This window comes from Streptomyces sp. PKU-EA00015 (assembly GCF_013387495.1).
Classification (GTDB): Bacteria; Actinomycetota; Actinomycetes; order Streptomycetales; family Streptomycetaceae; genus Streptomyces.
In genome coordinates this window covers 1-56,046 of the sequence record NZ_JABZEE010000025.1, presented here as the reverse complement: position 1 = coordinate 56,046, position 56,046 = coordinate 1, and the positions used below count along the sequence as shown (strand labels likewise).

General features: G+C 72.9%; 48 protein-coding genes and 2 pseudogenes (1 of these 50 only partly in view). 21 read left to right on the top strand and 29 right to left on the bottom strand.

What is annotated here, in order from left to right:
- Nucleotides 1-213, bottom strand: the 5' portion of a protein-coding gene (locus HW130_RS17045) for a hypothetical protein (protein WP_177150450.1). Its footprint begins 153 nt before the window's first position; the window shows 213 of its 366 coding nt (coding positions 1-213); it begins with the start codon at nucleotides 211-213; the stop codon falls past the left edge of the window.
- A 164-nt stretch (nucleotides 214-377) separates the two neighbouring features.
- Here HW130_RS17045 and HW130_RS17040 point away from each other — a divergent pair, with 164 nt between their 5' ends.
- Nucleotides 378-998, top strand: coding sequence for a dihydrofolate reductase family protein (locus HW130_RS17040; protein WP_177150449.1), 621 nt, complete (start codon nucleotides 378-380; stop codon nucleotides 996-998).
- 9 nt (nucleotides 999-1,007) lie between these two features.
- Here HW130_RS17040 and HW130_RS17035 read toward each other — a convergent pair whose 3' ends face one another.
- The 7 genes from HW130_RS17035 to HW130_RS17005 all read right to left on the bottom strand — a co-directional run bounded on the left by HW130_RS17035 (nucleotide 1,008) and on the right by HW130_RS17005 (nucleotide 9,678).
- Nucleotides 1,008-2,573, bottom strand: a complete 1,566-nt coding sequence (locus tag HW130_RS17035) for an APC family permease (RefSeq protein ID WP_177150448.1) — start codon at nucleotides 2,571-2,573, stop codon at nucleotides 1,008-1,010.
- Between the two features lie 253 nt (nucleotides 2,574-2,826).
- Nucleotides 2,827-4,281, bottom strand: a complete 1,455-nt coding sequence (locus HW130_RS17030; RefSeq protein ID WP_177150447.1) for an aldehyde dehydrogenase family protein — start codon at nucleotides 4,279-4,281, stop codon at nucleotides 2,827-2,829.
- Nucleotides 4,278-6,017: an amidohydrolase family protein gene (locus HW130_RS17025; protein WP_177150446.1), complete on the bottom strand. Its 1,740-nt coding sequence runs from the start codon at nucleotides 6,015-6,017 to the stop codon at nucleotides 4,278-4,280. The genes HW130_RS17030 and HW130_RS17025 overlap by 4 nt, the downstream gene beginning before the upstream one ends.
- A 206-nt stretch (nucleotides 6,018-6,223) precedes the next feature.
- Nucleotides 6,224-7,345 (bottom strand): LLM class flavin-dependent oxidoreductase, encoded by a 1,122-nt coding sequence (locus HW130_RS17020; protein ID WP_177150445.1) that lies wholly within the window; start codon nucleotides 7,343-7,345, stop codon nucleotides 6,224-6,226.
- 117 nt (nucleotides 7,346-7,462) lie between these two features.
- Entirely contained in the window at nucleotides 7,463-8,215 is a 753-nt protein-coding gene (locus HW130_RS17015; RefSeq protein WP_177150444.1) for an SDR family NAD(P)-dependent oxidoreductase, read from the bottom strand.
- A gap of 37 nt (nucleotides 8,216-8,252) precedes the next feature.
- On the bottom strand, nucleotides 8,253-9,173 hold the full coding sequence (locus HW130_RS17010; RefSeq protein ID WP_177150443.1) for a TIGR03619 family F420-dependent LLM class oxidoreductase: 921 nt from the start codon (nucleotides 9,171-9,173) through the stop codon (nucleotides 8,253-8,255).
- A gap of 91 nt (nucleotides 9,174-9,264) precedes the next feature.
- Nucleotides 9,265-9,678, bottom strand: a complete 414-nt coding sequence (locus tag HW130_RS17005; RefSeq protein WP_177150442.1) for a PaaI family thioesterase — start codon at nucleotides 9,676-9,678, stop codon at nucleotides 9,265-9,267.
- A gap of 143 nt (nucleotides 9,679-9,821) precedes the next feature.
- Here HW130_RS17005 and HW130_RS17000 point away from each other — a divergent pair, with 143 nt between their 5' ends.
- Nucleotides 9,822-10,421, top strand: coding sequence for a Uma2 family endonuclease (locus HW130_RS17000; RefSeq protein ID WP_177150441.1), 600 nt, complete (start codon nucleotides 9,822-9,824; stop codon nucleotides 10,419-10,421).
- 37 nt (nucleotides 10,422-10,458) lie between these two features.
- Here HW130_RS17000 and HW130_RS16995 read toward each other — a convergent pair whose 3' ends face one another.
- Complete coding sequence (locus tag HW130_RS16995; protein WP_177150440.1) at nucleotides 10,459-11,679, bottom strand: amidohydrolase family protein; 1,221 nt, start codon at nucleotides 11,677-11,679, stop codon at nucleotides 10,459-10,461.
- A gap of 166 nt (nucleotides 11,680-11,845) precedes the next feature.
- Here HW130_RS16995 and HW130_RS16990 point away from each other — a divergent pair, with 166 nt between their 5' ends.
- The 3 genes from HW130_RS16990 to HW130_RS16980 all read left to right on the top strand — a co-directional run bounded on the left by HW130_RS16990 (nucleotide 11,846) and on the right by HW130_RS16980 (nucleotide 16,173).
- Nucleotides 11,846-12,661: a polysaccharide deacetylase family protein gene (locus tag HW130_RS16990; protein WP_177150439.1), complete on the top strand. Its 816-nt coding sequence runs from the start codon at nucleotides 11,846-11,848 to the stop codon at nucleotides 12,659-12,661.
- A gap of 124 nt (nucleotides 12,662-12,785) precedes the next feature.
- The gene (locus tag HW130_RS16985) at nucleotides 12,786-15,743 is read left to right on the top strand and encodes a BTAD domain-containing putative transcriptional regulator (protein ID WP_177150438.1); all 2,958 of its coding nucleotides are present in this window, start codon (nucleotides 12,786-12,788) and stop codon (nucleotides 15,741-15,743) included.
- A gap of 196 nt (nucleotides 15,744-15,939) precedes the next feature.
- Nucleotides 15,940-16,173 (top strand): hypothetical protein, encoded by a 234-nt coding sequence (locus tag HW130_RS16980; RefSeq protein WP_177150437.1) that lies wholly within the window; start codon nucleotides 15,940-15,942, stop codon nucleotides 16,171-16,173.
- 73 nt (nucleotides 16,174-16,246) lie between these two features.
- On the opposite strand, the gene HW130_RS16975 is transcribed toward HW130_RS16980, so the two are convergent.
- Nucleotides 16,247-17,818 carry a FadD3 family acyl-CoA ligase gene (locus HW130_RS16975; RefSeq protein ID WP_177150436.1) on the bottom strand — a complete coding sequence of 524 codons (1,572 nt, stop codon included), beginning with the start codon at nucleotides 17,816-17,818 and terminating at the stop codon, nucleotides 16,247-16,249.
- A gap of 55 nt (nucleotides 17,819-17,873) precedes the next feature.
- Here HW130_RS16975 and HW130_RS16970 point away from each other — a divergent pair, with 55 nt between their 5' ends.
- The 3 genes from HW130_RS16970 to HW130_RS16960 are packed head-to-tail and all read left to right on the top strand — an operon-like array spanning nucleotide 17,874 to nucleotide 20,244.
- Nucleotides 17,874-19,022, top strand: coding sequence for a lipid-transfer protein (locus HW130_RS16970; protein WP_177150435.1), 1,149 nt, complete (start codon nucleotides 17,874-17,876; stop codon nucleotides 19,020-19,022).
- Between the two features lie 11 nt (nucleotides 19,023-19,033).
- Nucleotides 19,034-19,456: a Zn-ribbon domain-containing OB-fold protein gene (locus tag HW130_RS16965; protein ID WP_177150434.1), complete on the top strand. Its 423-nt coding sequence runs from the start codon at nucleotides 19,034-19,036 to the stop codon at nucleotides 19,454-19,456.
- Nucleotides 19,453-20,244, top strand: coding sequence for an enoyl-CoA hydratase/isomerase family protein (locus tag HW130_RS16960; protein WP_177150433.1), 792 nt, complete (start codon nucleotides 19,453-19,455; stop codon nucleotides 20,242-20,244). The genes HW130_RS16965 and HW130_RS16960 overlap by 4 nt, the downstream gene beginning before the upstream one ends.
- A gap of 20 nt (nucleotides 20,245-20,264) precedes the next feature.
- Here the strand turns inward: HW130_RS16960 and HW130_RS16955 are convergent, their stop codons facing one another.
- The 4 genes and pseudogenes from HW130_RS16955 to HW130_RS16940 form a co-directional block, all read right to left on the bottom strand.
- On the bottom strand, nucleotides 20,265-20,750 hold the full coding sequence (locus HW130_RS16955) for a hypothetical protein (protein WP_177150432.1): 486 nt from the start codon (nucleotides 20,748-20,750) through the stop codon (nucleotides 20,265-20,267).
- Between the two features lie 111 nt (nucleotides 20,751-20,861).
- On the bottom strand, nucleotides 20,862-21,458 hold the full coding sequence (locus tag HW130_RS16950; RefSeq protein ID WP_177150431.1) for a hypothetical protein: 597 nt from the start codon (nucleotides 21,456-21,458) through the stop codon (nucleotides 20,862-20,864).
- 164 nt (nucleotides 21,459-21,622) lie between these two features.
- Complete coding sequence (locus HW130_RS16945; protein WP_177150430.1) at nucleotides 21,623-24,004, bottom strand: PQQ-binding-like beta-propeller repeat protein; 2,382 nt, start codon at nucleotides 24,002-24,004, stop codon at nucleotides 21,623-21,625.
- 948 nt (nucleotides 24,005-24,952) lie between these two features.
- Nucleotides 24,953-25,762 (bottom strand): annotated as a pseudogene (locus tag HW130_RS16940) (VOC family protein); the annotation flags it as partial.
- 255 nt (nucleotides 25,763-26,017) lie between these two features.
- Between HW130_RS16940 and HW130_RS16935 the strand changes: the two are divergent.
- Nucleotides 26,018-26,665 carry a TetR family transcriptional regulator gene (locus HW130_RS16935; protein ID WP_177150428.1) on the top strand — a complete coding sequence of 216 codons (648 nt, stop codon included), beginning with the start codon at nucleotides 26,018-26,020 and terminating at the stop codon, nucleotides 26,663-26,665.
- 90 nt (nucleotides 26,666-26,755) lie between these two features.
- Here HW130_RS16935 and HW130_RS16930 read toward each other — a convergent pair whose 3' ends face one another.
- Nucleotides 26,756-27,967: an acyl-CoA dehydrogenase family protein gene (locus HW130_RS16930; protein WP_177150427.1), complete on the bottom strand. Its 1,212-nt coding sequence runs from the start codon at nucleotides 27,965-27,967 to the stop codon at nucleotides 26,756-26,758.
- Between the two features lie 95 nt (nucleotides 27,968-28,062).
- Between HW130_RS16930 and HW130_RS16925 the strand changes: the two genes are divergently transcribed.
- Both HW130_RS16925 and HW130_RS16920 read left to right on the top strand, forming a co-directional pair.
- Nucleotides 28,063-29,232: an acetyl-CoA acetyltransferase gene (locus HW130_RS16925; RefSeq protein WP_177150426.1), complete on the top strand. Its 1,170-nt coding sequence runs from the start codon at nucleotides 28,063-28,065 to the stop codon at nucleotides 29,230-29,232.
- Nucleotides 29,233-29,301: 69 nt separating this feature from the next.
- Nucleotides 29,302-29,982, top strand: coding sequence for a pyridoxal 5'-phosphate synthase (locus HW130_RS16920; RefSeq protein WP_177150425.1), 681 nt, complete (start codon nucleotides 29,302-29,304; stop codon nucleotides 29,980-29,982).
- 3 nt (nucleotides 29,983-29,985) lie between these two features.
- Here HW130_RS16920 and HW130_RS16915 read toward each other — a convergent pair whose 3' ends face one another.
- Together HW130_RS16915 and HW130_RS16910 are read right to left on the bottom strand one after the other, a co-directional pair.
- Nucleotides 29,986-30,384: a Zn-ribbon domain-containing OB-fold protein gene (locus tag HW130_RS16915; protein ID WP_177150424.1), complete on the bottom strand. Its 399-nt coding sequence runs from the start codon at nucleotides 30,382-30,384 to the stop codon at nucleotides 29,986-29,988.
- Entirely contained in the window at nucleotides 30,381-30,833 is a 453-nt protein-coding gene (locus HW130_RS16910) for a DoxX family membrane protein (RefSeq protein WP_177150423.1), read from the bottom strand. The genes HW130_RS16915 and HW130_RS16910 overlap by 4 nt, the downstream gene beginning before the upstream one ends.
- A 154-nt stretch (nucleotides 30,834-30,987) precedes the next feature.
- Here HW130_RS16910 and HW130_RS16905 point away from each other — a divergent pair, with 154 nt between their 5' ends.
- From HW130_RS16905 to HW130_RS16890, 4 genes are all read left to right on the top strand, one after another.
- A complete protein-coding gene (locus tag HW130_RS16905; RefSeq protein ID WP_177150422.1) occupies nucleotides 30,988-32,169 on the top strand; it encodes an NAD(P)/FAD-dependent oxidoreductase in 1,182 nt (393 codons plus the stop codon).
- Nucleotides 32,170-32,439: 270 nt separating this feature from the next.
- Nucleotides 32,440-34,671 (top strand): acetate--CoA ligase family protein, encoded by a 2,232-nt coding sequence (locus HW130_RS16900; protein WP_177150421.1) that lies wholly within the window; start codon nucleotides 32,440-32,442, stop codon nucleotides 34,669-34,671.
- Nucleotides 34,668-35,462 (top strand): enoyl-CoA hydratase-related protein, encoded by a 795-nt coding sequence (locus HW130_RS16895; protein ID WP_309140461.1) that lies wholly within the window; start codon nucleotides 34,668-34,670, stop codon nucleotides 35,460-35,462. Before HW130_RS16900 ends, HW130_RS16895 begins: the two co-directional genes overlap by 4 nt.
- A 62-nt stretch (nucleotides 35,463-35,524) precedes the next feature.
- Complete coding sequence (locus tag HW130_RS16890) at nucleotides 35,525-36,136, top strand: flavin reductase family protein (RefSeq protein WP_256356138.1); 612 nt, start codon at nucleotides 35,525-35,527, stop codon at nucleotides 36,134-36,136.
- Between the two features lie 83 nt (nucleotides 36,137-36,219).
- On the opposite strand, the gene HW130_RS16885 is transcribed toward HW130_RS16890, so the two are convergent.
- Both HW130_RS16885 and HW130_RS16880 read right to left on the bottom strand, forming a co-directional pair.
- The gene (locus HW130_RS16885; RefSeq protein ID WP_177150419.1) at nucleotides 36,220-36,690 is read right to left on the bottom strand and encodes a hypothetical protein; all 471 of its coding nucleotides are present in this window, start codon (nucleotides 36,688-36,690) and stop codon (nucleotides 36,220-36,222) included.
- A gap of 46 nt (nucleotides 36,691-36,736) precedes the next feature.
- Entirely contained in the window at nucleotides 36,737-38,044 is a 1,308-nt protein-coding gene (locus HW130_RS16880; protein WP_309140460.1) for an MFS transporter, read from the bottom strand.
- 71 nt (nucleotides 38,045-38,115) lie between these two features.
- Between HW130_RS16880 and HW130_RS16875 the strand changes: the two genes are divergently transcribed.
- Nucleotides 38,116-39,102 (top strand): GlxA family transcriptional regulator, encoded by a 987-nt coding sequence (locus HW130_RS16875; RefSeq protein ID WP_177150418.1) that lies wholly within the window; start codon nucleotides 38,116-38,118, stop codon nucleotides 39,100-39,102.
- A 91-nt stretch (nucleotides 39,103-39,193) separates the two neighbouring features.
- Here HW130_RS16875 and HW130_RS16870 read toward each other — a convergent pair whose 3' ends face one another.
- From HW130_RS16870 to HW130_RS16860, 3 genes and pseudogenes are all read right to left on the bottom strand, one after another.
- Nucleotides 39,194-40,243, bottom strand: coding sequence for a Zn-dependent alcohol dehydrogenase (locus tag HW130_RS16870; protein WP_177150417.1), 1,050 nt, complete (start codon nucleotides 40,241-40,243; stop codon nucleotides 39,194-39,196).
- A pseudogene (locus HW130_RS16865) lies at nucleotides 40,240-40,650 on the bottom strand (acyl-CoA dehydrogenase family protein); the annotation flags it as partial. The gene HW130_RS16870 and the pseudogene HW130_RS16865, both read right to left, overlap by 4 nt.
- Before the next feature lie 185 nt (nucleotides 40,651-40,835).
- Nucleotides 40,836-41,750, bottom strand: a complete 915-nt coding sequence (locus HW130_RS16860; protein ID WP_177150415.1) for an SDR family oxidoreductase — start codon at nucleotides 41,748-41,750, stop codon at nucleotides 40,836-40,838.
- A gap of 81 nt (nucleotides 41,751-41,831) precedes the next feature.
- On the opposite strand from HW130_RS16860, the gene HW130_RS16855 reads away from it, so the two are divergent.
- Nucleotides 41,832-42,758, top strand: coding sequence for a cyclase family protein (locus HW130_RS16855; RefSeq protein ID WP_177150414.1), 927 nt, complete (start codon nucleotides 41,832-41,834; stop codon nucleotides 42,756-42,758).
- A gap of 17 nt (nucleotides 42,759-42,775) precedes the next feature.
- Here HW130_RS16855 and HW130_RS16850 read toward each other — a convergent pair whose 3' ends face one another.
- The 4 genes from HW130_RS16850 to HW130_RS16835 all read right to left on the bottom strand — a co-directional run bounded on the left by HW130_RS16850 (nucleotide 42,776) and on the right by HW130_RS16835 (nucleotide 46,858).
- Complete coding sequence (locus HW130_RS16850; RefSeq protein WP_177150413.1) at nucleotides 42,776-43,279, bottom strand: ATP-binding protein; 504 nt, start codon at nucleotides 43,277-43,279, stop codon at nucleotides 42,776-42,778.
- Between the two features lie 377 nt (nucleotides 43,280-43,656).
- Nucleotides 43,657-44,532, bottom strand: a complete 876-nt coding sequence (locus HW130_RS16845) for an acyl-CoA dehydrogenase family protein (RefSeq protein ID WP_177150412.1) — start codon at nucleotides 44,530-44,532, stop codon at nucleotides 43,657-43,659.
- Nucleotides 44,532-45,665 (bottom strand): acyl-CoA dehydrogenase family protein, encoded by a 1,134-nt coding sequence (locus HW130_RS16840; RefSeq protein ID WP_177150411.1) that lies wholly within the window; start codon nucleotides 45,663-45,665, stop codon nucleotides 44,532-44,534. The genes HW130_RS16845 and HW130_RS16840 overlap by 1 nt, the downstream gene beginning before the upstream one ends.
- Nucleotides 45,665-46,858, bottom strand: a complete 1,194-nt coding sequence (locus HW130_RS16835) for an amidohydrolase family protein (protein WP_177150410.1) — start codon at nucleotides 46,856-46,858, stop codon at nucleotides 45,665-45,667. Before HW130_RS16835 ends, HW130_RS16840 begins: the two co-directional genes overlap by 1 nt.
- Before the next feature lie 142 nt (nucleotides 46,859-47,000).
- Between HW130_RS16835 and HW130_RS16830 the strand changes: the two genes are divergently transcribed.
- Nucleotides 47,001-48,491 (top strand): class I adenylate-forming enzyme family protein, encoded by a 1,491-nt coding sequence (locus HW130_RS16830; RefSeq protein WP_177150409.1) that lies wholly within the window; start codon nucleotides 47,001-47,003, stop codon nucleotides 48,489-48,491.
- Between the two features lie 52 nt (nucleotides 48,492-48,543).
- On the opposite strand, the gene HW130_RS16825 is transcribed toward HW130_RS16830, so the two are convergent.
- Both HW130_RS16825 and HW130_RS16820 read right to left on the bottom strand, forming a co-directional pair.
- Nucleotides 48,544-49,062 carry an EF-hand domain-containing protein gene (locus HW130_RS16825; protein ID WP_177150408.1) on the bottom strand — a complete coding sequence of 173 codons (519 nt, stop codon included), beginning with the start codon at nucleotides 49,060-49,062 and terminating at the stop codon, nucleotides 48,544-48,546.
- Between the two features lie 110 nt (nucleotides 49,063-49,172).
- Complete coding sequence (locus HW130_RS16820) at nucleotides 49,173-49,547, bottom strand: STAS domain-containing protein (RefSeq protein ID WP_177150407.1); 375 nt, start codon at nucleotides 49,545-49,547, stop codon at nucleotides 49,173-49,175.
- 275 nt (nucleotides 49,548-49,822) lie between these two features.
- Here HW130_RS16820 and HW130_RS16815 point away from each other — a divergent pair, with 275 nt between their 5' ends.
- Nucleotides 49,823-50,404, top strand: coding sequence for a sigma-70 family RNA polymerase sigma factor (locus HW130_RS16815; RefSeq protein ID WP_177150406.1), 582 nt, complete (start codon nucleotides 49,823-49,825; stop codon nucleotides 50,402-50,404).
- 56 nt (nucleotides 50,405-50,460) lie between these two features.
- Nucleotides 50,461-51,861 (top strand): zf-HC2 domain-containing protein, encoded by a 1,401-nt coding sequence (locus HW130_RS16810; protein WP_177150549.1) that lies wholly within the window; start codon nucleotides 50,461-50,463, stop codon nucleotides 51,859-51,861.
- A gap of 26 nt (nucleotides 51,862-51,887) precedes the next feature.
- Here the strand turns inward: HW130_RS16810 and HW130_RS16805 are convergent, their stop codons facing one another.
- Complete coding sequence (locus HW130_RS16805; RefSeq protein WP_177150405.1) at nucleotides 51,888-52,202, bottom strand: trypco2 family protein; 315 nt, start codon at nucleotides 52,200-52,202, stop codon at nucleotides 51,888-51,890.
- Nucleotides 52,203-52,238: 36 nt separating this feature from the next.
- Here HW130_RS16805 and HW130_RS16800 point away from each other — a divergent pair, with 36 nt between their 5' ends.
- Nucleotides 52,239-55,916, top strand: a complete 3,678-nt coding sequence (locus HW130_RS16800; protein ID WP_177150404.1) for a tetratricopeptide repeat protein — start codon at nucleotides 52,239-52,241, stop codon at nucleotides 55,914-55,916.
- Nucleotides 55,917-56,046: the final 130 nt, after the last annotated feature.

Here is a 56,046-nt window from a genome sequence, read left to right as displayed (position 1 = left end):
GCGTCCCTCGCGGTACTCGACCTGGTAGCTGAGGTCGTCGTTGAGACCCACCTGCATGTAGTGCTGGTCCACCGGCTCCCTGTCACGCCGTTCGACGATCACGTAGGGGTGGGAGAGGTTCATGTCGGCGAGCAGGTCGTGCACTTCGACGTAGGTGGGGTCGTCGATCGACTTCCCGCCCGCCTCGCTCGCCCGGATCAACGGCTTCGTCATGCGGGCGACTGTACGGGCCGGGTCCGACAGCGCAAGGGCCGCGCCCCACAGCGGGTCACAGGCGCACGGCTTGCACCGCTGGAGGCGGCCGACGGCGAGGCGTCGAGACTCCCGCGTCCGGCGGCGGCAGAGTCGGTGCCGGACACCGACCGAAGGAGCACGTCATGGGCAAGGTCGTCGCGGACATCTCCGTGTCACTGGACGGATTCATCGCCGGACCGAACGACGGCCCCGGAAACCCGCTCGGCGACCGTGGGGAGCGCCTGCACGAGTGGGTGTATCCGCTCGCGAGCTGGCGGGAGATGCACGGTCTCGACGGGGGAACCACGGGGCCCGACGCCGACCTGGTGAAGGAGACGGTGCAGCGTGCCGGGGCCTACGTCATGGGCCGGCGGATGTTCGACTGCGGCGAGGAGCCTTGGGGGGACGAGCCGCCGTTCCGCGCCCAGGTGTTCGTCGTCACGCACGAGGAGCGTGAGCCGCTGGTGAAGCAGGGCGGGACGACGTTCGCCTTCGTCACGGGCGGGGTCGGGGAGGCCGTCGAACGGGCCCGCCGCGCCGCCGGTGACAAGGACGTGGCCCTCGCCGGCGGCGGGCAGCTGATCCGTGGCGTGCTGGCGGCCGGGCTGCTCGACGAGCTCCAGCTGCATCTGGTGCCGGTGCTGCTCGGCGGCGGGGTGCGGCTGTTCACCGAGGAGGGTGACCGGACGATCGAGTTCGAGACGACCCGGGTGATCGACTCACCCTCCGTGACCCACCTGCGGCTGCGCCCCGCCGCCGTGTGACGGTTGCCGTCAGTCGGCCATCACCAGGGCCGGCGTCTCCTTCGTCAGCACCTCGCCGCGGAAGAACGCCGGGCTGCGGCGCTGCATCACGAGCATCAGCACGACGCCGAGGAGCAGCAGGCCGACGCCGATCACGAACACCGACCCCATGCCGAGGACGGAGGAGCCCGAGCCGTAGGCCGGGTCCCACATGTCGTACAGGGTCTTGGCGAAGACGGCGGTGAGCATCAGGCCGCCGACGCCGGGGAGCACTCCCTTGATCATCAGGTTGGCCGCCGAGCGCGAGAGCTCCTTGCGGAAGAACCACACGCAGGCGAAGGCCGTGATCGAGTAGTAGAAGCAGATCATCAGGCCGAGCGCGTAGATGGTGTCGACCAGGACGTTCTCGCTGACGAGGCTCATCACCGTGTAGAAGAGGCCGGTGGCGACGCCCGCGGCGACGGTGGCGAGACCGGGGGTCTTGAAGCGGGGGTGGACCTTCGCGAACGCCTTGGGCATGGCCTCGTACGAGCTCATCGCGAGGGCGGTCCGGGCGACGGGGATGAAGGTCGTCTGGAGGCTCGCCGCGGCGGAGGCCAGGACGGCGACGAAGAGCAGGATGCCGAGGCCCGAGCCCATGATCGGGTCGGCCAGGACCGCGAACACGTTGTCGGAGGTGTCCGGGTTGCCGAGGCCGGTGCCCTTCTCGCCGATGCCGGCGTACATCTGCACGGCGATGGCGACCATCAGGTACGAGACGACGATGATCACCATGGCGAGCATGGCGGAGCGGCCGGGGGTGCGGGTGCTGCCGACGCTCTCCTCGTTGATGGACAGGCAGGCGTCCCAGCCCCAGTAGATGAAGATCGACAGGGAGAGTCCGGCGGTGAAGGCGGAGAAGGACTCGACACCGAACGGGTTCATCCAGGACAGGGAGAAGTCCAGGGAGCCGGCGACCTGGTCCGCCTTGGCGATGGCCATGACGGCGAAGATCGCGAGGACGGCGAGCTGGAGACCGACCAGGGCGTACTGGACCCACTTGGTCGCGGTGATGCCGCGGTAGCTGATCGCCGTGGCGACGCCGATGAAGGCGAGCGTGGTGAGGATGTGGACGGCCTTGTTGCCGTCGAGCGCGGCAACGCTCTCGCTGCCGCTGATCTCTCCGGCGGTGAGCCAGAAGAAGGACGTGGCCACTCCGGCGAGGTTGGAGAGGACGACGACGGTGGCCACCAGCAGGCCCCAGCCGCACATCCAGCCGATCCGCGGGCCGAAGGCCTTCACCGTCCAGGTGAAGGAGGTGCCGCAGTCCGGGACCGCCTTGTTGAGCTCACGGTAGGCGAAGGCGACGAGGAGCATCGGGAGGAAGCCGGCCAGGAAGATCGCCGGCATCTGGAGGCCGACCTCCCCGACGGTGGGTCCGAGTGTCGAGGTCAGGCAGTAGACGGGGGCGACCGTCGAGACGCCGATGACGGCTCCGCCCATCAGGCCGACGGAGTTTCCGCCGAGGCCTTTCTCGCGGACGCCTCCGGCGTCTTCGGGGGCGGCCGCGCCCCGTACTGCATCTCCGGCCTGCGGCCGCGCATCGATCTGGGTCATGAACAGGACGTTAAGTCCTGCGGTTTCCACATCCGGAGGATCGAAGTCCGGATCTAGCCCTTTGGATTCGAAGGTCATATCGGCGAGTCTGTTCATCTTTGAAAGACCATCACGGACCAGGAGGCGCACTTTGCCAGGCAACGGCCGACCCGCTCTCGATTGCGAGAACCGCAGCCATGTCCGATTTGTCGGGCTTCAAAATTTCCCACGGCGATTTTCGGACACCTTTTTCCCGCAGGTTCGGCGGCCGTCCTCACCCCGGCCACACCACTGCCTGCAGCTCGCTGTACGCATGCAGCGCATACGACCCCACGTCCCGTCCCACCCCGCTCCGCTTGAACCCGCCGAACGGTGCCTCCATGTTCCGGCCGACCGTGTTCACCCCGACCCCGCCCGCCCGCAGCTCCCCCGCCACCCGGAACGCGCGGGCCACATCGCCCGACCAGACGTAGTCGATCAGGCCGTAGTCGCTGTCGTTCGCGAGCGCCACACCCTCCTCCTCGTCGTCGAACGGGACCACGACCACCACCGGCCCGAAGATCTCCTCCCGCACCACGCGCATGTCGTTGGTGCAGTCCGCGAACAGCGTCGGCGCGACGTGGAAGCCCCGCTCGAACGCCGGGCGCTCACCGCCCGCCACCAGCCGCGCCCCCTCCTTGCGGCCCAGCTCCACGTACGACTCGACCCGGTCGCGCTGCGCGGCCGAGATCAGCGGGCCGACCACCGTCGCCGGGTCGGCCGGATCGCCGACCCGCAGCCGCCCGGCGTACGCGGCAAGGCCCGCCACCACCCGCTCGTAGACGCCGCGCTGCGCGAGCACGCGCGTCGGCGCCGTACAGATCTGGCCGCTGTAGAACGAGAACGTCGTCCCGATCCCGCGCACTGCGGATTCCACGTCCGCGTCGTCGTAGACGAGCGCCGCCCCCTTGCCGCCGAGCTCCATCAGCTGGCGTTTCATCGTCCGGCCGCACACCTCGGCGATGCGCTGTCCGACCGCCGTCGAGCCGGTGAAGCTCACCATGTCGACGTCCGGCGAGTCGACGGCTGCCTCCCCTGCCGCGGACGCGGAACCCGTCACGATGTTCACCGTGCCGGGCGGGGCACCGGCCTCGTGAAGCGCCTGGGCCATCCGGTAGACCGACAGCGGGTCCTGGGGGGCGGGCTTGACGACGACCGTGTTGCCCGCCGCCAGTGCGGGCGCGACCTTGCCGGCCGCGTTGGCCCACGGGTTGTTGTACGAGGTGATGCAGGTGACGACACCGACCGGGCGGCGCACGGCGACCGCACCGAACACGCCGGCCCTCCCCATGGGGCCCGCCGCGTTGATCTGCGGCGGCACCGCCTGCTCCACGGGTTCCAGCGCACCCCGGGCGTAACGGCGGAAGCGGGCCGCGCCGACGGCGACCTGCATGCCGCGGGCGGTGGCGGTGGTCGCTCCCGTCTCGGCGCGGGCGAGCACCGTGTGGGCCTCCGCGTCCCGCTGGACGAGGTCCGCGGCCCGGTCCAGGATCGCCGCCCGCTCCTCCGGTTTCGTACGCGACCAGGCCGCGAACGCCTCCCGGGCCGCCGCGGCCGCCTGGTGCACCTGGGCGCGGCTCGCCTCGGGCGCGAGCCCGACGACCTCCTCCGTGGCCGGGTCGACCACCTCGTAGTGGCCGAGGTCCGGCTCGACCCACGCGCCGCCGATGAACAACTTCTGCGGCCTCATCGGGTCGACACCGTCCCGGTGTCCCGTCCCGAGCGCAGCACGACGCCCGGCACGGCCCCGGTGACCCGGTCGTCCCTGATCGTCTCGACGCCGTTGACACGGACGGAGACGATGCCGATCGCCGGCGCGTCCAGGCGGGGGCTGTCACCGGGCAGGTCGTGCACCAGCCGCGCGGGGCCGGCGTCGATCCGCTCCGGGTCGAACAGCACCAGGTCCGCGTGCCAGCCCTCCTGGACCCGTCCGCGCTCGCGCAGGCCGAACAGCCGAGCCGGCTCGTCCGTGAGCATCCTGACCGCCTGTTCCAGGCCGACCAGGCCGCGGCCGCGCAGGCAGTCCCCGAGGAACCGCGTCGTGTACGGCGCCCCGCACATGCGGTCCAGGTGCGCGCCCGCGTCGGAGCCGCCGAGCATGACGTCCTCGTGCTGCCACGTCTCGGCCCGCAGCGCCCAGGAGGCCGAGTCGTTGTCGGTGGGCATGGGCCACAGAACCGTCCGCAGCTCGTCCTCCGCGCAGATCTCGACAAGGCACCCGAAGGGGTCCTGGCCGCGCTCGGCGGCGATGTCGCGCACGACCCGTCCGGTCAGGCCCTCGTTCTCCTTCGCGTACGTGTCGCCTATGACGTACCGGCCGAAGTCGGCGAGGCGGCGGAAGACGCCGGCCTCCTTCGCCTCCGCGCGGCGCAGCATCTCCGCCCGGACCGCCGGGTCACGGAGCTTCGCGATCCGCTCGGGGACCGGGAGGGCGAGGATCTCGCCCCAGCCGGGGATCAGGTTGAGCGCGCAGAACGTGCCGAGCGACATGTTCATGGGGGTCAGGATCGGCATGGTGAGGGCGACGATCCGGCCGCCGGCCCTCCGGGCGCGCTCGCTCGGTAGGAGCTGGCGCGGCACGCGCTCGGGAACGGCGGCGTCGATGGTGAGCACATTCCAGTTGAGGGGCCGCCCGGCGGCGGCGCTCATCGCGACGAGCAGGTCGATCTCCTCGTCCGCGAACCGGTCGAGGCAGCCCGCGACGATGGCTTCGAGCTGGGTGCCCTCGTGCTCGCCCACGGCCCTCGACAGGGCGATCAGCTCGTCGGGCCGGGCGTGCCGCGAGGCGACGGGCCGCCCGTCGCCGTCGGAGTGCGTCGACGACTGGGTCGTGGACAGGCCCCAGGCGCCCGCGTCCATGGCGTCGTGGAGGAGGCCGGTCATCTGCCGGAGCTGCGCGGGCGTGGGCTGCCCGCCGACGGCGTCCGGCCCCATGACATGGCGGCGCAGGGCACAGTGCCCGACCATGAAGCCGGCGTTGACGGCCGTCCGGCCGTCGAGCGCGTCCAGGTACTCGCCGAAGGTGTGCCAGGTCCAGGGAGCACCCTGTTCCAGGGCGACCAGCGACATGCCCTCGACCTTGGACATCATGCGCCGCGTGTAGTCGGCGTCCTCGGGCCGGCCGGGGTTCAGCGGGGCGAGGGTGAAGCCGCAGTTGCCGCCCGCGACGGTGGTGACACCGTGGTTGAGGGAGGGCGTGGCGTACGGGTCCCAGAACAGCTGGGCGTCGTAGTGGGTGTGCGGGTCGACGAAGCCGGGCGCGAGAACGAGACCGGTGGCGTCCTCGGCGGTGCGGGTCTGCTGGGTGACGCTGCCCGGCGGGGCGATGACGGCGATGCGGCCGTCGCGGATGCCGACGTCGGCGGGGAAGGCGGGCCCGCCGCTGCCGTCGACGACGGTCGCGCGCCGTATGAGGTGGTCGAGCATGGGGCGTCCCTTCTCGTGCGGATGGGCGGTCGCCCTGCACGCGCGGGCGGTGTGTGGCCCGGCCGGGGGCGCCGCGTTCGGCCGCGAACGGGGGCGCGCCGGCCGGGCCGGTACGGGTGGCGGTCCGGGAAGACGCCACCCGCGTGGGTGGGGGGACGGGGCGAGGGCGGGTGGCGCCTGCGGCGGGCCTTCCCCCACCCCGCCCCTCAGCCCGCCGACTCCCGGAAGCGCGTCGTGCGGTGGATCGGGTCCGTGTCGATGTGGGGGATCACCTGCTCGCCGATCAGCCGGATCGTCGTCATCGTGTCCTCGTACGACACCCCGATCGGCAGCCCGAACGACAACTGGTCCGCCCCCGCCTGCTCCCACCGCTTGCACTGCTGCAGCACCTCCCCCGGGTCGCCGCAGATCATCAGTTCCTCCGCTATCAGCAGCTCGATGATCTCCGCCGTGTACTCCGGCAGCAGCTCCGGCCACTCCGGGATGCCCTCCGGCCGCGGGAAGGTGTCGTGGTAGCGGAAGAGCAGCGACTGGAGGTAGTTCAGTCCGCCGCCGGCCGCGATCTCGACCGCCTTCTCGTGTGTCTCCGCGCAGATCGCCGTCGACGTCACCATGACGTTGTCGTTGACGAACGCGCCGACCGCCTTTGCCTCCTTCACCGCCGTCTTGTACGACTCGACGACCCACTCCATGTCGGAGACCTTCTGCACGCTGAAGCCCAGCACGCCGAGGCCCTTCCGGCCCGCCATGGCGTACGAGGACGGGGAGCCGGCCGCGTACCACATGGCGGGGTGGGCCTTCCCGTACGGCTTGGGGAGGACCTTCCGCGGCGGAAGGGACCAGTGCTTGCCCTGGAAGCCCGCGTACTCGTCCTGGAGCCACATCCTCGGGAACTCGGCGATCGTCTCTTCCCAGATCTCCTTGGTGTGGTTCATGTCGGTGATGCCCGGCATGAATCCGAGGATCTCGTGCGATCCCGCGCCGCGGCCCGAGCCGAACTCGAAGCGGCCCTCCGACAGGTGGTCGAGCATCGCGACCTTCTCGGCGACCTTGACGGGGTGGTTGACGGGCGCGAGGGGGTTGAAGATCCCCGATCCCAGGTGGATCCGTTCCGTCGCGTGCGCGAGGTAGCCGAGGAAGACGTCGTTGGCCGACAGGTGGGAGTACTCCTCCAGGAAGTGGTGTTCGGAGGCCCAGGCGTACTTGAACCCGGACCGGTCCGCCTGGATGACGTACTCGGTCTCCTCCATGAGCGCCTTGTGCTCGGCGAGCGGGTCGGTCGCGGCGCGCTTGCCGAGGTATCCCTGTACGAAGATGCCGAATTCCACGGGAGTTCACCGCCCAATCATTCCTGACGCTTCGTCAGATGAGGATGGCTCCGACTGTTCCACCGCCCGGACGGGAACGCAATACCTGACGATCCGTCAGCCCTGGCCCCGGCCGTGTCACAGCACGCTGACCCCGGCGAGCCATCCCCCGTCGATGACGAACGGCTGACCCGTGATGTACGAGGAGTCCTCACCGGTCAGGAAGAGCGCGAGCCGCGCGACCTCCTCCGGCCGCCCGACCCGGCCGAGCGGCACGAGCGTGCGGTACAGCTCCTCGATCGCTCCGGGGTCCGCGCCCTCCGGATTGCTCATCGGGGTGTCCACCGCGCCCGGGCACACGGCGTTGACCCGGATCCCCCGCCCGGCGAGCTCCAGCGCGGCGACCCTGGTCAGGCCGAGGACGGCGTGCTTGGACGCGGTGTACGCGCCGACGTACGCCATGCCCGTCAGCGCCGTGTACGAGGCGGTGTTGACGATCGTCCCGCCGCCGGCGGCCTCGATCTCCGGGGCGAGCGTCTTGATCCCGAGGAACGCGCCGACCTGGTTCACCTGGGTGATGAGCTGGAACTCCTCCAGCGGCGTGCCGACCAGCTCGTTGAAGCGCAGGATGCCCGCGTTGTTGACCAGGCCGTCGACGCGTCCGAAGGCGTCCTTCGCGGCGGCGACCGCGGCGGTCCAGTCGTCCTCCCGGCTCACGTCCAGGTGGACGTACAGGGCCCCCAGTTCCTCGGCGAGCTTCCCGCCCTGCTCGTCGAGGACGTCGGCGAGGACCACGTGTGCGCCCTCCGCCGTGAAGAGCCGGGCCTCGGCCTCGCCTTGCCCGCGTGCCGCGCCGGTGATGAACACGACGCGTCCGTCCAGCTTGCCCATGCCGAGTCTCCCTGGTCGTTGGAGGATGGTTCGAGGGTCATCCGAGCCGGGGGGCCACGTCGGCGGCGAACGCCGCCATCTGGTCCGTCAGTTCGGCCACGCCGCGACTGCGGAAGCGGACCTGGATCTGGTCCACGCCCATCACCGTGTAGGCGCGCAACGCATCGGCGAGGGCCTGCGGCCCGCCGGTGAGGGTCCTGCGGCCGGTGTGCCAGGCGGGTTCGCCGACGTAGAGCGGTTCGGTGATGGCGCCGATCACGCAGGGCGCCTCGATCCCGGCCTTCTCGCGCAGCGTCCTGATGCGGGCGATCTGCGCGGGCAGCCGGTCGCGCGGGTCGCCCTGCGGCAGCCAGCCGTCACCCTTGAGCGCGGCGCGGCGGACGGCGGCGGGCGAGGAGCCGCCGACCCAGAGGGGTACGCGCTCCTGGGCGGGCCGGGGCCGTTGCCCCAGGTCCTTGAAGGAGTACCGCTCCCCGGTGAACTCGGGGAAATCCTCCGGGCCGAGCGCCGCCCGCAGCGCGTCGACGGTCTCGTCCAGCACGGGTCCGCGGTCGTCGAAGCCGACGCCGAGCGCGTCGAACTCCTCACGCACATGCCCCGCGCCGACCCCGAGGATCAGCCGCCCGCCGGAGAGGTGGTCGAGGGTCGCGAACTGCTTGGCGGTCAGCAGGGGATGCCTCAGTCCGACGACGGCGACATGGCTCAGGAGGCGGACGCGTTCGGTGACCGCCGCGAGGTGGGAGAGCGTGGCGACGGGGTCGTACCAGACGGTGGACATGGCATCGGCGAGACGGCGCGGGATCGCGACGTGATCGCAGACGGCGATGTACGCGAAACCGGCGCGGTCGGCGGCGCGGGCGATCTCGACGAGCGCGCCCGGCCCGGCGTCGGCCTCCCAGGCCTCGGCGTAGAGGGCGCTCTGGGACTGGACCGGGAGCTGCATCCCGTACGCGACCATGGAGGAACTCCTCGTATCTGACGGACCGTCACAAACGACGGCCCGCCCATGGTCTTGCCCAGCGGTCCATGAGGCAAGGCCCCTGCGCCGCCTACCCCAGCAGCGCGTACACCGTGGAGGCGCGGGCCGCTGGAGCGTCCGCGCCGTCGGGCGTCATGGTGATGTCGGCGAACGCCATGCGCCGGCCCAGCTTGGTGATCCGCGCGTCGACGAGGACGTCCGCGCCCGTGACGGCGCGCAGGAAGCTGGTGGACTGCTGGACCGTGGTCATGGGGACGAAGCCGCCGCGCGCCGACGACACGGCGATCACGGTGGTGGTGTCGGCCGCGGCCATCAGCGCCTGCCCGGACAGGGCCCCGCCCTCTCGCGCAAGCCGCTCGGACCACGGCAGGCGCAGCACCGCGTGCAGCTCGCCCGCCTCGTGGACGGTCAGCCCGAGGTCGAGCACCCAGGGCGCGAAGTTCTCGGAGAGGATCTTGTCGGCTTCGGCGAGTGAGAGTGTCATGCGGAGCATGGTGCCGTGGTGGGGGGCGGCGAGGTAGCGGGCCCGGGGGACAAGGGCTTTTCCACCGATGCATTCGGCCACTCGTGTCGGCGCGGGGGGCTACGCTGAGTATCGACTGGTCCGCACCGCGAGGGAGACGCATCATGACAGTGATGCTGGAACGTCCGACGACAGACGGCGCCGACCCCCGCCGCTTCGAGGAGCTCTGCGAAGCCCTCGACGAGCTGAATGTGCCCGACGGCTTCAACGCCGAGATCATCAGGGGGAACATCGTCGTGTCGCCGTGGTCGAAGGCGTACTACCTCGACGTCATGGATCTGGTCTGCGATCAGTTGCGCCCCCGCCTTCCGGAAGGACACCGGATCAGCTCGGCTCCCGCCCTCTACGTGTTCCCCGGCGTGGAGCGGGCGTACGGACCGGACGTCCACGCGGCTCACCGTCAGACCCGCCGGACGACAAGCCGCCACCTGGACGGGGAAGGGCTCTCCTTCGTCGCCGAGTTGACCTCCCCCTCGACGCGAGACGACGATTTCACCGACAAGGCCGAGCGCTACGGCAAGGCCGGCGTTCCTGTCTACCTCCTGCTCGACATGCAGGAGGACAGTGCCACCGTCTTCTGGTCGCCGACCGCCAAGGGGTACGCCTCCCACCTCACCGTGCCCTTCGGCGAGAAGATCCACATCCCCGCGCCGTTCGACTGTCACCTCGACACGACGGGATTCCAGGCGCCCAGCGAAGGCTGACGCCTGGAACCGGCCCCCGGCCGGCCCGTTCCAGGGCTCACGCCCCCGCCCACAAACCGTCCTCCGTCAGGCCCAGCAGGTCGATCGCGTTGCCGCGCACGATGCGGTTCACCACGTCCGGGGGGAGGTGGGCCATCTGGGACTCGCCGACCTCCTTCGACTTCGGCCACGTCGAGTCCGAGTGCGGGTAGTCCGTCTCGTACAGCACGTTGCCCGCGCCGATCGCGTGCAGGTTCCGCAGGCCGAAGGCGTCGTCGAAGAAGCAGCCGTACACATGCTCGGCGAACAGCTCGGAGGGCGGGCGGGTGACCTTGTCGGCGACGCCGCCCCAGGCGCGGTTCTCCTCCCAGACCACGTCGGCCCGTTCCAGGATGTAGGGGATCCAGCCGATCTGGCCCTCGGCGTACATGATCCGCAGGTTCGGGAAGCGTTCGAACTTTCCGCTCATCAGCCAGTCCACCATCGAGAAGCAGCAGTTGGCGAAGGTGATGGTCGACCCCACGGCCGGCGGGGCGTCCGCCGACGTCGAGGGCATCTTCGAGGACGAGCCGATGTGCATGGCGACGACCGTGCCGGTCTCGTCGCACGCCGCGAGGAACGGGTCCCACGCGTCGGTGTGGATGGACGGCAGTCCGAGGTGCGGGGGTATCTCGGAGAAGGCGACCGCGCGCACCCCGCGTGCCGCGTTGCGCCGGACCTCGTCGGCGGCGAGGCGGGCGTCCCACAGCGGGACGAGGGTGAGCGGGATCAGCCGGCCGCGGGCCTCGGGGCCGCACCACTCCTCCACCATCCAGTCGTTGTACGCCCGCACGCCCAGCAGGCCGAGCTCCCGGTCGGCGGCCTCGGTGAAGGTCTGGCCGCAGAAGCGGGGGAAGGTCGGGAAGCAGAGCGCGGACTGGACGTGGTTGACGTCCATGTCGGCGAGCCGGTCGGGCACGGAGTACGACCCCGGGCGCATCTGCTCGTAGGTGATGATCTCCAGCTTGATCTCGTCCCTGTCGTACCCGACGGCCGTGTCGAGCCGGGTCAGGGGGCGATGCAGGTCCTCGTACACCCACCAGTCGCCGATCGGGCCGTCGTCGCCGGGCGCCCCCATGACCGGCGAGAACTTTCCGCCGAGGAAGGTCATGTCCTTCAGCGGGGCCCTGACGACGCGCGGGCCGGTGTCGCGGTACTTCGACGGGAGCCGGTCCCGCCAGACATGGGGGGGCTCCACCGTGTGGTCGTCCACCGAGATGATCTTGGGGAAGGTCTCCATTCCCCTCACGGTAGCGCTTATCTGACGGTTCGTCAGCTAGCGGCGACCGCCCCGAAGTCACCATGAACTCCACGTATACACCCTGTGTATAGTGCGCTCACGCACGCGGCAGACCACCGCGGCACACCGCCGCGCGCCGCGACCACCACACAGGGGGAACACCGTCATGCCCGTCAAGACGCACATACGCGGGGCGCGGGTTGTCTCCGCCCTCGCCGCCGCCTCGCTCGCGCTCGTCCTCGCCGGCTGCTCGGCGGACACCACCTCGCCCGCCGACGCCCGCGCGGACGCCCGCGCCGACGGGGCGGCGCTCTCCGACGGCAAGCAGCCCGGCAGCGGCAAGGGCGTCGGGGCGGAGGCCCGACCGGCCGCGGACTGCGAGAAGGCCAAGTGCATCGCCCTGACCTTCGACGCGGGCCCCGGCAAGGACACTCCACGCCTGCTCGACATGCTCGCGAAGGAGAAGGTGCACGCCACCTTCTTCCTCCTCGGAAAGAACCACGTCCTCAAGCACCCGGACGTCGTCCGGCGCCTCGCCGCCGAGGGCCACGAGGTCGCCAACCACACCTGGACGCACCAGCGTCTGGACCAACTGAGCAAGGAGGAGATACGCGACGAACTGGGCCGCACCCAGGACGCCATCGCCGACATCACCGGCACGAAGCCCACACTGATGCGCCCGCCCCAGGGCCGTACCGACGACGACGTCACCGCCGTCAGCAAGGAACTCGGCCTCTCCCAGGTGCTGTGGAGCGCCACGGCCAAGGACTACTCGACCACCGACTCCGCGCTCATCGAGCAGCGCATCCTCGACCAGGCCGACCGCGACGGAATCATCCTGCTCCACGACATCTACGACGGAACGGTGCCCGCCGTCCCCGGCATCATCGAGGAGCTGAAGAAACGCGGTTACACCTTCGTCACGGTCCCCGAGCTCCTCGCACCCGCCGAACCGCAGCCCGGAACGGTCTATCGTCCCTGATCAGGTGTGGGACGAGGCTCACACGGGCAGGCGGGAGACGGAGGTGCCCCGCTGCTGACGGGGCCGCCCCCTACAGGGCAGACTGTCGAGGGCGATTTCCGGCAGTACGGGCAGGGGGCAGCCAATGGACCGTGACAGCGGGCCACGCGTACCGAATCAGCGCGCTCCGCTGCACAGCGGAGCGGACGACGCGGCCCGGCTCCACTTCAGCGTGCTCGGGCCGGTCCGGGTCAGGCGGGGCGCGGAGACCCTGCCGCCCGGCTCGCCACAGCAACGAGCCCTGCTCGCCGCGCTGTTGCTGCGCGACGGCCGGACCGCGACGGCGTCGGAGCTGATCGACGCGATCTGGGGCGAGGAACCGCCCTCGCAGGCCCTCGCCGCCGTTCGCACGTACGCCTCCCGGCTGCGCAAGTCCCTGCCCGCCGCCGCGCTCGTGACCGAGTCGGGCGGTTACGCCCTGCGGGTGGGGCGCGGCGCGCTCGACCTCGCCGTGGCGGAGGAACTCGCCGCGGAGGCGGACAAGGCGCGCTCCGCCGGCGACCGTTCCCAGGCCCGGACGCTGATCAACAAGTCGCTGGGCCTGTGGGACGGCGAGCCGCTGGCCAACGTCCCCGGGCCGTACGCGGAGAACCAGCGCACGCGGCTGGAGGAGTGGCGGCTGCAACTGCTGGAGACCCGCCTCGACCTGGACCTGGAGCTCGGCTGCCACGCCGAGGCCGTCTCGGAACTGACCGCGCTCACCGCCGCGCATCCGCTGCGTGAGCGGCTGCGGGAACTGCTGATGCTCGCGCTGTACCGCAGCGGACGGCAGGCGGAGGCCCTGGCCGTCTACGCCGACACACGGCGTCTGCTCGCCGACGAACTGGGCGTCGACCCGCGGCCCGAGCTGGCCCGCCTCCAGCAGCGCATCCTCCAGGCGGACGCGGAGCTGGCGCGGCCGGTAGAGGAGCCGTCACCCGCGCCGCAGGTCACGCGCCCCGCACAACTTCCGGCCACCGTCTCGGACTTCACCGGCCGTTCCTCCTTCGTACGGGAGCTGGGCGACCAGCTCGCCGCCGCCGAGGGCTCGGTGATGGCGGTCTCCGCCCTCGCGGGCATCGGCGGCGTCGGCAAGACGACGCTGGCGGTGCACGTCGCCCACCAGGCGCGCAAGCACTTCCCGGACGGACAGCTGTACGTGGACCTCCAGGGCGCGGGCAACCGGGCCGCCGAGCCGGAGACCGTGCTCGGCGCGTTCCTGCGCGCCCTGGGCGCGGCGGACTCCGCGATCCCGGACACCCTGGACGAGCGGGCCGCGCTGTACCGCTCGACGCTGGACGGGCGCCGGGTGCTCGTCCTGCTGGACAACGCACGCGACGCGGCCCAGATCCGGCCCCTGCTGCCGGGCACGGCCGGATGCGCGGCGCTGATCACCAGCCGGGTGCGGATGGTGGACCTCGCGGGAGCGCACCTGGTGGACCTGGACGTGATGTCGCCGGAGGAGGCGCTGCAGCTCTTCACGCGGATCGTGGGCGAGGAACGGGTGCGTGCGGAGCGGGAGTCGGCACTGGACGTGGTCGCGGCGTGCGGGTTCCTGCCGCTGGCGATCCGTATCGCCGCGTCCCGCCTCGCGTCGCGCCGGACGTGGACCGTCTCGGTCCTGGCGGCCAAGCTCGCGGACGAACGCCGCAGACTGGACGAGCTCCAGGCGGGCGACCTGGCGGTGAAGGCGACGTTCGAGCTGGGCTACGGCCAGCTGGAACCGGCCCAGGCCCGCGCCTTCCGCCTGCTGGGCCTGGCGGACGGCCCGGACATCTCGCTGGCGGCGGCCGCGGCGGTGCTGGACCTCCCCCTCCACGAGACGGAGGACCTGCTCGAGGCTGTGGTCGACACGTCCCTGCTGGAGTCGGCGGCGCCGGGCCGCTACCGCTACCACGACCTCGTGAGGCTCTACGCGCGTGCATGCGCGGAGCGCGACGAACATCCGCCGCAGGAGCGGGAGGCGGCGCTGTCGCGGCTGCTGGACTTCTATCTGGGGACGGCGGCGCGGGTGTTCGCCATGGAGCGCCCCGGCGACCGGCTGGTGGACCATCTGGAGCCGACCGGGGATGCCGGGCTGTCGTTCGCCGACCGGCAGGAGGCCCAGGACTGGCTCTACGCCGAGGCGCACTGCCTGCTGGCATGCGCGCGCCAGGCGTCCAGCGGGAAGCAACTCCGGCGGGCGGTGGACCTGCTGTGGGCAGCCCAGAATCTGGCCGAGTCCGGGGCCAACTCCAAGACGTACGAGGCGACGGCCTTCCTTGCTTTCGATGCTGCGCGAGCCGCCGGTGACAGGCGTACGGAAGCCCGCGCGAGGACTTCCCTCACCAATGTCCATCTGGTGGCAGGCCGTTACGCGGAGGCGGACGAGGAGGCCGCACAGGCGGCCGCGCTGGCGAAGGCCTCTGACGATCCGGCTCCGGTGTACTGGTCGGACAACGATCGCGGCATCATCGCGTTCAACCAGGGGCGCAACGCGCAGGCCGAGGAACACCTGCGCAACGCCATGGAGGGCTCGCGCGCCGACGGCAATCTGCCCGGCGAAGCCAGTGCGCTGTGCAACCTCTCACGCGTGCACGTCGTCACGGGCCGGGCCTCGCAAGCCATCACGCTGGCCCGGGAGGGCCTCGCCATATACGACAGGATCGGGCACAAGCTGCGCCTGGCCAATGCGCGATTCGCGCTGGGCATCGCACTCACGGCGGCAGGCAAGCATTCCGAGGCGTTGAAGCAACTGACGGAGGCCTTGGCCCAGTTCGAGGCCAACCGCCAGCGGCTGTGGGAGGGGACCACTCACTTCCGCATCGCCGAGGCCCACTTGTCCGCCCGTCGCCCCGCAGGAGCTGCACAGCATGCCGAGCAAGCACTGGCCATCGGCTGCATCGGCGGAGACCGCACACGGGGCAAGGTACTGATCACGCTCGGCCGGGCGCTCGAAGCTCTCGGCCAGTCGGACCGTGCCCGTGCCTGCTGGCGTGAGGCGCTGGCCCTGCACGAGCAGTCCGGCGCTGTGGAGGCCGAGGAGGCCCGGCAACTGCTCACCACTCCGCTGAGCGCCGCCTGAAAAGGCTGAGCGAGGGCGTTCATCGAATGTTTATGCTCGTCCGACATGCTCAACGGCAGTCGATCCGTCGCGTCGGGGGGCAGACGGATCACCGGGACCGAAAGGTCCACTGGCCTTCCGTCCGGCGGTACTCGGGGGAGTCTCCGGGCGGAGGGCCGACCCCAGTCTCATCGGTCAATCCCATGGGGGACGAAACATGAGCAGCACCGAGAAGAAGAAGAGCGAAGAGATCACCACGATGGGCGACCACCACTCGCCGGCGCCGCCGGCCGACGGCGGCTTCACGACCATGGGTGACCACCACTCACCGATCCCGCCCGCCGACGGTACGGTGACGACTCTCGGAGACCACCACTCGCCCCTTCCGCCCGCCGACGGCGGCATCACCACCATGGGTGACCACCACTCACCCGTGCCTCCGCGCGACTGAGCCACACACGACGGGGAACGGCCGCGGCGGCGCGGAGGGGGAGCCGCCGCGGCCGTGGTGTGTCCGGGCGCGGTCAGCCGGCGTGCCGCGACCGCAGTTCGGCCTTGAGCACCTTCCCGCTCGCGTTCCTCGGGAGTTCGTCCACGAACTCCACCTGCCGCGGCACCTTGTAGTTCGCCATCTCCCGCCTCGACCAGGCGACCAGGTCGTCCGCCGTGAGCGTCGTGCCCGGGCGGCGGACCGCGTACGCCTTGCCGGCCTCGCCGAGGCGGGGGTCCGGGACGCCGATCACCGCCACGTCCGCGATGTCGGGGTGCAGGCCGAGCAGTTGCTCGATCTCCGCGGGATAGGCGTTGAAGCCGCCGACGATGAACATGTCCTTGATCCGGTCGGTGATGCGCAGGTTGCCGTCCGCGTCGAGGACGCCCACGTCGCCCGTGTGCAGCCAGCCGTCCGGGGTGAGGGCCCGGGACGTCTCGGCCGGGTCCTCGAAGTAGCCCGTCATCACGTTGTGCCCGCGGACCAGGATCTCGCCCGGTTCGCCGGGCGCGGCGAGGACCCTCACCTCCGTGCCGGGGATCGCGCGGCCCGAGGTCGCGGCGATCACCGACGGGGCGTCGCCGCGACGGCACATGGTGACGATGCCGCTCGCCTCGGACAGGCCGTAGGCGGTCAGCACGGTGGGCACGCCGAGTTCGCCGCGGAGGCGTTCGACGAGGCGGAGGGGCACGACCGCGGCCCCGGTCACCACGAGGCGCAGGGCCGACAGGTCGTGCCGGTCGCGGGCGGGGTGGTCGAGCAGCGACTGGTGCAGGGTCGGCGGTCCGGGCAGGACCGAGATCCGTTCGGCGGCGATGTTGGCGAGGACCGTGTCCACGTCGAAGACGGGCTGCGGCACCATCGTCGCGCCGCGGGTGAGGCAGGCGATCACGCCCGCCTTGTAGCCGAAGGTGTGGAAGAACGGGTTCACGATCAGATAGCGGTCGCCCGCGCGCAGCCCGGCGAGTTCGCTCCACAGGTCGTAGCAGCGCAGCGTCTGGGCGTGGGTGATGACCGCGCCCTTGGGGCGGCCGGTGGTGCCCGACGTGTACACGATGTCGGACGGGTCGGCACCGGTGACGGTGTCCGCGCGGGCCCGGACCTCGCCGCCGGTGACAAAGTCGCCGCCCGCGAGGAAGTCCTTCCAGGTGCGGTAGCGGGGGTCGTCGGGCGCGCTGTCGGCGAGGACCACGATCTGTTCCAGGTCGGGCAGTTCCTGGTCGGCGCGGCGCAGCGAGGCGACGTACGAGGTGCCGAGGAAGGTCCCGGTGACGAACAGGAGCCGGACGCGGGAGCGCCGCAGGACGTCGGCGGCCTCGGCGCCCTTGAAGCGGGTGTTGAGGGGGACGAGGACGGCACCCGCGGTGACCGCGCCGAGCGCGGAGACGATCCAGTCGAGGGTGTTGGGCGCCCAGATCGCGACCCGGTCCCCCTTGGCGACGCCGGAGGCGATGCACGCGGCGGCGGCGCGTTCGACGCGGTCGCCGAGTTCGGCGTAGGTGACGCGGGTGCGGCCGTCGACGACGGCCTCCCGTTGCCCGTACCGCTCGGCCGCGTCCCGCACCAGCCCCGGGACGGAGCCCCACTCCAGGTCGCCGCGTCGCATCGCAAGCCCCTCTCGTTAGCTGACGGTACGTCAGATTAGCTGTACGCTGCCCGGCATGGCGACCCTCAAGGACCGGGCGGCGATAGCCGGCACAGGACAGACCGCCTTCGCGAAACACCTGCCGGAATCCGAGAAGGCCCTGGCCTGCCGGGCGGTGCTCGCCGCACTCGACGACGCCGGCATCGCACCGTCGGAGGTCGATGCCTTCGCCTCGTACACGATGGAGGAGACGGACGAGGTCGAGCTCGCGAAGGCGATCGGCGCCGGGGACGTCACGTTCCTCTCCCGGGTGGGCTTCGGCGGCGGGGGCTCCTGCGCCACCGTCGCGCACCTCGCCACCGCGATAGCCACCGGACAGGCGACCGTCGGCGTCGCCTGGCGCTCCCGCAAACGCGGCTCGGGCCCACGCCCCTGGAGGAACACGACGGCCCAACTGCCCACACCCGCCCAGTGGACACGCCCCTTCGGGCTGCTGCGGCCCGCCGACGAGATCGGCATGCTCGCCCGCCGCTACATGCACGAGCACGGCGCGACCCGCGACCACTTCTTCAACGTCGCCCTGGCGTGCAGGAACAGGGCCAACCAGAACCCGGCCGCGATCATGTACGACCGGCCGCTGACCCGCGAGATGTACATGACGGCCCGCTGGATCAGCGAACCGCTGTGCCTGTTCGACAACTGCCTGGAGACCGACGGCGCCCTCGCCTGCGTGGTCGTCTCCGCCGAACGGGCCCGCGACTGCCGCCGGCGGCCCGTCTACGTCCACTCGGCCGCCCAGGGCCTGCCCGCCCAGCACCACGGCATGGTCAACTACTGGAACGACGACCCGCTCACCGGCCCGGCCTGGACGGCGGCCCGGCAGCTGTGGAAGCACGCCGACTTCGGCCCCGATGACGTCGACGTGGCCCAGATCTACGACGCGTTCACACCGCTCGTCCCCCTGTCCCTGGAGGGCTACGGCTTCTGCGGGAGGGGCGAGGGCGGCGCCTTCACGGAGGGCGGGGCACTGGAGATCGGCGGACGGCTGCCGCTCAACACCGGCGGGGGCGGGCTGAGCGAGGCGTACGTGCACGGCTTCAACCTGATCAACGAGGGCGTGAAGCAACTGCGCGGCACGTCGACGGCCCAGGTGCCGGGCGCGGCGACGTGCCTGGTCACCGCGGGCGAGGGCGTGCCCACATCGGCCCTTCTGCTGCGTACGTGAGGAGTGTGGAGATGCTCGTACCGGTGGCCGACGACGACGGTGCCCCCTTCTGGGAGTACGCCGCCCGCGGAGAGCTCCGCGTCCAGTGCTGCGCCCGGCCCGCCTGCGGTGAGCCGCGCTTCCCGCCCCGCCCGTGCTGTCCGCACTGCGGGTCCTTCGACAGCGCGTGGCGCCCGATGTCCGGTCGCGGGCGCATCTGGTCGTACGTGGTCCCCCATCCGCCGCTGCTGCCCGACTACGCCGCCCAGGCCCCGTACAACGTGGTCGTCGTCGAACTCGCCGACGCCCCCCGCATCCGCCTCGTCGGCAATGTCGTCACCTCTCCCGACGCCCCGCTGAACTCGCTCGACCCCGCGCGGCTGCGGATCGGGGCGCCGGTGAGGGCCGTGTTCGACCGCACCGGCCTTCCCCGCTGGCTCCTGGAGCGGCCGTGAGCATCCGGGTGGAGACGGACGAGGACACGGGCGTCGCGCTGGTCACCCTCGACCGGCCGGCGAGGCACAACGCGATCGACCTCGCCATGGCCGGTGAACTCACCGCCGTCTGGCGGCGTTTCCGCTTCGACGACACGGTGCGCGCGGCGGTCGTGACGGGCGCGGGCGCCGCGGCGTTCTGCACGGGCATCGACCGCTCGGCCGAGGTGCCGCAGCCCTCGTCCCCGTATTCGGTGGACGATCCGCTGCTGCGGATCGGCCCCAAGGCCAACGACCTGTGGAAGCCGGTCGTCTCGGCGGTGGAGGGCATGGCCGGCGGAGGGGCGTTCTACCTGCTCGGGGAGAGCGAGTTCGTGGTGGCCTCGCGCGAGGCGACGTTCTTCGATCCGCACACCTCGTACGGAATGGTCAGCGCGTACGAGTCGGCGTACATGGCGCTGCGGATGCCGCCGGGCGAGGTGGCGCGGATGGCGCTGATGGGGACGGCGGAGCGGCTGTCGGCCCGGCGCGCGTACGAGACCGGTCTGGTCTCGGAGCTGACCGAGCCGGGCGGGGCCGTCGCGGCGGCGCTGCGGGCCGCCGCGGTGATCGCCTCGTATCCGCCGGAGGCGGTGCAGGGCACCGTACGGGCGGTCTGGTCGGCGACGGAGTCGGCGCGAGCGGGGGCGCTCGCCCTCGCCCCGCACCTGGTCGTGCTCGGGAACCTGCCGCCGGAGCGGCAGGCCGAGCTGTTCACGCAGGGGCGGGGCAGGGGCGGGCGGGGCAAGGCCGGCTTCAGGCTGCGCTGAGGGGCGGCGGTTCGGCCCGTTCAGCTGCGGGACGCGCGGGAGACCTCGCACTTGGTGTACTCGGAGCCGTCGCCGGAACCGGTGTACGGGGTGGTGAGAACGGCGCTCTCGGAGGCGCCCGCGGCGACGGCGATGGCCGTCTTGGTGGCGGTCGCCGGGACGGCGGTGCCGCCGGCGGCACCGATGAACTTCATGGTGACGTCGTAGTCGTAGTCCAGCGCACCGCTGTTGGTGACGGTGATCCTCGCGGTGAGGTTCTTGGTCGCGGTGTCGTACTTGCACTCGTCGATGGTGATGTCGCGTGCGGCCTTGTCGGCGCTGGAACCGCCGCCGGGCAGCGAACCGCCGCTGCTGCCGGAGCTGTCGTCGTCGCGGTGGCTGCTGCCGCCACTGCTGCTGGAGCTACTGTGGTTGTCACAGCCGCCGCCTCCGGAACCACGGGCTCCGGTCAGGGCGACGAGCGCGATCCCGAAGACGGCGAGCGCGCGGACATGACGGATCTTCACGTTTCAACCCCCGTTGAAAGTGTCGGCAGATGGGCTCGGTTGACGAGCGCACGTCACCCTAGCAGCGCTCGGGACCCCGCTCGTCCCGCTCACCCGCCGCCCGCGACCGCCTCAGCGCTCGTTGCGCGGCCCCGGCCAGGGACGCGTGGGCGGGCCCTCGGGGCCGTGCCCTTCGTCGTGGGGGCCCGGCCGGTAGGGGCCCTCGCGGTACGGGACGGTTCCGCCGGGGTCGGACCCGTACGGCCCCCAGTCCTCCTCCTGCGGGGCGTGCCTCCCCTCGTCGATCTCCCCCCTGCTCGGGCGTCCGCTCATGACCACGGCGGCGACGAGCAGCAGGACGCCGCCGCCCACCGCGAGCGCGACGCCGGTGCCGAGGCGGGCCCCGTCACCGCCGACGGTCAGACTGCCGGCCGCCAGGCCCTGGCGGACCATCCACAGGGCGGTGAAGCCGAGCACGACCAGTCCGGACAGCGCGACGAGCAGGCGGGAGCGCAGCAGCACGCCGAGCAGCGCGATCAGCGCGCCGAAGGCGAGCGGCAGCAGGACCGACGTCGGAAGCGGGCCGCCGGTGCCGGTGATGCCGATGAAGAGGTCCTGGACGCGGTAGTCGCGCCCGTGACGGCCGTCGTACCAGGCACGGAAGGGGCTCCATACGGCGGCCGCCGCTCCGGCGAGAGCGAGAATCGAGCCGATGACGTTGCGGATCATCGCCGGCCTCCTTGGGTCAGCCGCTCCGGTCGTGACCGCTCCCGGTCATGACGCTACGCCCGGCGCGGGTACCCCGCCATGAGCGTCGTACGCCTCCGCCGGACGTACGGGACCCCGACGCCGGACGCACGGGACCCGGCCGGGCGCGGGTGCGGGCCCGCGTCCTACCGCGGCCCGCGGCCCGTGGCCGTGCCCTTCTCCGCGTCGAGCGCGTAGACGCAGCGGTCCTTGCTGCACGCGTACACGACACCGTTCTGGGCGACCGGGGAGCCGGTGATCTCGCCTCCCGTGGCGAGCTTCCAGCGCAGCTGGCCGCCGCCGGCGTCGAGGGTGTAGAGCACGTGGTCGGCCGACCCGAAGTGCACGCGGCCGTCCGCGACCACCGGTGTGCCGACGACCTCGCCGCCCGCCGCGAACCGCCACATCGGCGTCCCGGTCACGGCGTCGAGGGTGTAGAGCGCGCTGCCGCTGCCGACGTGGATGTTGCCGGCGGTGACGAGCACGGGCTCGATGGACTGGCGGGACTCGGTGGCGATGCGCCAGCGGTCCTTGCCGGTGGTGGCGTCCAGTGCGTACACGGTGCCGAGGTAGTCGGCGAGGTAGACGCCGCCGCCCGTCACGGCCGGGCCCGGCGCGAAGGCGGGCGGCGAGAGGAAGACGGCCGGCGCCTCGAAGTGCCAGCGCACCAGACCGGAGGCGATGTCGACGGCGAGGACGCGCGTGCCGGCGGAGACGTAGACGTAGCCGTCGGGCGCCGGCTGTACGCGCACGGGCACGTTCCCGCAGGACGCTGCGTCGCCCACGGGGTAGGACCAGCGCTCCTCGCCGGTGCGGGCCTCCAGCGCGCGCAGGCGGGCGTCCTTCCACACGTAGACGGTGTCGCCGAAGATCGCCGGCCCCGCCTCGGGTGTCTCGAAGTCCGTCTGGGCGCCGGTGATCTCCCACAGCTTCTCGCCGTTGGACGCCTCCCATGCCTGCACGCCGCCGCCGCGGGTGCCGGTGAGGACGGTGCCGCGGTCCACCATGAGGGAGTACACCCAGGCATCGGTCTGCAGCCGCCAGCGCTCGCCGCCGCTCGCGGCGTCGAGCGCGTAGAGCGTCGGACCGTCGGAGGCGTGGATACGGCCCCCCGCCACGGCCATGGACCAGGCGACGTCGCGGGTCTTGAACTGGCGGCGGCCGGTGCCGACGTCGAGCGCGTGGACCTCGAACGAGGTCACGTACAGCAGATCGCCGGAGACGACCGGCGTCCCCCACACGTCGTTCGACATGCGAAAACGCCACGGGCGCCAGTGCCCGGGGCCGGTCTCCGGCGGGGGCGGGGCAGGGGCGGGCACCGGCGCGGGGACGGCGTTGGTGGCGGCATCGGAACCGTTCAGCCCGCCGGGCGGGCGGATCCAGCCGGTGGCCGGGCCGGCGTCGGCGACCGGGGCGTGGCCGGCGCCGACCGCGCGCAGCCCGGGGCCGATGGGCACGGCGGAGCCCGCCAGCCGCACGGGTCCGCCGCCGGAGTGGGCGGGGGCGTGGCCGGTACGGGGATCACTCGCGCCGTGCCAGGCGGGCTCACGGTCGGGAGCGGGCGGCACGGAAGGCGGCGGGGGCGCATGGGGTGCGGGGCGTGAGGGCTCGGCCGGGCGCGGCACGGGGGCGCGGCCGCCGCCACGGCGGGCCTCGATCATGGCGGTGGCGAGACCGGGCAGCCACGCGGAGGCGGTACCGCTGTCGTCGCCGCCGGCGGAGAACAGGTGAGGTGCGAGCTGTGCCTGCAGGTCCTCGGGGGTCGGCCGCAGCCCGGCCTCCATCTGCATGCACGAGTCGATCAGCGGCCGCAGTTCGTCGGGGAGGCCCTCCAGGTCAGGGCCCTCGCGCAGCAGCATGAAGACGGTCTCCACCGGGTTCGCGCCGTGGAAGGGGGCGTGGCCGGTGGCGGCGAAGACGAGGGTGGAGCCGAGGGAGAACACGTCGCTGGCGCCGGTGACGCTGCGCGAGTCGCGGGCCTGCTCGGGCGACATGTAGGCGGGCGTACCGACGGCGACGTTGGTCATGGTCAGGCGGGTGTTGGAGACGCCGGACGCGATACCGAAGTCGATGACGCGGGGGCCGTCCTCGACGACGAGGACGTTGGACGGCTTGAGGTCGCGATGGACGAGGCCCGCGCCGTGGATGGACTGGAGGGCCTCCGCGATCCCGGCCGCGAGCCAGCGCACCGCCTGCGCGGGCAGCGGCCCGCACTCGTTGACGATCTCCTCGAGGGAGGGCGCGGGCACGTAGGCGGTGGCGAGCCAGGGCACGGCGGCGCGCGGGTCGGCGTCCACGACGGCGGCCGTGTAGAAGCCGCTGACCGCGCGGGCGGCCTCCACCTCGCGCGTGAAGCGGACGCGGAACAGCTGGTCCTCGGCGAGCTCGGTGCGCACAGTCTTGATCGCGACCCGGCGGCCGGACGCCGACCGGGCGAGATAGACCAGTCCCATGCCGCCGGCACCGAGCCGGCCCAGCACCTCGAACGGACCGATCCGTCTCGGGTCGTGCTGCGTCAGCTGCTCCATACTTGCGTGCCACCTCCCCGTACGGGCTCCGTCTGAAGGAGCCCGTCATCTACAGCCCCGTGCAGGGTCTCACCCTCAAGCCCCTCTGCGGTGAGCACCCTGATTCTTCCTGTCCGGGGCGACGGTTGCGAACCCGGGGGCGGATCGGGGTGTCTCACCCGGTTTCGGACACGTCGGGCACCCGGGCCGCGCCTCTCGTGGGGACGCCTGGCCCCTCCCGCGGTTGTCCACCGCTCCCGCGGTTGCCCACCGCCCGGAGCCGCCTGCCGCGCAGGGGCCACCGCCCTGTCCGGGCGCGCCGCGCCGGCGGCCCGGCGCGTTCGCCGCCGTGAGGCACCCCTCGGGGAGGGCCGCCGATCGCGCCCGCGCGCGGCTGGAGCGGTGACTGTCGGTCGCGCTGGAGGCACCGCCTCACTTGGGGCGACGCCCCCGCAGAGTGGCCCGCCGGCCCGGGGCAAGCGGCCCGGTTCGCGGGGCAGAACCCCGCTCGCCCGGTGTCCCGGCTCCGGTGAGAGCGCGGCTTGCTCACCCCGGCCGTCCCCGAGGGCCCGGCCGCCCTTGCGGGCATGGACCCACCGCCCCGGACGGGGCCGCCGCCTGCGCCCCGGGGTGGCCGCCCGGCCCCGGGCGGAGCCATCGCGCTCACCCGCCGGTGGTTCCGCCGCTCCCCGAGGCGCCGGCCCCGCCGGGCCGTGGCTCTGCATGCGGCTCAGGTCCGGCCGCCGGCTCAGGCCGGGGGCCCGGCTCAGGACCGGAACCCGGCTTGCGGGCGGGACCCGGCTCGTCGGCGGACTTCGGCTCGCGGGCGGAACCGGGCTCTCGTTCCTCCGGTTCCGCGCCCCGCACGCGGTCCCACTCCGTGTCCGGGTGGAGTTCGGGGTCCAGGCGGGGACCCGGCGACGTGGTCGGTTCCGGGGCGCGGTGGGCCAGGGGGCCTTCCGGCAGGACGGGCTCCGGGGGCGCGGTCTCCGCCAGGATCGCGAACGTCGCGCCCTGGTCGTCCGTGAGGACCGCGATACGCCCGTACGGGATGTCGGACGGCGATGTCCGCACGCGGCCGCCGAGCCGGACGACCGTCTCCGCCGCCGCGTCGCAGTCCTCGACGCAGAAGTAGACGAGGAAGTGGCCGGGCATTTCCGCCGGCAGGGAGTCGTCGATCACGCTGCGCCCGCCCACCGCCGTGCTCTCGCCCGGTTCCGTGCCCGCGGGCGACCACATGCGGAAGTCCTCGGACGTGATGCCGGGCAGGTCGGTGCCCTGGAAGCCGAGGACCCCCTCGTAGAAGGCGTCGACGCGCTCCTTGTCCCGCGTGTAGACCTCGGTCCAGCAGAACGAGCCGGGCTCGCCGCGCTTCTCGAAACCCGTGCGCTCCCCCGCCTGCCACAGCCCGAAGACCGCGCCGCCCGGGTCCGCCACGACGGCGGCCGTGCCCGCCCGGCCCACGGGCAGCGGGTCGTTGATCACCTGGCCGCCGCCCGCGGCGACGCGGCGCGCGAGCCCGGCGGCGTCGGGGGTGGCCAGGTAGACGTTCCATACGGTGGGCATGCGCCCGTCGCGCTTGGGGATGAGGGCGGCGACGAGACGGCCGTCGCTGTAGGCCTCGGCGTACCGGCCGCGCGTGCCGCCGCCGAGGAGCGGATCCCCGCCGCCCTCGGTGAAGGTCCATCCGAAGAGCTCCCCGTAGAAGCGCTTGCCCGCCTCGACGTCGGGGAGGGACGCGTCCGTCCAGCAGGGTGTGCCCTCTGTGAATACGGCCATGGACCGGTCCCTTCCGTGTGGTGCCCGTCACATCAAGCTAACGTCGCCACACCTTGGGCGCGCGGAAGAAAATCGAACAAAAGCCCCAAAGGGGGACAGTGAGGGCCAGGTGTCACGGTCCGCGACGACCCGTCTCGGCGAGTTGTCCACCGAAGTTGTCCACAGGCTGTTGATAACACTATTGCCGTCGCGCGCCCGCACCCCATTTGCAGTCGGCCGAATCGCGCCCCGATCACCCCTCGGTAAGCTGACGGCATGACAGGACAAGTACGCACCGTCGACGGCCGAGTGGCCGGACGACGCGGCCAGGCGACGCGGCAGAAGCTGCTCGACTGCCTCAGCGAGATGCTCAGCTCCTCGCCGTACCGGGACGTCAAGGTCATCGACGTGGCCCGGAAAGCGGGCACTTCGCCCGCGACGTTCTATCAGTACTTCCCGGACGTGGAGGGCGCCGTCCTCGAGATCGCCGAGGAAATGGCCAAGGAAGGCGCATCGTTGACCGATCTGGTCTCCGGGCGCTCCTGGGTCGGCAAGGCCGGCTGGCAGTCCTCGGAGGAACTGGTCGAGGGTTTCCTCGACTTCTGGCGCCGCAACGACGCGATCCTGCGCGTGGTCGACCTCGGCGCGGCGGAGGGCGACAAGCGGTTCTACAAGATCCGCATGAAGATCCTGAACTCCGTCACCAACTCCCTCACCGAAGCGGTGCAGGAGCTCCAGTCCAAGGGCAAGGTCGACAAGGACGTGAGCCCCGCGGCCATGGCCGGATCACTCGTGGCGATGCTCGCCGCGGTGGCCTCGCACCAGAAGGGCTTCACCACCTGGGGCGTGAAGCAGGCCGAACTGAAGCCGAACCTCGCGCTGTTGGTGCACCTGGGCATCACCGGCAAGAAGCCGACGAGATAGCGTCGCTCCGGCACCACCCGAAGTCCTGTCACGCCGACGGCGGTCACCCACGAGGTGACCGCCGTCGCGCGTTCCGCCCCCGCTCTCCGCTCACCCGCCGGCCGGGCACGGCGCGAAGAGACCCGCGCGTTCGGCCGCGGCGTCGCGCAGCAGGTGGACCGGCCCGAAGAGCAGCTCGTCGGCCGCCGCCCGCTTGACGTACAGGTGCACCTCGTGCTCCCCCGTGAAGCCGATGCCGCCGTGCAGGTGCGCGGCCTCGGCCGCGACCGCGCGCAGCGACTGGAGGCACTGGGCGAGCGCGAGCGGGCCCGCCTCCTGGTCCCGGGCCGCGCAGTACGCCGCCGAGCGGGCCGTCTGGACGTGCACGTACGCGTCGGCCAGCCGCTGCTTGACCGCCTGGAACGAACCGATCGCCCGCCCGGACCGCTCGCGCATCGTGACGTACCCGACGGTCCGCTCCAGCGCGCTCGCCGCGGCGCCCGCCGCCTCGGCCGCCAGCATCACCGCGACCTGCGTTCCGGCCGCCGCGAGCGCGTCCGCCACCGCTGCCGCGTCGTCGGCGCCGAGCAACTCCCCCTCGACCTCCCGCAGTTCGACACGCGCCTGCGGCCGGGTCTCGTCCAGCGCGCTCTGCCGGATCCGGGTCGCACCGGCCGCCTCCGGGCGCACCAGGAACAGGAGCGCACGGCTCCGGGGGAAGCCCCCCGTGTGCGCGGCGACCAGCAGCAGGCCGGCGCTGTGGCCGTCGAGGACCTGGGCGGCCTCCCCGTACAGCAGCCAGCGCCCGTCGCCCGCGGGCCGCGCCTGGATGCCTCCGGCGCGCCCTCCCCCGGCCCATTCACCGCGGGCCGACGCGCCGCACGTCAGGGCGAGCGCCGTGGCGAGGGCGCCGCCGGGGACGGCGAGTGTGCAGGTCAGCGAGCCGTCGGCGATGTGCGGCAGCAGCCGCTGACGCTGGTCGGGGGTGCCCAGCGCGTCGATCAGCGGCGCCGCGATCCCCACGGTGGCGGGCAGAGGGGACGGCAGCAGCACCCGGCCTGTCTCCTCGCAGGCGAGGGCGAGCTCGGTGAGGGTGCGGCCAGCGCCCCCGTACGCGGCGGGCAGCGCGAGGCCGGGCAGGCCGAGGCGGTCGGCGAGCCGCCTCCACAGCTCGGTGTCGTATCCGGCGGCCGTGCGCACGGCGGCCCGGACGTCCTCGGGGGTGGACCGCTCGGCGAGCAGGTCGCGCAGGGTGCGGCGGATCCCGTCCTGCTCGGGGGTGAAGGCGGTGAAACCGGTGAAGTCGGGGACCTCGGCGTCCATCCGGAGCTCCTCCCACGGACCTGACCTGACGGATCGTCATGTTAGGGCCGGCACCACCGGATGCCCAGAGCACTTTCTGATGTACCGTCAGAAACATGCCTTCCCCATCGCGCAAGGCCGCCGTCGTCGGCATAGCCCTCTCGGACTGCGGACGCGTCGACGGCCCCACCCCCTACACCCTCCACGCCCAGGCCGCGCGGCGCGCGCTCGCCGACTCCGGCCTCGACCGGTCCGTCGTCGACGGCCTGTGCTCGGCCGGCCTCGGCACGCTGGCCCCGATCGACGTCGCGGAATACCTCGGCCTGCGCCCGACCTGGGTGGACTCCACGGCTGTCGGCGGCGCGACCTGGGAGGTCATGGCCGCGCACGCGGCCGATGCGATCGCCGCGGGGCACGCGAACGCGGTCCTCCTCGTCTACGGATCGACCGCCCGTGCCGACATCAGGGCGGGCCGCCGGACCTCCAGCCTCTCCTTCGGGGCCCGCGGCCCACTGCAGTTCGAGGTGCCGTACGGGCACACACTGGTCGCCAAGTACGCGATGGCCGCGCGCCGCCACATGCACCGGTACGGCACGACCCCGGAGCAGCTCGCCGCGGTCGCCGTCCAGGCCCGTGCGAACGCCGGCGCGAACCCGGACGCCATGTTCCGCGACCCGATCACCGTGGACGACGTGCTGGGCGGACCGGTGATCGCGGACCCGTTCACCAAGCTGCACTGCTGCATCCGCAGCGACGGAGGCTGCGCGGTGCTGCTGGCCGCGGAGGAGTACGTGCCGGACACGGCGAAGGAGCCGGTGTGGATCCTCGGCACCGGTGAGCACGTCTCGCACACCACGATGTCGGAGTGGGACGACTTCACCGTCTCGCCGGCGGCGGTGAGCGGCCGGCTCGCCTTCGAACGGGCCGGGGTGCGGCCCGACGAAATCGACATCGCCGAGATCTACGACGCCTTCACGTACATGACGCTGGTGACGCTGGAGGACCTGGGCTTCTGCGCGAAGGGCGAGGGCGGCGCGTTCGTGGAGAAGGGCCGGCTGCTGCGGGACGGGGGGCTTCCGGTGAACACGGACGGCGGCGGGCTGTCGGCGTGCCACCCCGGAATGCGGGGCCTGTTCCTGCTGGTGGAGGCGGTGCGCCAGCTGCGCGGCGAGGCAGGGGCGCACCAGGTCGGCGGCGTGGGAGGGTCGGCGCCCCGGCTGGCGGTGGCGTCGGGGACCGGGGGCTGGTTCTGCGCGTCCGGGACGGTGGTGCTGGGGCGGGGGTGAGATGCACCCCGCCCCACGGACGCCGGGCCCGTGGACATGGCCCTCGCCGTGGGGGCGTTGAATGACCCCATGAGCGACGACCAGACCGCCCGCCAGGAGACGTTCCGAGCCCTCCTGCGCGCCCAGCGCGTGTGGGACCTGCCGTCCCTGCCCTCCTTCGACCCGGACGCGGCACCGGACACACCGCTGGAACTGTTCCACCACTGGTTCGGTGAGGCCGCCGCGGCCGGGCAGCGCGAACCGCACACGATGACGCTCGCGACCGTGGACGACGAGGGCCGTCCCGACCTGCGGACGCTGATGCTGCACGACGCCGACGCGCGCGGCTGGCACTTCGCCTCGCACTCCACGAGTGCCAAGGGCAGGCAACTGGCCGCCCGTCCGGAGGCCGCGCTCGGCTTCTACTGGGCCGCGCAGGGCCGCCAGGTGAGGGTGCGCGGCACGGTCACCACGGGCACGGCGACGGAGGGACAGGCCGATCTGCACGCCCGCTCGACGGGAGCGCTCGCCGCCGCGCTCACCGGGCGCCAGAGCGAGGTGCTGTCCTCGCGGGCCGAGCTGGCGCGGGCGTCGGAGGCCGCGTGGGAGCGGGCCGAGGCGGAGCCCGACGCGCCCGTGCCGACCTGGACGCTGTACGTGCTCCGGCCGCGCGAGGTCGAGTTCTTCCAGGGGGACGCCCGGCGCAGGCACGTACGGCTGCGGTACCGGCGCACCGAGAACGGCTGGGAGCGGGAGCTGCTCTGGCCCTGACCCTCACGCCGGCCGGAAGACCGGGACCGTGACACCGTCGTCCTCCCCCGTGCGGAACGCCACGACCAGCCGCATTCCGACGGCGAGGTCCGCCGCCGCGCAGGCGACGACCTCGGTCATCATCCGCGGCCCTTCGGCGAGTTCCACGACGGCGGCCGTGTACGGGACCCGGTCGCCGAACGGCGGCAGGTCGTTGCGGTGGACGACGGACCAGGTGTGGAGCACGGCCCGCCCGCTCGCCCGCTCCCAGGCGACGTTCTCGCTCCAGCAGTGCGGGCAGAACTCGCGCGGGTAGTGGTGCGCCCTGCCGCAGTCGCCACAGCGGCGGATCAGCAGGGCCCCGGCCGCGGCCGCGTCCCAGAAGGGGCGGGTGAAGTCGTCGGCTTCGGGGGTGGCGGTCACAGGAGGAGTCCGATCGCGCGGTCGAGGGACCAGGTCTGCCAGGACATGGCGAACAGGGCGACGACGGAGACGAGCGCCATCATGGCGTTCTGCCCCTGCTCCGCCCAGTCGTGGATCATCAGCACGAGATAGAGCAGGTTGAGGAGCAGCCCGCCGACGAGGGCGACCGGGGTGAGCAGGCCCGTCACCAGACCCAGACCCAGGGCGAGTTCGGCATACACGACGATGTACGCCATCAGCCTGGGGCGCGGGGCGACCACCTTCTCGAAGCCGGTGCGCACGGCCTGCCAGCGGTGCTCCCGCGCGACGCCGGCGGCCCAGGCGATGCCGGTGCCGCGCTCGAACCAGCCCTTCCGGTCCTTGTGGCGCCAGCTCTCCAGCCACCACAGGCCGAGACCGATGCGCAGGACGGCGGCCCATTCGGCGCCGGTGAGCCAGACGGTCCGCATGGCCGTTCCCTCTCCCCGAATGGAATCTGACAGTACGTCAGTTGAGCCGATCGGGCCGCTGGGCGCAAGACCTCCACAGGCGTGACCCATTCGCAACCGAACAAGGTCTTGACCGAGACCCATCAATAAAAGGGAAGTTTTACGCTCACCGTTCATGGCCGACGAAATAGGCAGGATCAAGGGCATCGACCGCACGGACGACCGGCCCGTCTACGTCGTCGGCGGGGGCCCGGGCGGACTCGCCGCCGCGGCCGCGCTGCGCAAGCGCGGCGTACGGGCCGTGGTGCTGGAGAGGTCCGGCTCCGTCGGCACCTCCTGGCGCGGCCACTACGACCGGCTGCGCCTGCACACCACCCGCACCCTGTCCGGACTGCCGGGCCTTGCGATGCCGCGCTCGTTCGGGCGCTGGGTCGCGCGCGACGACGTCATCCGCTACCTGGAGAAGTACGCCGAGCACCACGAGTTGGAGATCGTCACGGGGGTCGAGGCGTCCCGCATCGAGCGGGCGGACGCGGGCTGGCTGCTGCGGGCGAGCGGCGGCCGTGAACTGACCGGCCGCGCGGTCGTGGTGGCCACCGGCCACAACCACACCCCGTACCTGCCCGCCTGGGCGGGTCTGGAGGGGTACGGGGACGGGCTGGTCCACGCCTCGCGGTACCGCGACGCCGCGCCCTACGCGGGCAAGGACGTCCTGGTCGTGGGCGCGGGCAACACCGGCGCGGAGATCGCGGTCGACCTCGCGGCGGGCGGGGCGGCGCGCGTCCGCCTCGCGATCCGTACGGTCCCGCACATCCTGCCCCGCTCCGTGGCCGGCTGGCCCGCCCAGCGCACGGGCATCCTCGTACGCCGCCTGCCGGTGCGGCTGACGGACCCCGCGACCGCGCTGCTGTGCCGGCTGACCCTGCCCGACCTGGCGGAACACGGTCTGCCGCGCCCGGACACCGGTCTGCACGCGCGGGCGCGGGCCGGCGCGACCCCGGTGCTGGACATGGGGCTGACCGACGCGGTGCGTTCGGGCCGGGTCGAAGTGGTCGCGGCGGTGGAGTCGTTCGACGACCGCAAGGTGGTCCTCGCGGACGGCACCCGGCTGACCGCGGACGCGGTCATCGCGGCGACGGGCTACCGGCGCGGTCTGGAGGACCTGGTCGGCCATCTCGGCGTACTGGACGCCGTCGGCCGCCCGCTGGTGCGCGGCGGACGCTGCCCGGCTCAGGCGCCTGGCCTGTACTTCACCGGCTTCACGAACCCGATCAGCGGGATGCTGCGGGAGCTGGCGAAGGACGCGGAACGGATCGCGAGAGCGGTGGCCCGCACACCCGCCAGGCCGACGGCCTGACCACGGGGTGCCGGGGCCGGTGGGGGACTCGGCCGGCGACCTGCACGCGGGGCCCCGGACCGTTCGACGGCCTGAACGCGGCGTCGCGGGGCCGACTCGCGGCCGGCGTGCACGCCTCGTCGCGCATCGGCGGCGTGGCGGGGCCGGCCCGGCGGATCGGCACTCTTTCCGCACGGGCTGTTCCTGACGCTTCGTCAGTTCGCTAACCTGACTGTGCGTCAGTTATCGGGCCAGTCGGCCCGCACCGTCGAGCGGGAGCGGGGACCTGCGATGCTCGGATCAACTCACGGCACCCTCACCTCCGACCTCCGCGCGCGCGTCGTCGCCTGCGGCGAGCAGACCGGGGACGCCGTCCACGAAACCGCCGCCGTCACCGTGGCGGCAGGCGACACCGACGTCAGCGGACGGCCGTTGTACGCGCCCGTGCCCGACCTCGACCGGTTCTTCCGGCCCGCGTCCGTCGCCGTCGTCGGCGCGTCCGACACCGCGGGCCGCCCGAACGCCGGCATCACCCGCCAACTCGTCGCGTGGGCCGAGCGCGTCGGGGCACGGCTGCACCCCGTCCACCCGTCGCGCGCGTCCGTCTGCGGGCGCGCCTGCGTGCGGACCGTACGGGATCTGCCCGCACCGGTCGACCTGGCCGTCCTCCTGGTCTCCGACCCGCTGCCCGTGATCGAGGAGCTGGCCGAGGCCAAGGTGCGGTTCGCCGTGGCCTTCGCGTCCGGATACGCCGAGACCGGCCCCGAGGGCGCGGCCGCCCAGGCGCGGCTCGCCGGGGCCGCCGAGCGGGCGGGCGTCCGGCTGCTCGGACCCAACACCAACCTCAACGCCTTCGAGCGCTTCCGCGACGACCTCGAAGGACCGGCCGTCGCGCTGATCACCCAGTCCGGGCACCAGGGCCGGCCCGTGTTCGCCCTCCAGGAACTGGGCGTACGCCTCTCGCACTGGGCGCCCACCGGGAACGAGGCGGACCTGGAGAGCGCGGACTTCCTCTCGTACTTCACCGAGCAGCCGGAGGTCGGGGCCGTCGCGTGCTACCTGGAGGGGCTGAAGGACGGGCGTTCCTTCCTGCTCGCCGCCGATCGCGCCGCGCGCCGCAAGGTGCCGGTCGTCGCGGTCAAGGTGGGCCGCACCGAGGCGGGCGCGCGCACGGCCGCCTCGCACACCGGCAAGCTCACCGGGACGGACGCGGTGGTGGACGCGGCGATGCGCCAGTACGGAGTGATCCGCGTCGACGGACTCGACGAACTCCAGGACACCGCCGCCCTGCTGGCGCGCGCCCGGCCCCCGCTCGCCGACGGGGTCGCCGTGTACGCGATCTCCGGCGGCACGGGCGCGCACTTCGCGGATCTGGCGACGGCCGCGGGGCTGCGCATCCCGCGGCTCTCCGAGGCGCGGCAGGCGGAGCTGCACCAGTGGATACCGCCGTATCTGAACGTGGCGAACCCGGTCGACAACGGCGGCCACCCCGTCGGCGACGAACGGGGCCGGAAGATCATCGACGCGATCCTCGCCGACCCCGCGATCGGGGTGCTGATCTGTCCGATCACCGGCCCGTTCCCGCCGATGAGCGACCGGCTCGCGCAGGACCTGGTGGACGCGGCGGAGACCACGGACAAGCTGGTGTGCGTGGTGTGGGGGTCGCCGGTCGGGACGGAGGAGGCGTACCGGTCGACCCTGCTCGGGTCCTCGCGTGTGGCGACGTTCCGCACGTTCGCCAACTGCATCACGGCCGTACGGGCCCACCTGGCGCACCACCGCTTCACCGCCGGGTACGTCTCGCCGTTCGACGAGGCGCCGCGCACCCCGTCCCCATCCTTCCGCAAGGCGCAGGCGCTGGTGCGACCGGGCGAGCAGCTGAGCGAGCACGCGGCCAAGCAGCTGCTGCGGGCGTACGGGATCCGGGTGCCGCGCGAGCAGCTGGTGACGAGCGCGGCCGCGGCGGTGCGGGCGGCGGGTCTGGTCGGGTACCCGGTCGTGATGAAGGCGTCCGCGCCGCGCCTCGCGCACAAGACCGAGCTGGGTCTGGTCAGGATCGGCCTCACCTCGGCGAGCCAGGTGCGCGACGCGTACCGCGAGCTGACCGACATCGCCCGCTACGAGGACATCGGGCTGGACGGGGTGCTGGTGTGCCAGATGGTCGAGCGGGGAGTGGAGATGGTCGTCGGCGTCACCCAGGACGAGCTGTTCGGGCCCACGGTGACGGCGGGACTGGGGGGCGTGCTGGTGGAGGTACTGAACGACGTGGCCGTACGCGTCCCTCCGTTCGGCGAGGACCAGGCGCGCGCGATGCTCGCCGAACTGCGCGGCCGGGCCCTGCTGGAGGGGGTGCGCGGCGGGCCGCCGGTGGATGTGGACGCGCTCGTGGAGGTGGTGCTGCGGGTGCAGCGGATGGCGCTCGAACTGGGCGGGGTGCTGTCCGAACTGGACATCAATCCGCTGATGGTCCTGCCGCGGGGACAGGGCGCGGTGGCGCTGGACGCGCTGGCGGTGTGCCGGTGACGACGGACGTGCTGCACGCGTGCGGGGACGGCGTCTCGTGGATCACGCTGAACCGGCCCGAGGCGATGAACGCGGTGACGTGGGAGCAGCGGGAGCGGATCATCGGCCTGCTGGGCTCGGCGTCCGAGGATCCGGCCGTACGGGTCGTGGTGCTGACGGCCACGGGGCGGGGCTTCTGCGCGGGGGCGGACCTGCGCGGCCCGTCGGCTGCGTCGGCCGGCGACCGGCTGCCGGGCGACGTGGCCCGGATGATCCGGGTGGGCGCGCAACGGCTGATCGGGGCCGTACTGGACTGCGAGAAGCCGGTGATCGCGGCGGTGAACGGGACGGCGGCCGGTATCGGGGCGCATCTGGCGTTCGCGTGCGACCTGGTGCTGGCGTCACGGGACGCGCGCTTCGTCGAGGTGTTCGTCCGGCGCGGGCTCGTGCCCGACGGCGGCGGGGCCTACCTACTCCCCCGCCTGATCGGCCCGCAGCGCACGAAGGAGCTGATGTTCTTCGGCGACGCGCTCCCGGCGCACGACGCGGAGCGCCTCGGCCTGGTGAACCGGGTGGTCCCGGCGGACGTCCTGGAGCAGACGGCCCGCACCTGGGCGAACCGCCTGGCGTCGGGCCCGACGCGGGCGCTGGCCCTGACGAAGCAGCTGGTGAACGCCTCCCTGGACACGGACCGGGCGACGTCGTTCGCGGCGGAGGCGTGGGCCCAGGAGATCACCATGACGACGCGGGACGCGGCGGAGGGCGTCACGAGCTTCAGGGAGCGGCGGACGCCGGGGTTCGAGGGGCGGTAGGCGCCCGTCCAGGTCGCGCACCGGGCATTCTCACCTGACGTTCCGTCAGGTTCAATGGGAGCATGATGGGACACGCGGCCATGGCCGCCACCGCCGTCCGCTACCTCCGGTCCGTCGGGGCCGCGACCGCCTCGCCCGGGGCCTACGAGGTGACGCCGCGGCCGCGGTTGCGGGCCGTCGGGGAGGACGAGCGGGCCGGCGTCGACGGACGTGAGTTCCGGCGGGTGCTCGGGCACTTCGCGAGCGGCGTCACCGTCGTCACGGCGTGCGACGCGGACGGGCCCGCCGGGTTCGCGTGCCAGTCCTTCGCCTCGCTGTCGCTCGACCCGCCCCTCGTCGTCTTCATGGTCGGGCGCACCTCCACGACCTGGCCGCGCATCGCCCGCGCCGGGGTCTTCTGCGTCAACGTCCTCGCCGAGGAACAGGGGGCGCTGTGCCGGGGCTTCGCGGTGAGCGGCGCCGACAAGTTCGCAGGGGTCGGACACGGTCCGGCCCCGGTGACCGGGTCCCCGCTGCTGGTCGGCGTGGCGGCGTGGATCGACTGCACGGTCCAGGCCGTCCACACCGGTGGAGACCACCTCGTCGTGGTGGGCCGGGTCGAGGCCCTGGACGCCCGGGACGACGCCATGCCGCTGTTGTTCCACCGGGGACGGTTCGGGCGGCTCGACGTCTGAATCCCGCCGGCGGATGCTGGGCGCATGGACCAGTGGAGTTCGGCTGCTTCATGGTCGAGGTCCGCCGCCGCTGAGCGGACACGTCACCAGGCCGGGCGCGGATCGCGCCGCTCGGGCGGGGTCTGCTCCGGCAGGGGCCGGCCCGTGTCCGTGCGCAGCAGATACCCCGGGTCCGGCGGGAACTCGTTCGCGGGCGGCGCCGGTTCGTGGAAACGGCGCGTGCGCGGCAGGGCGATCTCCACCAGCCGGCCGTCCTGCATCATCCACAGGCCGAAGCACTCGTCGTCCTGGTCGCGGATCATCACCTGGAGGCTCTCCGGATACGGCCAGGGCAGCGACTCCAGGTGCTTCAGCAGCCCGGTCCGGCTCCGTACGCGCTCGAACTCCGCGGCCCGGACGTGCCCGAGAAGCGGTCCGCCCCAGTCGAGGCGGACGGGAGTGAAGGCCCCGGACCAGGTGCGGCCCGGGTCCGAGCCGTCGTCCTCGCGGGTCAGCGGCTCCATGACCTCGTCCATGTACGGCGCAAGCACCAGGACTTCCGCGTATCTGCTCATGGGGCGGAGTATCGCCGCGGGCGCCGGGCCCGCGGCAACAGGTTTGCTACGCGGCCGCCGGCGTCACCTTCGGCAGCGGCCTGCGGCGGATGACGAGGGCCATCAGCGCCGCCGCCGCGCACAGCGCCCCCGAGGCGTACCAGACCACGTCGTACGAGCCGAACACGTCGCGCGCAACGCCCCCGGCGAACGCCACCACCGCCGCGCCCACCTGGTGGGAGGCGAGGACCCAGCCGAAGACGATCGCGCTGTCCTCGCCGTAGTGCTCGCGGCACAGGGCGATGGTCGGCGGAACCGTGGCCACCCAGTCCAGGCCGTAGAAGACGATGAAGAAGATCATCGGCGGCTGCACGGACGGCGCCAGCAGCATCGGCAGGAAAAGGAGCGAGACGCCGCGCAGCGCGTAGTAGACCGCGAGCAGCCGGCGCGCCTCGAAGCGGTCCGTGAACCAGCCGGAGGCGATGGTGCCGACGACGTCGAAGACGCCGATGACCGCGAGCAGCGACGCGGCCGCCGTGATCGGCATGCCGTGGTCGTGGGCCGCCGGCACGAAGTGGGTCTTGACCAGCCCGTTCGTCGAGGCGCCGCAGATCGCGAAGGTGCCGGCGAGCAGCCAGAACGGGCCGGTGCGGGCCGCCTTGAACAGGACGGCGAGCGCGCGGCGGGCCGCGCCCGGCACGGGGTCGGGCTTGGGCGTGAAGCCCTCGGCGCCGTATGCCGCGAGGCCCACGTCGGCCGGGTGGTCACGCAGCAGCAGCCATACGAACGGGACGACGGCGAGCGCCGCGAGCGCGACGGTGACCGCCGCGGGCCGCCACTCGTGGTGCTCCACGAGCCACGACAGCAGGGGCAGGAAGACGAGCTGTCCGGACGCGCCCGCCGCGGTGAGGATGCCGGTGACCAGGCCGCGGCGCTTGACGAACCAGCGGTTGGTGACGGTCGCGGCGAACGCGAGCGCCATCGAGCCGGAGCCGAGGCCGACGAGGATGCCCCAGTACAGGACGAGCTGCCACGGCTCGGTCATCCACACCGTGAGGACGGAGCCCGCCGCGATCACGGAGAGGGCGACCGCGACGACCCGGCGGATACCGAACCGGTCCATCAGCGCCGCGGCGAACGGTGCGGTGAGCCCGTACAGCGCGAGGTTCACCGAGACGGCGAACCCGATCGTCCCGCGCGACCAGTCGAACTCCGAGTGCAGCGGCTCGATCAGCAGGCCCGGCAGGGAGGCGAAGGCAGCGGCGCCGATGATCGTCACGAAGGTGACGGCGGCGACGAACCACGCGCGGTGGACACGAGGAGGACGGCGAAGGGGCTGCTGGGAGCCGGTGCGCGGGGCGGTTGTCTGGGTCACGTCACTCAGCTTCGGCGTTCGTACCGCGCGCAACGAGTGGCCCGGAGGACAGCATTCGCTAGGATCGGGCCATGACCGAGGTGAGAAGGCATCGGGTGGTGGTCCTGGCGCTGACCGGGCTGCTCCCCTTCGAGCTGGGCATTCCGCACCGCATCTTCGGCCGCGCCAAGGACGCCGAGGGCCGTCTCCTGTACGAGATCCTCACGTGCGCTCTCAGCGCGGGCCCGGTCCGGACGGACGCCGACTTCGCGGTGACCGTCGAGCACGGCCCCGAGGTGCTGGCCACCGCCGACACGGTCGTGGTCCCCGCCTCGTACGAGCTCGGGCCCGTCTACGAGGAGGGACGCCTCACCGACGAGCTGGCCGCGGCCCTCGCGTACATCCGGCCGGGCACCCGCATGGTCTCGATCTGCACCGGCGGCTACGTCCTCGCCTCGGCGGGCTACCTCGACGGCCGGCCCGCCACCACGCACTGGTCGTCGGCCGAGCACTTCCAGCGGCTGTTCCCGTCCGTACGGGTCGACGCCGACGTCCTGTTCATCGACGACGGGGACGTGCTCACCTCGGCGGGCGTCGCGGCCGGGATCGACCTGTGCCTGCACATCGTGCGCCGCGACCACGGCACGGCCGTCGCCAACGAGGTCGCGCGCCGCACGGTGGTCCCTCCGCACCGGGACGGCGGCCAGGCCCAGTTCATCCACCGCCCCCTCCCCGAACCGCAGATGGCGACCACCACCGCGGCCCGCGCCTGGGCGCTCGCCCGCCTCCACGAGCCGATCCAGCTGCGTGACATGGCCGCGCAGGAGTCGATGTCCGTACGGACCTTCACGCGGCGCTTCCGCGAGGAGGCCGGCGTCAGCCCCGGCCAGTGGATCACCCAGCAGCGCGTGGAGCGGGCCCGGCACCTGCTGGAGTCCACGGACCTGTCGGTGGACCAGGTGGCGCGGGACGCGGGCTTCGGCACGGCCCAGTCGATGCGCCAGCACCTGCAGTCGGCGCTGGGGGTGCCTCCGACGGTCTACCGCCGGACGTTCCGCGCGGCGGCGGGGAACAACTGACCGGGCCGTCCGCGGGGTGCGGCGCCCGCCGCCGGACGGCGCCTATGCGGCGCACGGCGGGGGCGCGGCGCACGGCGGGGGCGCGTCCGGCTCAGAAGGTCAGCACCCCGCGCGCCACCCGCCCGTGGTGCGCGTCGTCCGCCGCCTTCGCGAAGTCCTCGACCGGGTAGGTCTCGGTGACGAGTTCGTCGAGCAGCAGCTCACCCCGCCGGTACAGCTCGGCGTAGAGCGCGATGTCGTGCTGCGGCCGCGACGACCCGTAACGGCAGCCGAGGACCGACTTGTCCAGGAACAGGGACGCCGGCAGGAACGCGGCCTCCGCCGTGGGCGGGGTCATGCCCAGCAGGACCGCCTGTCCGCGGCGGTCGAGGAGGTCGATCGCCTGTCTGACCAGCGCGGGGCTCCCGACGCACTCGAAGACGTGGTCGGCGCCGGTCGGCAGGACGTCACGCACGGCGCCGGCGGAGGTGAGGAAGTCCGTCGCGCCGAACCGGCGTGCCATGGCCTCCTTCGCCGGGTTGGCGTCGACCGCGACGATCGCGGACGCGCCCGCGATCCGGGCCCCCTGGACGACATTGAGCCCGATGCCGCCGGCGCCGATCACGACGACGGTCTCGCCGCGTCCGGTCCCGGCCCGGTTCAGTACGGCGCCGACGCCGGTGAGGACCGCGCAGCCGATGAGCGCGGCGGAGGCGAAGGGGATGTCGGCGGGGATCCTCACCGCCTGCACGGCCTTGACGACCGTGCGCTCGGCGAAGGCGGAGTTGGCGGCGAACTGGAACACCGGCGTGCCGCCGCGCGAGAACGGCCGGCCGGGGCGGCCGATCGCACGCCGGCACATGGTCGGGCGTCCCCGGTCGCAGTCGGCGCACGTCCCGCAGTTCGCGAGGGTCGACAGGCAGACGTGGTCACCGGGCGCGACATGGCCGACACCGGGGCCGACCGCCTCGACGATCCCCGCGCCCTCGTGGCCGAGGACGACGGGGGAAGGGAAGGGGATCGTTCCGTCGACCACCGACAGGTCGCTGTGGCACAGCCCGGCGGCCGCGATCGCGACGAGGACCTCGCCGGGGCCGGGCTCGCGTATCTCCAGATCGTCGACGACCTGCGCCCGCGTGCCGTCGAACACCACGCCTCTCATGGCCTCGGCTCCTTGGGCAGGCCGAGCACGCGCTCGGCGACGACGGGGCGCCGGATCTCGTCCGAGCCGCCTTGGACGGTGTCGGCCCGGCCGAAGAGGAACAGGCGCTCGTGGTCGTGGAGTTCGTACGCGTCCGGGGCCCGCGGCCCCGGCCCGGCGGTGGCGGCGGCGCCGCGCGCATCGACGGCGAGCCCGCCGAGCCGCCGGCGGGCCCACAGGCGCTTGGCGACGTTCGGCGCCCCGCAGTCCTGCGCCGGTGGACTGCCCAACGTGCGCAGCGCGTTCCAGCGCAAGGTGCGCAACTCGGCCCACTGCCGGCCGAGGCGGTGCCGCAGGACGGGGTCACGGGCGAAGGCACCGCTGTCCACAGCGGCGCGTACGACGTCCCTCGGTTCCTGCGCGAAGCCGGGGTCACTGCTGCCGGCGCCGACGTCCATGGGGTGTACTCCTGTCATTGACTCGGGTCCTTCCCGCCCGCCCTTTCCGCCGCGGGTACGGCGCTCGCGCGGACAGCCACCGCACCCGTACGCCCGCCGGGCCATGCACGGGAGGTGCCGGCCTGCGCCGGCGGGCCTCGGCACGGCCGCCGGGGTCACGCGTTCGGGCGGGCTCCCTGCGCCGCCGCTGCGGACATGGCGGCGACCTGCGACAGCAGCGGCATCGGGTCCGTGCCCACCGTGCCCGGGAGGGTGCGCGCGATCCGTTCCGGCGTCCAGGCGCCGCCCTCCGCGTACGCCGCGCGAAGTTCTCTCGGCTGGGCCCAGACCGCGATCTTGGGGCCGGCCACCGTGTACACCTGGCCCGTGATGCCCTCCGCGTGCGCGGCGTCGGAGAGCAGGTAGACCACGAGCGCCGCCACGTCCTCCGGGTCGCCGATCTCGGTGAGTTCCAGGGGGACGTTCGCGGACATGCGGGTGCGGGCGACGGGAGCCACCGCGTTCGCCGTGACGCCGTACTTGTGGAGGCCGAGCGCCGCGCTGCGGACCAGCGAAATGACGCCGCCCTTCGCCGCCGCGTAGTTGGCCTGGGACACCGATCCCTGGTGGTTGCCGCTGGTGAAGCCGATCAGCGTGCCCGCTCCCTGCCGCCGCATCACCGCGGACGCCGCCCGGAAGACGGTGAACGTCCCCTTGAGATGGGTGGCGACCACCGGGTCCCACTCCTCCTCGGTCATGTGGAACAGCATCCGCTCGCGCAGGATCCCGGCCACGCACACGACCCCGTCGAGCCGCCCGTACCGCTCCAGCGCGACGTCGACGACCCGCTGCCCGCCCGCCATCGTGGAGATGTCGTCGGCGACCGCGACCGCGTCGCCGCCCGCCGCCTCGATCTCCTTGACGACGCCCGCCGCTATCTCGCTCGTCGGTTCGCCGCCCGCGACGGAGACGCCGTAGTCGTTGACGACGACCCTCGCGCCCTCGGCCGCGGCGGCGCGGGCGACCGCGCGGCCGATGCCGCGTCCCGCGCCGGTCACGGCAACCACCTTGCCTGCCAAGAAGTTCCCCACGCCGGCCCCTTCCCGCATAATCTGACGGACCGTTAGATTCTTGGCCCGTCGGACACCCGAGCACAAGCCCCCGGAGGCGCCATGTCCCTGCCGGCCGCGTTCCACGAGATCGCGAAACGCGTCAACAACTGGGGTCGGTGGGGGGCCGACGACGAGATCGGCACACTGAACCTGATCACCCCGGCCGTCGTGCGGGACGCCGTCGCCACCGTCACGCAGGGGCTGCGCATCCCACTCGCGCTCCCGCTCCGGCAGGACGGCGTCCAGACCGGCGTCATTCCGGGGCGCGTCAACCCCCTGCACACCATGGTGCAGATCAACCAGGAGCTCTTCGGGCCCGGCACCGTCGCCACTAGCGACGACGTGGTGACGATGGGGCTGCAGTGCGCGACGCACTGGGACGCGCTCCCCCACGTCTCGCACTCGGGCGTGCTCTACAACGGCCGCCCCGCCGCCTCCATCACTCCCCACGGCGGCGCCGGCTTCAGCGGCATCGGCACCGTCCCGCCGGTCGTCTCACGGGGCGTCCTGCTGGACGTGGCCCGCGCGAAGGGCGTGGACGCGCTGCCCGGCGACCACGCCGTCACGCCCGAGGACCTGAACGAGGCCGCGGAGTTCGGCGGGGTCACGGTCCGGTCCGGTGACATCGTCCTCGTACGGACGGGACAGATGCGACGCCTGCTGGAGGGGGACAGGCACGGCTACGGCTACCCCTCGCCCGGCCTGTCCGTCCGCACGCCCGAGTGGTTCCACGCCCGTGACGTCGCGGCCGTCGCCAACGACACGCTCGCCTTCGAGATCTTCCCGCCGGAGATCGAGGACCTCTGGCTGCCCGTGCACGCGCTCCACCTGGTGGAGATGGGCCTGCTCCAGGGCCAGAACTGGAACCTGGAGGAGCTGTCCGCGGCCTGCGCGGAGCAGGGGCGTCACGCCTTCCTGCTGTGCGCCATGCCGGAACCGTTCGTCGGCGGCACCGGCACGCCCGTCGCTCCGGTGGCCGTCCTCTAGACGGCCGGCCTCAGGCGTCAGGCACCGCGCGCCGTCGCGCGCAGCGTGCCGTACGACTCGATCCCGTACGCCACCTCGTGCACGCGCGGCCCCGCGTGCGGCGCCTCCCGTACGGGATGGGGACATCGGTCCACCTCGCACCAGATGGACTTGCCTGCGCCCTCCGCACGCCAGCCCCAGCGATCCGCGAGCCCGTCGACGAGTTCGAGCCCGCGGCCGTTCGTGTCCTCACCCTCCGCGCGCCGGCGGAGGGGCGGGCAGGCGCTGCTGTCCGCGACCTCGACCCGCACGGTCCCCACCTCCGCAGGACTGCCGCCGAACAGCATCCGCAGCACCGCCGGACACCCCGTGTGCACCACGGCGTTGGTCACGAGCTCCGAGATCAGCAGGATCAACGTCTCGGCCAGCGCCTCGTCGTCACCCACCCCTGACCGCACGAGGCGTGAACGGGCCCACCTGCGCGCCCGCCCCACCTCCGCGGGATCGGGCCCGACCTCCAACTGCACCTGAAGCACCTGCACCGCTCACACCATCCGAACCGGCGGACACATCGCCTTGCGCCTCACAGCCATCACGGAACGTGATTCCCTTGCAGCACAGCATCGTTGACGTTCTGTCACCACAACAAGCGCTTCGGGCATATTCCAGCGTGACGGAGTACCCATGGTGCATACTGTGCGACGCACCTCGCGGGGAGTCGAACACAGGCTCGCAGTCCGCACACGCACCGGCCGATCAGCGCGCATCGGCAGGACCGGACCGGCCGGGCCGGCCGCACCGTGACGCCTCGTCCTCGCAGCGACTCGCATCTGATGGAGCGTACCGGAGCGGCACGACGACTCCGGGCCGTGACGAGTCGCCCGAAGGACACAACCCGATATCGACGCTCGGTGACTCTTCACAGTGCTGAGGCCAATGCCTGCGCCTGCGTCTCCTCCGCCTCCGCCGCCGTGAGCCACGTCCCGGCCCGCAACCAGGCACGCTTGAGGTGGAGATGGACGTCCGACTCCCAGGTGAAGCCCATCCCGCCGAAGACCTGGAGACAGTCCCGGGCCCCCTGCACGGCCGCGTCGTCGGCGAGGAGTTTGGCTCCGCCGATGTCGACGGGGTCGGCGGTGACGGCCGCGGCGTAGACGGCGCAGCGGGCGACCTCCGTGCGGACGAGCATGCCGGCGCACAGGTGCGCCACGGCCTGGAAGGAGCCGATGGGCCGGCCGAACTGGGTGCGTTCGCGGGCGTATCGAGCGGCCGTGTCCGTCGTGCCGGCAGCCGAACCGAGCTGTTCGGCGGCGGTGAGCAGCACCGCGACGGGATCGGGCGGCCCGCCGCGCCCGCCGGTGTCCCGGTGCAGGGGCGTCAGCGGGTCGAGGGACCGCACGGGCACGGGGTCGGTGAGTTCCCCGAGAACGGCGTCGGCGGCGTCCAGCCAGGGCACGAGCGCGCCGTCGGACGCGGTGACGACCGTCTCGCCGGTGGCGGCGCCGGGGATCCGGCCCGCCGCGAGGTGCGTGGCGACCAACGGGCCCGGCAGCAGGGCCCGGCCGGCCTCCTCGAAGGCGAGAACCGCCTCCGCAAGGCCCAGTCCGACGCCGCCGTCCGCCTCCGGAAGCCGCAGGGAGAAGAATCCGGCGGCCCCCAACTCCCGCCACAGCCCGCGGTCGAGCCGGGGCTCCGCCACGGCGGCGCGCAGCGCATCGCGCCCGAAGCGGGCCGACAGCAGGGCACGCACGCCCGCGCGCAGGGCCCGCTGGTCGTCGGTGAGCCGGAAGTCCATCAGCGCCCCTTCGGCAGGCCGAGTATCCGCTCGGCGACGATGTTCCGCTGGATCTGCGAGGTGCCGGCGGCGATCGTGTACGACAGGGAGGAGAGCCGGTCGCGTGTCCAGTCGTGGCCGAGGTCGAACGCGTCGGGGCCGAGGACGTCGGCGGCCGCGTCGTAGAGCTCCTGACGGGCGTGCGAGTAACGGAGCTTGAAGACGGAGCCGCCGGTGCCCGGGACGCCGCCGGTGGCGGAGGCCTCGCTCACGTTCCACTGGACGAGCCTCCACAGGGCGGCGAACTCGGCGTTCAGCCTGCCGAGTCTGCGACGCAGCACGGCGTCGTCCCAGCGGCCGTTGTCGCGGGCCGCGCGGGCCAGACGGGCCAGGGTGCGGCGGCAGGCGACGACCTCTCCGGCGAAGGCGGTGCCGCGCTCGAAGGAGAGCGTGATCATGGTGACCCGCCAGCCGTCGTTCTCCTCCCCCACCCGGTTGTCCGCCGGCACCCGCACCTCGTCGAGGAACACCTCGGCGAACTCGGCCGATCCGGCAAGGGTGCGCAGCGGCCGCACGGTGATGCCAGGGGCGTCCATCGGCATGGCGAGCCAGGTGATGCCGCGGTGTCCGCAGGTGTCGGAGCCGGTGCGGACGAGGAGTTCGCACCAGTCGGCGACCTCCGCGTGCGAGGTCCAGATCTTGGAGCCGGTCACGACATAGTCGTCGCCGTCGCGCACGGCGCGGGTGCGCAGCGAGGCGAGGTCGGAGCCGGCGTCCGGTTCGCTGAAGCCCTGGCACCAGATCTCGTCGCCGCGCAGGATCGGCGTCAGCCAGCGCTCCCGCTGTCCGGGAGTGCCCTCGGCGGCGATGGTGGGCCCGGCGTGGAGCAGTCCGACGAAGTTGGCGCCGACGTAGGGGGCGCCGGCGAGCTCCGTCTCCTCCAGGAAGACCAGCCGCAGGGCCGGCGGGGCGTTCGTGTGCACGTCCCCGTACCCGGCGTCGTACAGCGCGCGCTGCCAGGCGGTGTCGTACGCGCGCCGGGCCGGCCAGTCCTCCGGCGGCGGTGCGGGCGGGAGCTTGGGGAGGGCGACGTCGAGCCAGGCGCGCAGCCGGGCCCGGAACTCCTCCTCCTCGGCCGTACTGCCCAGGTCCATCAGACGAGGTCCAGGCCGAGCATGCGGATCGCGTTGCCCCGCATGAGCTTGTACACCGTCTCGTCGTCGAGGTCCTTCACGTGGTCGAGCGCGACCTCCTTGGTGTGCGGGAAGGTCGAGTCGACGTGCGGGTAGTCGGTCTCGAAGGTGGCGTTGTCGCGGCCGACGGTGTCGATCGAGGCGATGCCGTGCTTGTCACGGAAGAAGCAGCAGAAGATCTGCCGGTAGTAGTAGGTGGACGGCGGTTCGGGGATCAGGTCGCGCACACCGCCCCAGGCGCGGTGCTCCTCCCACACGTCGTCGGCCCGTTCGAGGGCGTACGGGATCCAGCCCATCTGTCCCTCGCTGTAGGCGAGCGTGAGCCGGGGGAACCTCACCAGGACGCCGCTGAAGAGGAAGTCCGTCATCGAGGCCATGGCGTTGTTGAAGCTGAGCGACGCCTGGACGGCGGGCGGGGCGTCGGGGGACGCGGCGGGCATCTGGGAACTGGACCCGATGTGCATGTTGACGACTGTGCCGGTGTCCTGGCAGGCGGCGAAGAAGGGGTCCCAGTACCCGGAGTGGATGGACGGGAGCCCGAGGTGGGTCGGGATCTCGGAGAAGGTCACCGCCTTCACGCCCCGCGCGGCGTTCCGCCGGATCTCCGCCACCGCGAGGCCGACGTCCCACAGCGGGACGATGCACAGGGGGACGAGCCGGCCGCCGCTGTCGCCGCACCACTCCTCGACCATCCAGTCGTTGTAGGCGCGGACGCAGGCGAGGGCGACCTCCTTGTCGTGGGCCTCGGCGAAGGTCTGCCCGCAGAAGCGGGGGAAGGTGGGGAAGCACAGGGACGCCTCGACATGGTTGAGATCCATGTCCTTGAGCCGTTCCTTCGGGTCCCAGCACCCGGGGCGCATCTCCGCGCGTGTGATGCCCTCCAGCGTCATGTCGTCGCGGTCGAAGCCGACGGCGGCGATGTTGCGTTTGTACGGGAACTTCAGGTCCTCGTAGATCCACCAGTCGGCCGGCGGCCCGTCCGGGTCCATCGTGATGCGGTACTTGCCGCCCACGTAGGCGAGCTCGCCGATGCCCGCGGTCAGCGGCTTGGGCCCGCGGTCGCGGTACCGGGCCGGCAGCCAGGTCTCGAAGAGGTGCGCGGGCTCGATCACATGGTCGTCGACGCTCACGATCCGGGGCAGTTCCTGTTCCACCGGGGCCTCCGCTGCGGACGGGTTCGACCGTTTCTGACGGGTCGTCAGCTTCCAGGCTAGTCCCGCACCCCTGGACCGACAAGGCGCGGAGCCCTACGCTCTGCGCACTATCTGACTGTGCGTCAGTTACGGAGGTCCGGCGATGAACGAGACCGCACACGCACTCGGCGCGTCACGCACCCTGTGGGAGCTCGTCGACCGGCGCGCCGCGCTGACCCCGGGCCGCCCCGTCCTCCTCCAGGAGGAGCGCACCCTCAGCTTCGGCGGGCTGCGCGAGCGCGCCGAGCGGGTCGCGGCCGGGCTGTACGGCATGGGGGTGCGTCCCGGCACGGTCGTCGCCTGGCAACTGCCCACCCGCATCGAGACCGTGCTGCTGACCGTAGCCCTCGCCAGGATCGGCGCCGTGCAGAGCCCCGTGATCCCCTTCTACCGGGACCGCGAGACCGGCTTCGCGCTGCGCGAGTCCCAGGCGGAGTTCTTCGCCGTGCCCGGCGAGTGGCGGGGCTTCGACCACACGGCGATGGCCGGACGGCTCGGGGCGCGCGGCGTCTTCGAGGCGTACGGGACACTGCCCGACGGCGACCCGGCGGTGCTGCCCGAGCCGCCCTCGTCGGGGACCGACGTGCGCTGGATCTACTGGACCTCCGGCACCACGTCCGACCCGAAGGGCGTCCTGCACACGGACCGCTCCCTGATCGCGGGCGGCTCGTGTCTCGCCCACGCGCTGCGCCTGACCTCCGACGACGTCGGCTCGATCGCCTTTCCCTTCGCGCACATCGGCGGCCCGGACTACCTCGTGATGCTGCTGCTGTACGGGTTCCCGGCGGTCCTCTTCGAGCGGTTCGCGCTGCCCGACGCGCTGGCCGAGTACCGTAGGCACGGCGTCACGACGGCCGGCGGCTCCACCGCGTTCTACGCGATGTTCCTCGCCGAACAGCGCAAGCGGCCCGGCGAGAAGCTCATCCCGACCCTGCGGCTGCTCGCGGGCGGCGGCGCGCCCAAGCCGCCGGAGCTGTACCACGCCGTCGTCCGTGAGCTGGGCTGCGCGCTCACCCACGGCTACGGCATGACCGAGGTCCCCATGATCACCATGAACGCGCCCGAGGACACCGCCGAGAACCTCGCCCGCACCGAGGGCCGGCCGCCCGCCGGGATGGAGATCCGCATCGTCGACGGCGAGATCCGGCTCCGCGGCGAGGCCGTCTGCCAGGGATATCTGGGGGCCACGGAGGGCCCGTTCGACTCCGAGGGCTTCCTGCGGACGGGCGACCTCGGCCACCTCACCGACAGCGGCCACCTCGTGCTCACCGGCCGGGCCAAGGACGTGATCATCCGCAAGGGCGAGAACATCTCGGCCCAGGAGATCGAGGACCTGCTGCACACGCATCCGGCGGTGGGCGACGCCGCGGTGATCGGACTGCCCGACGCGGAACGCGGCGAGCGCGTCTGCGCGGTGGTCGAACGGGCCCGGGACGCGGACGACCCCACGCTCGGGGAACTCCGTTCCCACCTGCGGACATCGGGCCTGGCGGTGCACAAACTGCCGGAACAACTGGAGGTGGTGGACGCCCTGCCCCGCAACGAGACGCTGCGGAAGGTGCTCAAGTACAGGCTCCGGGAGCGCTACGCCTGAGCGGCGCGGGGTCGGGGGCCGCCCAGTGCACCGGGCGGCCCTGGACCGTCTGTCACCTGGGCTGCTCGGGGGTGACGCAGTACGCGGCGAACGCCGTCAGGATCTCCTCCTCGGCGATCCTGCCGTCGCCGTCCGTGTCCAGCGTCGCCGCGGCCTGCTCGGCGACGGGCGCGTCGACGCCGAGGGCTCTCATCACACGCGCGGCCGCCTCGGGGGTGACACCGGCGCCGTCCTGGTCGGCGACGGCGACGACCGCGCGCAGGAACGGGCGGGCGATCTCGCCGAACCGCTGGGGGTTGTCGCGCAGCCGCTTCACCGCGCCGGTCACGAACTCCTGGCGGCTGACCCGCTGGTCCCCGTCCACGTCGGCGATCCCGGCCATGCCCTGCCAGAACGCCTCGGCGCCGCTGTAGAGGGCCTGTCCCTTGTCGGAGCGTGGCGTCACGGAGAACTCGGCGAGGACCGAGGCCGCGGCCTTGCTGAAGTCCTCGCGATCGATGGAGCCGTTGCCGTCCTGATCGAAAGCGGCGAAGCGGGAAGCGATCTTCCGCTCGTACTCTGCGCTGTCCATGGCGGGAGCGTAGAGCCCCGGGCGCTGACGCGTGTACACACCCGGTGAATTACCGGGGGGCGACTTCGGGACGACCGGCCGGTGACCGAACGGGGTCGCGTCGCGCGGGCTCACGCCGAGAGGGGCCGCGCCTCGTCGTCCGTCGCCGAGAGCGCGTCCGCGTACACCTCGAACAGGCGGCGCACGCCGAGCGCGCTCAGCACCCTGTTGACGTGCGAGCCCTCCTCGGCGCCGCGCGCGGGAAGTATCAGCCGGAGCCTGCCCTGGCAGGATCGCATCAGCCGGCGGGCGGCGACGAGCACGCCCACGCCGCTGGAGTCGCAGAAGAAGACCTCGGAGAGGTCGAGCACCACATCGCGGTCGCCCGCCGCGACCGCGTCGTGGACCCGCTGGCGGACCACGGGCGAGGACACGAGATCGAGCTCGCCGCAGACGTGCAGCACGGTCCACGCGCCCTGCCGGGTCTCGGCCACCTTGAGCATCATCACGTACGGACCTCTCGTCGAACCGGCCGGCCCGGAGACCGGAAGCCGTCCTTCCACTGGCCACTGCCCTGCCGTCCCTCCCTGAAACGCGACGCATCTCACCCGGAGTTCCGCCCTCCGGCCCGTGTCCGCCACCCCGCCCGGCGGGCCCCTGCCATCCACGGCTGCGCCAAGGGGCGTACTTGGTGCAAAGAGGGGTGCGTACGTCAGGAGGCGCACTACATTCGAACGAGGCACGGACCGGGGACTGCGAGGGCGACACGGCTGGGGGCCGCATGGCGAAGGACGCACCACCGCGCTGGGACCGCAAGATGCAGCAGCGGCTCGCGCGGGGCGAGGCCGCGGCGCTCGGGGAGTTGTACGACCGGTTCGCCGCGCTGGTGCACAGCCAGGCCCACCGGGTCCTGGAGGACGAGGAGGCGGCCGACCAGGTCACCCGCGAGGTCTTCGGCTACATCTGGGAGAACCCGGACGCCTACGACCCCAAACAGGGCTCGATGCGCTCCTGGGTGGCGCGGCTCACCAACAAGCAGGCCGTGCACCGGCTGCGCCGGAGCGAGGCCGCGGCCCTGGCCCGGGGCGGCGGAGGCACCGCCGAGGAGCTGGAGCAGAAGGTGCGGCGCGCGGCGGTCGCCGCCCGCGCCGACTACATCGTGACGTCGATGCCCGCTCCGCTGCGGGCGGCGCTGGAGCTGGCGTACTTCCAGCGCCGGGACTACCGGCAGACCGCGGCCGACCTCGGGGTGACGGAGGACGAGGCGCGGCGCAGGCTGCGGCTGGGGCTGCAACTGCTGTCCACCGCGCACACGCGCCCGCTGGAGGGGTCCTCACCGCCCGGATACGGACGCGCACTGTGAGCGGGCCACTCGACGGCGGCGGCAACGGACGCGACCGGGACCGAGCAGGCGACGAGATGCGAGGCGTTCCTCGCATACCGTCCCCCAGGCCGGCCGCGGACGACCTGTCGCCGCACGCGTACCGTCCGCCGCGCCCGGAGCCGCGCGAGGACTCCGGCACCGCGGACACCCCGGGCGCGGCCGCGCCCGACAAGGCGCACGGCGCCGAGCCTGCCGGCGACGGCCGGTCCGGCGCGCACGCGCAGGCTGCGCACGACGACCATGTACCGTCGCCCGACGCGGCCGGGGCGGCGAGCGACGACGCGGCGCCCGGACCAGAGCACGGCGCGCACACCACCGCGCCGACGGCGCCCGAAGGCCCCGTGTCGCACAGCGTGCTCAAATCGCTGCTGGGCGCGTGGGCCCTGTCCGCCTGTTCCGCGGAGGAGACCGCCACCGTCGAGGAGCATCTCGGCGAGTGCGCCCCCTGCGCCGACGAGGCGCTGCGGCTGCGCGACGCCGTCGGCCTGCTGCACACCGACCGGGACCTGGACCTCGATCCGCTGCTGCGCTTCCAGGTCCTGGAGAACTGCCTGGGCCGCAGGCCCGCCCGTATCCCCGTGCCCGACTGGGCCGACCCGTACGACGCCGAGACCGCCCGACTGGATGCGCTGCTGCGCGACATCGGCGAGTCCGAGTGGCACGCGCCCGTGCGGCTGAAGTGGTTCGAGGGCGGTCGGCAGGTCGACCGACGCACGACCGTCGCCGGGGTCATCGGGCACCTGATGAGCGTGGACGGCCTGGTCTCCGGCGCGCTCGGTCTGGACGACCCGCTGGGCCGGGCCGCGCCCGTGCGGCCCGCCGAGCGGACGGAGGCGTTCTGGAGCAGCGTCGATCTGCCGCCCACGCGCACGATCCGCGTGCCCTGGCGCGACCAGAGCCACGCCCTCATCCGCACCGTGTCGTTCGCGAGCCGGGACGTCACCGAACTGTCCGTCTCGTACGGGGCGTTCGCCCTGCCGCTGCGCGACTCGCTCCTCGACCGGGCCTTCGAGTGCTGGATCCACGCCGAGGACATCGCCGACGCGGTCGACTACCCCTACGCGCCGCCGAGCGGCGCCCATCTCAACCGGATGATCGACCTCGCCGCGCGCCTGCTGCCGGCCGCCCTCGCCGAACGGCGCCGCGCGGGTCTCGCGGGGCCCGTACGCGATCTCGTGGCGGCCGGGGCACCGGGGCGTTCGCTGCACCTGGAGGTCGAGGGGTCCGGCGGGGGCAACTGGTACATCGCCCTGGACTCGCCGGCCGCCGTCGGATCGCCCGACCGTTCGGTGGCCCAGGTGGCGCTCGAGGGCGTCGAGTTCTGCCGGCTCGTCGCGGGGCACGTGTCGCCGGAGGAGGCCGCGGCGGGCCAGGACGGTGACCGGGAGGCGATCCGGGACGTGCTGTTCGCGGCGGCCTCGCTGAGCCGGCTGTGAGGCGGCTGTGAGGCGGCGGGCAGCCGCTACCGCGGCCCGAGGCCGCCGACGCTGATGTTCGGGTTGCCGTCGCGTCCGTGCGGCTTGAGCTGGATCTGGATGGTGTGGGTGCGGTCGTGGCCCTTCGTGCCGCCCCCGCCCGCCGTCAGCACGCCGATCCGCAGCTCGCCGCTGCCGGTGGCCTCGCGCCTGACCTGCACGGCGAACTCCAGCTGCACGCTCTCCACGCTGAACCGCAGATCGCGGCCGGCGCCGGCGCGCTGGGCCCGCTCCAGCTCGTCGCGGACCTGCCCGATCACCTCGGCCAGCCCCGCCACCGCGGTTTCGTCACGCTCAGCCATCGCGCCCCCCGCTTCCCGTAGTTATCGTTGGCCAGTATGAGCGATGCGTATCGCACATCCAACACCTCAGCTGATGAGGAGGGTTGGCGAGTCCGTCTGCTGCGCACGCCCGACCGCGGCGGCACCCCGCTCGGCGCCGGAGTCCTCCTGTCCCGTTCCTGGGTGCTGACCTGCGCGCACACGGTCCTCTCGGCGCCCGACCGGTCGGGCACCCGCGCCAGGCTGGACACGGTGTACATCGACGTGGTGCGCCCCGCGCCGTCCGGCGGCGCGCGGACGCCGGTACGCGCCCGCGTGGTCCCCAAGTTCTTCGTCGAACCCACCCCCGACTTCGGCGGCGACATCGCCCTCCTCGAACTGGACGACCGGCCCGGTCTGCCGCACGACGTTCCGGCCGCGGTGCTGCACCGCCAGATCCCGGCCACCGGCGAGCCGGTCCACTTCACGGGCTACCCGGACGACCTGCCGGGCGGCGAGCACCTGCACGCCCGGCTGATGGGGCGCGGCGGGCCCGCGCCGACACCGGAGTGGGTGCAGCTCGACACCCAGGACTCGCCGTACGTGGTGCGGCACGGCTACAGCGGCTGCGGGGTCGTGCACAGCCGCTCCCGCCGCGTCATCGGCATCCTGGTGCACCAGTTCGGCACCCCCGAGGCCCGCGTGCGCCGGGACCACGCGTACATGATCCCGACGGAGACGGTGCTGCGGCACCTGCGGCGGGAGCGGCTGGAGCGGCTCGGGCTGAAGATCACCGGACTGCGGGCCGTGTCCCGGGACGTCGCGGTCGCCCCGGACCGGACGGTCTCGGGGCGGGTGCCCGGACTGCAACGACGGCTGACCCGCTGGCTGGACGGCGAACCGGACACCGACCCGGTGGAGCCCGTCTTCGCCGGAGCCGGCGAACACGACCTCCGGTACACGATCCGGTCGGTGCTGACGCTGGCGGACCGCGAGCAGAGCCCGCCGGCGCCGTCGGCGATGCCCGCTTCGGCAGGCGAGCCTCAGCTGGGCAGCATCGACATCGCGGTGGACGCGACGAACCGCACGGCGGAGGAGCTGGCACGCCAGGCGGCGGACCGTATCGGACTCGACGCGCCGGTGCCGACGGAGGAAGCCGGACCGGAGCCCCTCGAGGCCCTGCTGCGGCGCATCGCCGAGGAGAGCCCGCCGCTGAACATCGCGTTCCTCGCCGTCGACCGGTCCGCGTCCTCCGACGACGAGATCATGGACCTGCTGCGCGCCCTGCGCGCCGGCGGCGGGACCCGCCTCCTCCTCGTCTTCGGCGACCGCAGTTCGCCTCTGCTCGACCGGGTGCGCGCCGGCCTGATGGAGCCCGACTGGCCGGACCGCCGTGCCGTCCGGCTGCGGCCACGGCTCGACCGGCTCGCCGTGTGCGAACGGCGCATCCGCGAACATCCCGCCCGGCCGGAGGACGCGGCAAAGCGGCACGCGCACGTCGAGCGGTTACGGGCGAAGCTCGCACAACTGCGCCCCGGCGGCCTGTCGTACGACAGCCGGACCCTGCCGTACGCGATGTTCCGCATCGCCGTCGACATCGAGGCGGCGCTGCTGGAGGCCGAGAACAGGGAGGAGATCCTGCACCGGACGGCGGGCCCGCCCGAGTTCGTCGCCGGGCCGCCGGGCGAGGGGCTGACGGATCTGCCGGTCGTCGCCGTCGGCGCGCCGGACGCGCTGGTCACCGCCCGCTCCGGCGCGAAACTGGCGGCCGGCGACCTGCTGCACCAGCAGTACGAGGTGGTGGGACCGATCGGCCGGGGCAGCCACGGTCAGGTGTATCTGGCCCGTGATCTGTTGCTGGAGAGGCGGCCTGTGGCGCTCAAGGGCGTCCTCGACCCCGACAATCCGGTCGCCGTCCGCCAGGCGCACCAGGAGCGGCTGCGGCTGGTGCGGCTCAACCATCCGTCCATCATCCGGGTGGTCAACTACGCGCGGCATCCGTCGGCGCCGGACGAGTTCATCGTGATGGAGTTCGCCGACGGGGCGCCGCTGTCGTGGGTCGCGGACCGCATCGCCGAGCGCAGAGCGCCGTTCGCCGGGCCGCGGGTGCGCGAGTTCGTCGTCACGTACGGGCTGCTGATCCTGGACGCGCTGAGCCATCTGCACAAGGAGGGGCTCGTCTACGGCGACCTGTCGCTCACGAACGTCCTGCACTGCGGCGACGGCATCAAGCTGATCGACGTCGCCGGCGTGCGCAAGCCCGGCGAGCCGGGGCCGGTCACCCACAAGCCGCCGCGCTCCGGGCCGATGGGCGAGATGACGACCGCCGGCGACCTCTACACCGTCGGCGCCGTGCTGCGCGAGCTGCTGTCCCGGGACCCCGAGCCGTCCGCCGACATCGGCGAGGAGTCGCTGAACCGGGCGCTGGAGCGGGCCATGGCCCAGGAGCCGGAGCTGCGGTACGCCTCCGCCGACGAGATGGCCGTGCAGCTGCGCGGTGTCCTGCGCGAGCTGCGGTCGCTGCGGCTGGGCGAGGAGACCTACCAGCCGTCGACCCTGTTCGACCCGCCGGCCGCCGCGCTCGACGGCCAGCTCGGCAAGGCGCCGCCGCTGGAGCGGTGGCGTACGGACCGCGCGCCGGACCGCCTCGGCGCGCGCATCCCGGATCCGGCGGAGGCGGCGGTGGCACTGCCGAAGCCCAAGCCGGACGTGCGGGACCCCAACTGGAAGGAGCTGCAGCGCACGTCGTACGACGACCCGGCCGGTCTGTTGCAACTCAGCCGTGAGTGGGAGCGCTCGCCGGAACTGCATCTGCTGCGCTGCCGGCTCCGTCTCCGGCTCGGGGACGTGGCGGCGGCCGAGACGGAACGGGGGATGGCCGAGGAGCGGCTGGGCGACAGGTCCCGGTACGACTGGCGGCTGGACTGGCACCAGGGGCTCATCGACCTCGCGTCCGGCCGCACGGCGGACGCCTGGCGCGGCTTCGACGCCGTGTACCGGGCGATCCCCGGCGAGTACGCGCCCAAGCTCGCGCTCGGCTACTGCCACGAGAAGCTGGCCGCCGCGCCGCCGGCGGAGGACGCACCGTCGGAGCTGCCACGGCCCCCGGCGGACCGGGAGGAGAACGTGGCGCAGGCCAAGAAGTTCTACGAGGCGGTGCTCCAGCGCAACCACGCGATGGGCGCGGCGGCGTTCGGGCTCGCCCGGATCCACCTCGCGGAGGACGAGTGGCAGAAGGCGTGCGCGTACCTGGACAGCGTGCCGCCGGACTCACGGCACCGCACGGCCGCGCGCACGGCCGTCGTGCGCATCCACGTGAACCGGCGCTCGCCGGTGGACGCCTATGCCGCGCTGCACCGGCTGACCAACGACGAGGGGCTCACGGACGGGCAGGCGCACGACCGGATCAGGACGGAGCTGCTGTCGATGCTGCTCGGCCTGGTCGAGGAGGCGGGCGAGGAGCCCGGTTCCGGCGGCCCCCTGGAGCGGCTGGAGGCGGCCGGCTTCTCGGAGAAGCAGGTCCCGAGGACGGAGCGGCAGCTGCGGGACGAACTGTCGGCGAGCTACCGCCGGCTGGCGAAGCAGGTTCCCCGCACGGACCGGCCGCAGGACGCGGCGCTGGCGGAGGCGCTGCTGGACCGGGCGTTCCGCACCCGTCCGCTGGGCGTCCGCCACGTCCGGGGCCGCGTCCGCTCGGCGCCCTGGCCGCGGTGGGCCCGGCGCGTCCTGCTCCGGGACGGGGAGAAGTCCGCGTGACGGCCGGCGGCACGGATGCGTCGCCCGCCACGGCGCCGCCCCGCGACGAGGGACCGTCACGTCCGGCCGCGGAGGACGGCGGCGGCACCCGCCGCGACGGCGGGACCTCGCGCGCCGCGACGCTGCGGCG

What these genes read in the sequence shown, in the direction of transcription:
- HW130_RS17040 (WP_177150449.1), top strand. Translation starts at nt 378, where the DNA reads ATGGGCAAGGTCGTCGCGGACATCTCCGTGTCACTGGACGGATTCATC.
- HW130_RS17035 (WP_177150448.1), bottom strand. Translation starts at nt 2,573, where the DNA reads ATGACCCAGATCGATGCGCGGCCGCAGGCCGGAGATGCAGTACGGGGC.
- HW130_RS17030 (WP_177150447.1), bottom strand. Translation starts at nt 4,281, where the DNA reads ATGAGGCCGCAGAAGTTGTTCATCGGCGGCGCGTGGGTCGAGCCGGAC.
- HW130_RS17025 (WP_177150446.1), bottom strand. Translation starts at nt 6,017, where the DNA reads ATGCTCGACCACCTCATACGGCGCGCGACCGTCGTCGACGGCAGCGGC.
- HW130_RS17015 (WP_177150444.1), bottom strand. Translation starts at nt 8,215, where the DNA reads ATGGGCAAGCTGGACGGACGCGTCGTGTTCATCACCGGCGCGGCACGC.
- HW130_RS17010 (WP_177150443.1), bottom strand. Translation starts at nt 9,173, where the DNA reads ATGGTCGCGTACGGGATGCAGCTCCCGGTCCAGTCCCAGAGCGCCCTC.
- HW130_RS17005 (WP_177150442.1), bottom strand. Translation starts at nt 9,678, where the DNA reads ATGACACTCTCACTCGCCGAAGCCGACAAGATCCTCTCCGAGAACTTC.
- HW130_RS17000 (WP_177150441.1), top strand. Translation starts at nt 9,822, where the DNA reads ATGACAGTGATGCTGGAACGTCCGACGACAGACGGCGCCGACCCCCGC.
- HW130_RS16995 (WP_177150440.1), bottom strand. Translation starts at nt 11,679, where the DNA reads ATGGAGACCTTCCCCAAGATCATCTCGGTGGACGACCACACGGTGGAG.
- HW130_RS16990 (WP_177150439.1), top strand. Translation starts at nt 11,846, where the DNA reads ATGCCCGTCAAGACGCACATACGCGGGGCGCGGGTTGTCTCCGCCCTC.
- HW130_RS16985 (WP_177150438.1), top strand. Translation starts at nt 12,786, where the DNA reads ATGGACCGTGACAGCGGGCCACGCGTACCGAATCAGCGCGCTCCGCTG.
- HW130_RS16980 (WP_177150437.1), top strand. Translation starts at nt 15,940, where the DNA reads ATGAGCAGCACCGAGAAGAAGAAGAGCGAAGAGATCACCACGATGGGC.
- HW130_RS16975 (WP_177150436.1), bottom strand. Translation starts at nt 17,818, where the DNA reads ATGCGACGCGGCGACCTGGAGTGGGGCTCCGTCCCGGGGCTGGTGCGG.
- HW130_RS16970 (WP_177150435.1), top strand. Translation starts at nt 17,874, where the DNA reads ATGGCGACCCTCAAGGACCGGGCGGCGATAGCCGGCACAGGACAGACC.
- HW130_RS16965 (WP_177150434.1), top strand. Translation starts at nt 19,034, where the DNA reads ATGCTCGTACCGGTGGCCGACGACGACGGTGCCCCCTTCTGGGAGTAC.
- HW130_RS16950 (WP_177150431.1), bottom strand. Translation starts at nt 21,458, where the DNA reads ATGATCCGCAACGTCATCGGCTCGATTCTCGCTCTCGCCGGAGCGGCG.
- HW130_RS16945 (WP_177150430.1), bottom strand. Translation starts at nt 24,004, where the DNA reads ATGGAGCAGCTGACGCAGCACGACCCGAGACGGATCGGTCCGTTCGAG.
- HW130_RS16935 (WP_177150428.1), top strand. Translation starts at nt 26,018, where the DNA reads ATGACAGGACAAGTACGCACCGTCGACGGCCGAGTGGCCGGACGACGC.
- HW130_RS16930 (WP_177150427.1), bottom strand. Translation starts at nt 27,967, where the DNA reads ATGGACGCCGAGGTCCCCGACTTCACCGGTTTCACCGCCTTCACCCCC.
- HW130_RS16925 (WP_177150426.1), top strand. Translation starts at nt 28,063, where the DNA reads ATGCCTTCCCCATCGCGCAAGGCCGCCGTCGTCGGCATAGCCCTCTCG.
- HW130_RS16920 (WP_177150425.1), top strand. Translation starts at nt 29,302, where the DNA reads ATGAGCGACGACCAGACCGCCCGCCAGGAGACGTTCCGAGCCCTCCTG.
- HW130_RS16910 (WP_177150423.1), bottom strand. Translation starts at nt 30,833, where the DNA reads ATGCGGACCGTCTGGCTCACCGGCGCCGAATGGGCCGCCGTCCTGCGC.
- HW130_RS16905 (WP_177150422.1), top strand. Translation starts at nt 30,988, where the DNA reads ATGGCCGACGAAATAGGCAGGATCAAGGGCATCGACCGCACGGACGAC.
- HW130_RS16900 (WP_177150421.1), top strand. Translation starts at nt 32,440, where the DNA reads ATGCTCGGATCAACTCACGGCACCCTCACCTCCGACCTCCGCGCGCGC.
- HW130_RS16890 (WP_256356138.1), top strand. Translation starts at nt 35,525, where the DNA reads ATGATGGGACACGCGGCCATGGCCGCCACCGCCGTCCGCTACCTCCGG.
- HW130_RS16885 (WP_177150419.1), bottom strand. Translation starts at nt 36,690, where the DNA reads ATGAGCAGATACGCGGAAGTCCTGGTGCTTGCGCCGTACATGGACGAG.
- HW130_RS16875 (WP_177150418.1), top strand. Translation starts at nt 38,116, where the DNA reads ATGACCGAGGTGAGAAGGCATCGGGTGGTGGTCCTGGCGCTGACCGGG.
- HW130_RS16870 (WP_177150417.1), bottom strand. Translation starts at nt 40,243, where the DNA reads ATGAGAGGCGTGGTGTTCGACGGCACGCGGGCGCAGGTCGTCGACGAT.
- HW130_RS16855 (WP_177150414.1), top strand. Translation starts at nt 41,832, where the DNA reads ATGTCCCTGCCGGCCGCGTTCCACGAGATCGCGAAACGCGTCAACAAC.
- HW130_RS16845 (WP_177150412.1), bottom strand. Translation starts at nt 44,532, where the DNA reads ATGGACTTCCGGCTCACCGACGACCAGCGGGCCCTGCGCGCGGGCGTG.
- HW130_RS16840 (WP_177150411.1), bottom strand. Translation starts at nt 45,665, where the DNA reads ATGGACCTGGGCAGTACGGCCGAGGAGGAGGAGTTCCGGGCCCGGCTG.
- HW130_RS16830 (WP_177150409.1), top strand. Translation starts at nt 47,001, where the DNA reads ATGAACGAGACCGCACACGCACTCGGCGCGTCACGCACCCTGTGGGAG.
- HW130_RS16825 (WP_177150408.1), bottom strand. Translation starts at nt 49,062, where the DNA reads ATGGACAGCGCAGAGTACGAGCGGAAGATCGCTTCCCGCTTCGCCGCT.
- HW130_RS16820 (WP_177150407.1), bottom strand. Translation starts at nt 49,547, where the DNA reads ATGATGCTCAAGGTGGCCGAGACCCGGCAGGGCGCGTGGACCGTGCTG.
- HW130_RS16815 (WP_177150406.1), top strand. Translation starts at nt 49,823, where the DNA reads ATGGCGAAGGACGCACCACCGCGCTGGGACCGCAAGATGCAGCAGCGG.
- HW130_RS16810 (WP_177150549.1), top strand. Translation starts at nt 50,461, where the DNA reads ATGCGAGGCGTTCCTCGCATACCGTCCCCCAGGCCGGCCGCGGACGAC.
- HW130_RS16805 (WP_177150405.1), bottom strand. Translation starts at nt 52,202, where the DNA reads ATGGCTGAGCGTGACGAAACCGCGGTGGCGGGGCTGGCCGAGGTGATC.
- HW130_RS16800 (WP_177150404.1), top strand. Translation starts at nt 52,239, where the DNA reads ATGAGCGATGCGTATCGCACATCCAACACCTCAGCTGATGAGGAGGGT.